The organism is Curtobacterium sp. NPDC089689, from assembly GCF_044749145.1.
Taxonomy (GTDB): Bacteria; Actinomycetota; Actinomycetes; order Actinomycetales; family Microbacteriaceae; genus Curtobacterium.
In genome coordinates this window covers 281,585-336,616 of the sequence record NZ_JBIVHJ010000002.1, presented here as the reverse complement: position 1 = coordinate 336,616, position 55,032 = coordinate 281,585, and the positions used below count along the sequence as shown (strand labels likewise).

General features: G+C 71.5%; 52 protein-coding genes (1 of these 52 running past the window's edge). 28 read left to right on the top strand and 24 right to left on the bottom strand.

What is annotated here, in order from left to right:
- Positions 1-419 precede the first annotated feature (419 nt).
- From ald to ACIPYW_RS09770, 4 genes are all read right to left on the bottom strand, one after another.
- A complete protein-coding gene (ald, locus tag ACIPYW_RS09785) occupies positions 420-1,520 on the bottom strand; it encodes an alanine dehydrogenase (protein ID WP_400412929.1) in 1,101 nt (366 codons plus the stop codon).
- Between the two features lie 120 nt (positions 1,521-1,640).
- Complete coding sequence (locus ACIPYW_RS09780; RefSeq protein ID WP_400412927.1) at positions 1,641-3,041, bottom strand: FAD-binding oxidoreductase; 1,401 nt, start codon at positions 3,039-3,041, stop codon at positions 1,641-1,643.
- Positions 3,042-3,069: 28 nt separating this feature from the next.
- Entirely contained in the window at positions 3,070-4,053 is a 984-nt protein-coding gene (locus tag ACIPYW_RS09775) for a helix-turn-helix domain-containing protein (protein WP_400412925.1), read from the bottom strand.
- Between the two features lie 73 nt (positions 4,054-4,126).
- On the bottom strand, positions 4,127-5,089 hold the full coding sequence (locus tag ACIPYW_RS09770) for a sugar-binding transcriptional regulator (protein ID WP_290131092.1): 963 nt from the start codon (positions 5,087-5,089) through the stop codon (positions 4,127-4,129).
- Between the two features lie 189 nt (positions 5,090-5,278).
- Here ACIPYW_RS09770 and ACIPYW_RS09765 point away from each other — a divergent pair, with 189 nt between their 5' ends.
- Complete coding sequence (locus ACIPYW_RS09765; RefSeq protein WP_400412924.1) at positions 5,279-7,021, top strand: FAD-dependent oxidoreductase; 1,743 nt, start codon at positions 5,279-5,281, stop codon at positions 7,019-7,021.
- Between the two features lie 117 nt (positions 7,022-7,138).
- Here the strand turns inward: ACIPYW_RS09765 and ACIPYW_RS09760 are convergent, their stop codons facing one another.
- Positions 7,139-7,795, bottom strand: a complete 657-nt coding sequence (locus ACIPYW_RS09760; RefSeq protein WP_400412922.1) for a histidine phosphatase family protein — start codon at positions 7,793-7,795, stop codon at positions 7,139-7,141.
- A 28-nt stretch (positions 7,796-7,823) separates the two neighbouring features.
- Positions 7,824-7,946 (bottom strand): type B 50S ribosomal protein L36, encoded by a 123-nt coding sequence (ykgO, locus tag ACIPYW_RS09755; protein ID WP_022905672.1) that lies wholly within the window; start codon positions 7,944-7,946, stop codon positions 7,824-7,826.
- 46 nt (positions 7,947-7,992) lie between these two features.
- Between ykgO and ACIPYW_RS09750 the strand changes: the two genes are divergently transcribed.
- On the top strand, positions 7,993-9,045 hold the full coding sequence (locus tag ACIPYW_RS09750; protein ID WP_400412921.1) for a GTP-binding protein: 1,053 nt from the start codon (positions 7,993-7,995) through the stop codon (positions 9,043-9,045).
- Between the two features lie 230 nt (positions 9,046-9,275).
- On the opposite strand, the gene ACIPYW_RS09745 is transcribed toward ACIPYW_RS09750, so the two are convergent.
- Complete coding sequence (locus tag ACIPYW_RS09745) at positions 9,276-10,790, bottom strand: MFS transporter (RefSeq protein WP_400412919.1); 1,515 nt, start codon at positions 10,788-10,790, stop codon at positions 9,276-9,278.
- Positions 10,791-11,001: 211 nt separating this feature from the next.
- On the opposite strand from ACIPYW_RS09745, the gene ACIPYW_RS09740 reads away from it, so the two are divergent.
- Complete coding sequence (locus ACIPYW_RS09740; protein WP_400412918.1) at positions 11,002-11,526, top strand: DinB family protein; 525 nt, start codon at positions 11,002-11,004, stop codon at positions 11,524-11,526.
- Between the two features lie 179 nt (positions 11,527-11,705).
- On the opposite strand, the gene ACIPYW_RS09735 is transcribed toward ACIPYW_RS09740, so the two are convergent.
- On the bottom strand, positions 11,706-12,671 hold the full coding sequence (locus tag ACIPYW_RS09735) for a sugar-binding transcriptional regulator (protein ID WP_400412917.1): 966 nt from the start codon (positions 12,669-12,671) through the stop codon (positions 11,706-11,708).
- Between the two features lie 124 nt (positions 12,672-12,795).
- On the opposite strand from ACIPYW_RS09735, the gene ACIPYW_RS09730 reads away from it, so the two are divergent.
- The 3 genes from ACIPYW_RS09730 to ACIPYW_RS09720 are packed head-to-tail and all read left to right on the top strand — an operon-like array spanning position 12,796 to position 15,681.
- A complete protein-coding gene (locus ACIPYW_RS09730; RefSeq protein WP_400412916.1) occupies positions 12,796-13,872 on the top strand; it encodes an outer membrane lipoprotein carrier protein LolA in 1,077 nt (358 codons plus the stop codon).
- On the top strand, positions 13,869-14,825 hold the full coding sequence (locus ACIPYW_RS09725) for an ABC transporter ATP-binding protein (RefSeq protein ID WP_400412914.1): 957 nt from the start codon (positions 13,869-13,871) through the stop codon (positions 14,823-14,825). The genes ACIPYW_RS09730 and ACIPYW_RS09725 overlap by 4 nt, the downstream gene beginning before the upstream one ends.
- Complete coding sequence (locus ACIPYW_RS09720) at positions 14,812-15,681, top strand: ABC transporter permease (protein WP_400412913.1); 870 nt, start codon at positions 14,812-14,814, stop codon at positions 15,679-15,681. Before ACIPYW_RS09725 ends, ACIPYW_RS09720 begins: the two co-directional genes overlap by 14 nt.
- Before the next feature lie 59 nt (positions 15,682-15,740).
- Here the strand turns inward: ACIPYW_RS09720 and ACIPYW_RS09715 are convergent, their stop codons facing one another.
- From ACIPYW_RS09715 to ACIPYW_RS09700, 4 genes are all read right to left on the bottom strand, one after another.
- On the bottom strand, positions 15,741-16,799 hold the full coding sequence (locus ACIPYW_RS09715; protein WP_400412912.1) for an NADP-dependent oxidoreductase: 1,059 nt from the start codon (positions 16,797-16,799) through the stop codon (positions 15,741-15,743).
- A 95-nt stretch (positions 16,800-16,894) separates the two neighbouring features.
- Positions 16,895-17,800, bottom strand: coding sequence for a metallophosphoesterase (locus ACIPYW_RS09710; protein ID WP_400412910.1), 906 nt, complete (start codon positions 17,798-17,800; stop codon positions 16,895-16,897).
- 59 nt (positions 17,801-17,859) lie between these two features.
- Complete coding sequence (locus tag ACIPYW_RS09705) at positions 17,860-18,213, bottom strand: L-rhamnose mutarotase (RefSeq protein ID WP_290131080.1); 354 nt, start codon at positions 18,211-18,213, stop codon at positions 17,860-17,862.
- 59 nt (positions 18,214-18,272) lie between these two features.
- On the bottom strand, positions 18,273-19,634 hold the full coding sequence (locus ACIPYW_RS09700) for an MFS transporter (RefSeq protein ID WP_400412908.1): 1,362 nt from the start codon (positions 19,632-19,634) through the stop codon (positions 18,273-18,275).
- A gap of 188 nt (positions 19,635-19,822) precedes the next feature.
- Here ACIPYW_RS09700 and ACIPYW_RS09695 point away from each other — a divergent pair, with 188 nt between their 5' ends.
- The 11 genes from ACIPYW_RS09695 (at position 19,823) to ACIPYW_RS09645 (ending at position 34,706) form a co-directional block, all read left to right on the top strand.
- On the top strand, positions 19,823-20,833 hold the full coding sequence (locus tag ACIPYW_RS09695) for a LacI family DNA-binding transcriptional regulator (RefSeq protein ID WP_400412907.1): 1,011 nt from the start codon (positions 19,823-19,825) through the stop codon (positions 20,831-20,833).
- 102 nt (positions 20,834-20,935) lie between these two features.
- The gene (locus tag ACIPYW_RS09690) at positions 20,936-22,027 is read left to right on the top strand and encodes a LacI family DNA-binding transcriptional regulator (protein ID WP_400412906.1); all 1,092 of its coding nucleotides are present in this window, start codon (positions 20,936-20,938) and stop codon (positions 22,025-22,027) included.
- A gap of 347 nt (positions 22,028-22,374) precedes the next feature.
- Positions 22,375-23,700: an ABC transporter substrate-binding protein gene (locus ACIPYW_RS09685; protein ID WP_290131076.1), complete on the top strand. Its 1,326-nt coding sequence runs from the start codon at positions 22,375-22,377 to the stop codon at positions 23,698-23,700.
- A gap of 80 nt (positions 23,701-23,780) precedes the next feature.
- Positions 23,781-24,635, top strand: coding sequence for a carbohydrate ABC transporter permease (locus ACIPYW_RS09680; RefSeq protein WP_290134204.1), 855 nt, complete (start codon positions 23,781-23,783; stop codon positions 24,633-24,635).
- A 59-nt stretch (positions 24,636-24,694) separates the two neighbouring features.
- Complete coding sequence (locus ACIPYW_RS09675) at positions 24,695-25,549, top strand: carbohydrate ABC transporter permease (protein ID WP_400413585.1); 855 nt, start codon at positions 24,695-24,697, stop codon at positions 25,547-25,549.
- A 117-nt stretch (positions 25,550-25,666) separates the two neighbouring features.
- Entirely contained in the window at positions 25,667-27,991 is a 2,325-nt protein-coding gene (locus ACIPYW_RS09670; protein WP_400412904.1) for a family 78 glycoside hydrolase catalytic domain, read from the top strand.
- Positions 27,992-28,179: 188 nt separating this feature from the next.
- Positions 28,180-29,352, top strand: a complete 1,173-nt coding sequence (rhaI, locus tag ACIPYW_RS09665) for an L-rhamnose isomerase (RefSeq protein ID WP_400412902.1) — start codon at positions 28,180-28,182, stop codon at positions 29,350-29,352.
- A gap of 4 nt (positions 29,353-29,356) precedes the next feature.
- The gene (locus ACIPYW_RS09660) at positions 29,357-31,441 is read left to right on the top strand and encodes a bifunctional aldolase/short-chain dehydrogenase (protein ID WP_400412900.1); all 2,085 of its coding nucleotides are present in this window, start codon (positions 29,357-29,359) and stop codon (positions 31,439-31,441) included.
- Positions 31,442-31,449: 8 nt separating this feature from the next.
- Positions 31,450-32,913: a rhamnulokinase family protein gene (locus ACIPYW_RS09655; RefSeq protein ID WP_400412899.1), complete on the top strand. Its 1,464-nt coding sequence runs from the start codon at positions 31,450-31,452 to the stop codon at positions 32,911-32,913.
- Complete coding sequence (locus ACIPYW_RS09650; protein WP_400412898.1) at positions 32,910-34,232, top strand: alpha-hydroxy-acid oxidizing protein; 1,323 nt, start codon at positions 32,910-32,912, stop codon at positions 34,230-34,232. The genes ACIPYW_RS09655 and ACIPYW_RS09650 overlap by 4 nt, the downstream gene beginning before the upstream one ends.
- Positions 34,233-34,277: 45 nt before the next feature.
- Positions 34,278-34,706 (top strand): hypothetical protein, encoded by a 429-nt coding sequence (locus tag ACIPYW_RS09645; protein WP_400412896.1) that lies wholly within the window; start codon positions 34,278-34,280, stop codon positions 34,704-34,706.
- Between the two features lie 11 nt (positions 34,707-34,717).
- On the opposite strand, the gene ACIPYW_RS09640 is transcribed toward ACIPYW_RS09645, so the two are convergent.
- The 6 genes from ACIPYW_RS09640 to ACIPYW_RS09615 form a co-directional block, all read right to left on the bottom strand.
- A complete protein-coding gene (locus tag ACIPYW_RS09640) occupies positions 34,718-35,260 on the bottom strand; it encodes a hypothetical protein (RefSeq protein ID WP_400412895.1) in 543 nt (180 codons plus the stop codon).
- Between the two features lie 80 nt (positions 35,261-35,340).
- Complete coding sequence (locus ACIPYW_RS09635) at positions 35,341-35,622, bottom strand: type II toxin-antitoxin system RelE/ParE family toxin (protein ID WP_400412894.1); 282 nt, start codon at positions 35,620-35,622, stop codon at positions 35,341-35,343.
- The gene (locus ACIPYW_RS09630; RefSeq protein WP_400412892.1) at positions 35,615-35,770 is read right to left on the bottom strand and encodes a hypothetical protein; all 156 of its coding nucleotides are present in this window, start codon (positions 35,768-35,770) and stop codon (positions 35,615-35,617) included. Before ACIPYW_RS09630 ends, ACIPYW_RS09635 begins: the two co-directional genes overlap by 8 nt.
- 27 nt (positions 35,771-35,797) lie before the next feature.
- A complete protein-coding gene (locus tag ACIPYW_RS09625) occupies positions 35,798-36,343 on the bottom strand; it encodes a cysteine hydrolase family protein (RefSeq protein ID WP_400412891.1) in 546 nt (181 codons plus the stop codon).
- 63 nt (positions 36,344-36,406) lie between these two features.
- The gene (locus ACIPYW_RS09620) at positions 36,407-37,522 is read right to left on the bottom strand and encodes a glycoside hydrolase family 5 protein (RefSeq protein ID WP_400412889.1); all 1,116 of its coding nucleotides are present in this window, start codon (positions 37,520-37,522) and stop codon (positions 36,407-36,409) included.
- 156 nt (positions 37,523-37,678) lie between these two features.
- Complete coding sequence (locus ACIPYW_RS09615; protein ID WP_400412888.1) at positions 37,679-38,194, bottom strand: MarR family winged helix-turn-helix transcriptional regulator; 516 nt, start codon at positions 38,192-38,194, stop codon at positions 37,679-37,681.
- Between the two features lie 103 nt (positions 38,195-38,297).
- On the opposite strand from ACIPYW_RS09615, the gene ACIPYW_RS09610 reads away from it, so the two are divergent.
- Positions 38,298-39,257 carry an NADP-dependent oxidoreductase gene (locus ACIPYW_RS09610; protein ID WP_400412886.1) on the top strand — a complete coding sequence of 320 codons (960 nt, stop codon included), beginning with the start codon at positions 38,298-38,300 and terminating at the stop codon, positions 39,255-39,257.
- 9 nt (positions 39,258-39,266) lie between these two features.
- Entirely contained in the window at positions 39,267-39,956 is a 690-nt protein-coding gene (locus ACIPYW_RS09605; RefSeq protein WP_400412884.1) for an NUDIX hydrolase, read from the top strand.
- On the opposite strand, the gene ACIPYW_RS09600 is transcribed toward ACIPYW_RS09605, so the two are convergent.
- Positions 39,931-41,112 carry an ROK family protein gene (locus tag ACIPYW_RS09600; protein WP_400412883.1) on the bottom strand — a complete coding sequence of 394 codons (1,182 nt, stop codon included), beginning with the start codon at positions 41,110-41,112 and terminating at the stop codon, positions 39,931-39,933. The genes ACIPYW_RS09605 and ACIPYW_RS09600 overlap by 26 nt on opposite strands.
- 135 nt (positions 41,113-41,247) lie before the next feature.
- On the opposite strand from ACIPYW_RS09600, the gene ACIPYW_RS09595 reads away from it, so the two are divergent.
- Genes ACIPYW_RS09595 through ACIPYW_RS09580 form a run of 4 tightly spaced genes read left to right on the top strand, consistent with a single transcriptional unit; the run spans position 41,248 to position 46,129 of the window.
- A complete protein-coding gene (locus ACIPYW_RS09595; protein WP_400412882.1) occupies positions 41,248-42,546 on the top strand; it encodes an ABC transporter substrate-binding protein in 1,299 nt (432 codons plus the stop codon).
- Positions 42,547-42,558: 12 nt separating this feature from the next.
- Positions 42,559-43,518, top strand: a complete 960-nt coding sequence (locus ACIPYW_RS09590) for a carbohydrate ABC transporter permease (protein ID WP_400412881.1) — start codon at positions 42,559-42,561, stop codon at positions 43,516-43,518.
- A complete protein-coding gene (locus ACIPYW_RS09585) occupies positions 43,518-44,423 on the top strand; it encodes a carbohydrate ABC transporter permease (RefSeq protein ID WP_290131048.1) in 906 nt (301 codons plus the stop codon). Before ACIPYW_RS09590 ends, ACIPYW_RS09585 begins: the two co-directional genes overlap by 1 nt.
- The gene (locus ACIPYW_RS09580; RefSeq protein ID WP_400412880.1) at positions 44,420-46,129 is read left to right on the top strand and encodes a glycoside hydrolase family 13 protein; all 1,710 of its coding nucleotides are present in this window, start codon (positions 44,420-44,422) and stop codon (positions 46,127-46,129) included. The genes ACIPYW_RS09585 and ACIPYW_RS09580 overlap by 4 nt, the downstream gene beginning before the upstream one ends.
- A gap of 87 nt (positions 46,130-46,216) precedes the next feature.
- On the opposite strand, the gene ACIPYW_RS09575 is transcribed toward ACIPYW_RS09580, so the two are convergent.
- Both ACIPYW_RS09575 and ACIPYW_RS09570 read right to left on the bottom strand, forming a co-directional pair.
- Positions 46,217-46,540, bottom strand: a complete 324-nt coding sequence (locus ACIPYW_RS09575; protein ID WP_400412879.1) for a winged helix-turn-helix domain-containing protein — start codon at positions 46,538-46,540, stop codon at positions 46,217-46,219.
- Positions 46,537-46,959 (bottom strand): chemotaxis protein CheY, encoded by a 423-nt coding sequence (locus tag ACIPYW_RS09570; RefSeq protein WP_400412878.1) that lies wholly within the window; start codon positions 46,957-46,959, stop codon positions 46,537-46,539. Before ACIPYW_RS09570 ends, ACIPYW_RS09575 begins: the two co-directional genes overlap by 4 nt.
- Positions 46,960-47,047: 88 nt before the next feature.
- Between ACIPYW_RS09570 and ACIPYW_RS09565 the strand changes: the two genes are divergently transcribed.
- Both ACIPYW_RS09565 and ACIPYW_RS09560 read left to right on the top strand, forming a co-directional pair.
- Positions 47,048-47,995, top strand: coding sequence for an ABC transporter ATP-binding protein (locus ACIPYW_RS09565; RefSeq protein WP_400412877.1), 948 nt, complete (start codon positions 47,048-47,050; stop codon positions 47,993-47,995).
- Complete coding sequence (locus ACIPYW_RS09560; protein ID WP_400412875.1) at positions 47,992-49,218, top strand: ABC transporter permease; 1,227 nt, start codon at positions 47,992-47,994, stop codon at positions 49,216-49,218. The genes ACIPYW_RS09565 and ACIPYW_RS09560 overlap by 4 nt, the downstream gene beginning before the upstream one ends.
- On the opposite strand, the gene ACIPYW_RS09555 is transcribed toward ACIPYW_RS09560, so the two are convergent.
- Positions 49,172-49,900, bottom strand: a complete 729-nt coding sequence (locus ACIPYW_RS09555; RefSeq protein WP_400412874.1) for a hypothetical protein — start codon at positions 49,898-49,900, stop codon at positions 49,172-49,174. The genes ACIPYW_RS09560 and ACIPYW_RS09555 overlap by 47 nt on opposite strands.
- A gap of 1,194 nt (positions 49,901-51,094) precedes the next feature.
- Positions 51,095-51,763: a nicotinamide riboside transporter PnuC gene (gene pnuC / locus ACIPYW_RS09550; RefSeq protein WP_400412872.1), complete on the bottom strand. Its 669-nt coding sequence runs from the start codon at positions 51,761-51,763 to the stop codon at positions 51,095-51,097.
- A gap of 123 nt (positions 51,764-51,886) precedes the next feature.
- On the opposite strand from pnuC, the gene ACIPYW_RS09545 reads away from it, so the two are divergent.
- Together ACIPYW_RS09545 and ACIPYW_RS09540 are read left to right on the top strand one after the other, a co-directional pair.
- Positions 51,887-52,414, top strand: a complete 528-nt coding sequence (locus tag ACIPYW_RS09545) for a hypothetical protein (protein WP_400412871.1) — start codon at positions 51,887-51,889, stop codon at positions 52,412-52,414.
- A 101-nt stretch (positions 52,415-52,515) separates the two neighbouring features.
- Entirely contained in the window at positions 52,516-53,121 is a 606-nt protein-coding gene (locus ACIPYW_RS09540; protein WP_400412870.1) for a GNAT family N-acetyltransferase, read from the top strand.
- Between the two features lie 3 nt (positions 53,122-53,124).
- On the opposite strand, the gene ACIPYW_RS09535 is transcribed toward ACIPYW_RS09540, so the two are convergent.
- Positions 53,125-53,994 (bottom strand): SDR family oxidoreductase, encoded by an 870-nt coding sequence (locus ACIPYW_RS09535; protein ID WP_400412868.1) that lies wholly within the window; start codon positions 53,992-53,994, stop codon positions 53,125-53,127.
- Between the two features lie 165 nt (positions 53,995-54,159).
- On the opposite strand from ACIPYW_RS09535, the gene ACIPYW_RS09530 reads away from it, so the two are divergent.
- Positions 54,160-55,032, top strand: the 5' portion of a protein-coding gene (locus tag ACIPYW_RS09530; protein ID WP_400412867.1) for a cryptochrome/photolyase family protein. It continues 618 nt past the right edge of the window; 873 of the gene's 1,491 nt are visible here — the first part of the coding sequence; its start codon is at positions 54,160-54,162; its stop codon lies beyond the right edge, outside the window.

Sequence of the window (55,032 nt, the reverse complement as noted above, 5' to 3'; positions counted from 1 at the left end):
GCGTGGCGGGGGGGGGGGGCTGGTCTGTGGCGTGTGGGGGTAGGCGCGCCGCCCCCCCCGGGGGGGGGGGGGGGGGCGGGGGGCCGGGGGGGGGGGGCGGGGGGGGGGCCCCCCCCGCCCGGCCACGAGACTCGGCGGCCCGACCACGAGTCTCGGCCCAGCGGCGCCGAGACTCGGCGTGGCGGACAGTCCTCGCGCTCTGACTCGCGAGGACTGTCCGCCTGCACGAGACTCGGCTCACCGGAACGGAACCGACGGGGCGGGGGCGCACTGTGCCCCCCCCGACCGGTCCGCGGTACCACGAGACTCGGCCGGGCTTCCCCGAGACTCGGCGTGAGCGTCACCTCGCGCGCTCGAGCGCGCGAGAAGTGACGCTCACCACGAGACTCGCCGCACGCACGGCCGCACGGCCAGCGGCGTCAGCGCGCGGCGGCCGCCAGTCCGTGCGCGGCGGCGACGGCCTCGTTCGTGACCTGCCCCGCGTGCACGTTCAACCCGGACGCGAGCGCGGGGTCGTCCGCGAGTGCCTGCTCCCACCCGCGGTCGGCGATCGCGACGGCGTACGGCAGCGTCGCGTTCGTCAGCGAGATCGTCGACGTGCGCGGCACCGCACCGGGCATGTTCGCGACGCAGTAGTACACCGCGTCGTGCACGCGGAACGTCGGGTCGTCGTGCGTCGTCGGGCGGGAGCCCTCGAAGCACCCGCCCTGGTCGATGGCGATGTCGACGAGCACCGACCCGGGCTGCATGTCGGCGACCATCGCGTCCGTCACGAGCTTCGGCGCCGAGGCCCCGGGGATGAGCACCGACCCGATCACGAGGTCGGCGGACGCCAGGGCCGACGCGATCGCGTGCGACGAGGACCGCAGGGTCGTGATGCGTCCGTCGAACCGGGCGTCGAGCGCACGGAGGCGGGGCAGGCTGATGTCGAAGACGGTGACCTCGGCGCCGAGGCCGAGCGCCATCGTCGCCGCGTGCTCCCCCGCGACACCGCCGCCGATCACGACGACGCGGCCCTTGGGCGCGCCCGGGACCCCGCCGAGCAGCAGCCCGCGCCCGCCGTTCGTCCGCATGAGGTGGTACGCGCCGACCTGCGCGGAGAGGCGCCCGGCGATCTCCGACATCGGCGACAGCAGCGGCAGCGAGCGATCGGGCAGCTGGACGGTCTCGTACGCGATCGCGGTCGCACCCGACTCCATGAGCGCCGTGGTGAGCGCTCGGTCGGCGGCGAGGTGCAGGTAGGTGAAGAGCACCTGCCCGGGTCGGATGGACGCGTACTCGGACGCGACCGGCTCCTTCACCTTGAGGATCATCTCGGCGCGGGCCCACACCTCGTCGGCGGTCGCGACGATCGTGGCACCCGCCGCGGCGTACTCGTCGTCCGGGAACGCGGACCCGACGCCCGCCCCGGCCTGCACGAGGACCTCGTGGCCGTGCAGCATCAGCTCGGCGACACCTGCGGGGGTGGCGGCGACGCGGTACTCGTTGTTCTTGACTTCGGTGGGGACGCCGATCAGCATCACGGACTCCTTCGTGGGCGGTGCTCGTTCGACACCCACGATGCGCCGCGGTTCGTTACGGGGACGTTTCTGCCGAACATCTGCGCACGAACGAGCGCGGACGTGTCACGGGATTCGGCGTCAGAACACCTTGCCCGGGTTGAGGATGCCCTTCGGGTCGAACACCCGGCGGATCCCGCGCTGGAGCTCGAGGACGTCCGTGCCGACCTCGTCCCCGAGGTGGTGCCGCTTCAGGACCCCCACCCCGTGCTCCCCGGTGAGCGTGCCGCCGAGTTCGATCGCCGCCCGGAAGAGCGCGTCGGCGGCGTCCCACACCTTCTGCGGCACGACCTCGCCGTCGAACACGAAGTTCGGGTGCAGGTTGCCGTCCCCGGCGTGGGCGCAGGTCGGGATCGGCAGGTCGAACTCGCGGCCGATCGCCTCGACCCGGTCGAACATCTCGGCGAGGCGGCTGCGCGGCACGGCGACGTCCTCGATGAGCACCCGCCCGCGCGCGGCCATCGCCGCGTGGAACGAGCGGCGGATCGTGAGCAGTCGGTCGCGTTCGGCGGCCGACCCCGCCAGGCCGACGGTCCCGCCCTCGGCCTGGAGGCGCGGCACGGCGCCCAGCGCGTCCCGCGTCGCGTCCGGGCCGTCGTACTCCACGAGGAGGAACACCCCGCCTTCCTGGCCGCTCCCCACGGTCTCCGCCACCACGCTCGGCCCGAGGTGGTCGGCGATGTAGCCGAGCGACGAGGCGTCGAGGAGTTCGACGGTCGAGGGCCGGGCGGCACCGTCCGCGGACGCCGCGACGATCGCGGCCGACGCCGCTGCCGCCCGGTGCACCGTCGGGAAGACCGCGCCGAGCGTGGCGGGTTCGCCGGCCGGGACCGGCACGAGCCGGACGGTGGCGGCGACGATGACCCCGAGGGTGCCCTCCGAGCCGACCAGGAGCGACGTGAGGTCGAGGCCGGTCACACCCTTGACCGTGCGGTGGCCCGTGGAGACGAGCCGGCCGTCGGCGAGGACCACGTCGAGTCCGAGCACGGCTTCGCGCGTGACGCCGTACTTCACGCAGCGCAGGCCCCCGGCGTTCGTCGCGATGTTGCCGCCGACGCTCGCGATCGCCGCACTCGCGGGATCGGGCGCGAAGCGGAGTCCGTGGTGCGCGACGGCCTCGTTCAGGGCGCCGTTCAGCACGCCCGGCTCGACGACCGCGAGCTCGTCCTCCGGCGAGACCTCGAGGATGCGGTCCATCCGCGCGACGCTGAGCACGACCGAGCCGTCGGTCCCGTTCGCGCCGCCGGCCAGACCGGTGCCGGCACCGCGCGGGACGACTGGGACTCCGAGCGCCGAGCACGTCCGGAGCGTGGCCTGCACGTGCTCGACGGAGCGGGCCTCGACCACGGCGAGCGGTGCCCCGTCCGCGACCCAGCCGGACCCGTCGGTGCGGGATGCGTCGACCACGGCGTCGTCGGTGCGAACGAGCCCACCGTCCGGGTCGGCGAGGGCGGTGCGGAGGGCGGCGACGACGGAGTCCATGCCCCGCACGCTACCTCGGACGGTCGGGTCAGCCGGCTCGGAGCGACGCACTGGGCAACTCGCCGAACCGCGACCGGTAGGACGCCGAGAACCGACCGAGGTGGCCGAAGCCCCAGTTGCGGGCGATCTCGGCGACGGTGGTGCCGTCGGGGGCCCCGCGGAGCAGGTCGGTCCGTGCGCCGTCGAGTCGGGCGGCGCGCAGCACGTCGCCCGGGGTCTGCCCGAGGTTGCGCTTGAGCGACTGCTGCAGACCACGGGGGCTGAGCCCCGAGGCCGCGGCGATCTCGGGCGTCCCGATGGGCTCGCGCGCGTGGTCGTGCACGAACTCGAGCGCCCGCCGGAGCCGGTCGTGCTCGGGCCCCGTGCCGGTGACGGCGGCCCGGAAGCGGCTGCGCTCGGGGAACGCGGCGACCGCGGCCCGGACGAACGCCTCGGCGATGTCGCGCTGCTCGACCGGCCCGACGTCGTTGCCCACGTCGAGCCACCGCGACGAGTGCGCCCGGACGGTGTCCTGCCAGATGCGTCGCCCTTCGGCCGTGGGACGCCGCAGCGGCTCGAACGCGAAGTCGTCGTCGCCGACCACCGACCGGACGAAGTCGCGGTCGAGGTGGACGAGGTTGAGCGCGATGTCACGGTGGTGCAGCACGTAGGGCGAGCCGAACGGCAGGATGGTCGGCACGCCGACCTCGAGGTCGACCGACTCGCCACCGAACGTGATCGTGCTCGACCCCGAACGCATCCAGGCGACGAGGAACGCGTCGTCGGTCATGCTCTCGGTCTGCAGGTCCACCCCGAAGCGCGACGAACGGAGGGACATGCGGTCGTCGCCGACCCCCGCGAAGTCCCACGGGGTCTGCTGGTGCGTCCGCCGGACCCGGGGCGCGCGGAAGTCGTAGCCGTCGCCGAAGAAGGCCATCGCTTCGTCGACGTCGTTGCCGACGAGACGCCGGAACGATCGGGACTCGACCGAGGACGCCGTCGTCGACGGGGTGGTCTCGCTGGTGGGCACCATGACGTCGAACCTACGGGCCACCACCGACACCGCCCCGCGCGATGCGGACAAACGGCTGGTCACCGCGGCGGTGTCACGGCTGCAGGATGGCCTGCCCGATGCTCTCGTCGATGATGAGGTCCGTCACGAGGCCCGCTGCCAGGGCGCCACGGAGCGAGGCAGCCTTCGACCGACCGGCCACGACGCACACCCGCCGCGGCGCGTGCTTGATCGTGTCGAGGTCCGGCCCGCCCGCCCGCGCGTTGACGCCGATGTCCTTCCACGAGCCGTCCGCCCGGTAGAACACGGTCGAGACGTCGCCGACGACCTTGGCGCGCACGAGCTCCTGCTGGTCCGCCGGGTCGAGGTAGCCGCCCGAGTACACGTGCGACGGCACCGGGGCCTGCGGTGCACCGACGCCGAAGACGACGAGGTCCATGCGCTCGTGCAGGTCGAGCACGCGGCGGATCGACCGCTCCTTGAACAGCATCTCCTTCGTCGCGGGGTCGTCGAAGAACGCCGGTACCGGGAACTGCTGCACGAAGGCGCCGTACGCCTCCCCGAACCTGCGGAGGATCTCGGACGCGTAGACGATGCCCGTCGTGCGGGTGTTCGCGGCGCCGTTCACCTGGACGATCGTGGACCCGTGCGTCGTCTTCGGCACGAGGTACCGGCTGACCGCGCTCACCGTCGAACCCCACGAGATGCCGATGACCATGTTCGAGTCGATGTACTGCGTGAGGATCCGGGCGGCGGACAGCGCTACCCGCTCCAGACGGTCGACGTCGCTCGTGTGGTCGGGCACCGGGACGACGTGCGCGTGCACCCCGAAGCGGGACCGGATCGACCGGCTGAGCGCGGCCGCCTGGTCGAGGGGCGACCGGATCTGGATGTCCACCAGACCGGTGTCCCGCGCGTACTTCAGCAGCCGCGACACCGACGACCGGGACGTCCCGAGCTCGTCCGCGATGGCGTCCATCGTGAGGTCCTGCAGGTAGTACAGGTGCGCGGCGCGCAGCGCCTGTTGGGTGCGCACGGGCTGGGCGGCGTCGCTCATGGTGCTCCGATCTGTTGCACCGCAACCATGCACGGACGTGCACGGCCTCTGCAACCCCTGTCGCGCCTCCCGGCCGGGTCGGGAGCGACCACGACAGGTGTGCTGCACGTTCGTGCACGCAAGTTGCCCAGCCTCCCACCCAGGAGCACGATCGATCCCGAACCAACCGATCGACCAAGGAAGCGACACATGTCGAAGAAGACGCAGCCCCGGAACACGGTGAGCGCCCTCAAGGAGCGCCCCAACGCCCAGGTCCTCATCGTCGGTGGTGGCATCAACGGCATCGCCACCTTCCGCGACCTCGCCCTGCAGGGTGTCGACGTCGCGCTCGTCGAGCGCGGCGACTACGCGAGCGGCGCCTCGGCCGCCTCGAGCCACATGATCCACGGCGGCATCCGCTACCTCGAGAACGGCGAGTTCCGCCTCGTCCGCGAGAGCGTGCAGGAGCGCAACGGCCTCATCCGCATCGCCCCGCACTACGTCAAGCCGCTGCAGACGACGATGCCGATCTTCTCGACGTTCTCCGGCATCATGAACGCCCCGCTGCGGATGCTCACGCACAAGCAGCGCTCGACGAAGGAACGCGGCGCAGCGCTCATCAAGATCGGCATGACGATCTACGACTCGTTCTCGCGCGACGGCGGTTCGGTGCCGAAGCACCGCTTCCTCACGAAGAAGGCGGCCCTCGCGGACATGCCGGCGCTCAACAAGGACCTCAAGTACACGGGCACCTACTACGACGCCTCCGTGCACGAGCCGGAGCGCCTCGCGCTCGACGTCCTCAAGGACGGCCTCGCCGCGGGCACCGGTACGGGTTCGGCAGCGACGGCCCGCGCGGTCAACTACGTCGAGGCCGCCGGCACCCGTGACGGCGGCGTCCTGCTCCGCGACCGCGAGACCGGTTCGGAGTTCACCTTCACCGCTGACGTCGTGATCAACGCGTCCGGCCCGTGGACCGACCTCACCAACGAGGCGTTCGGCGGCGAGACGAAGTTCATGGGCGGCACGAAGGGCTCCCACATCGTCGTGCACAACGACGAGCTGCTCGAGGCCACCAAGGGCCGCGAGCTGTTCTTCGAGAACGATGACGGACGCATCGTCCTCATCTACCCGCTCAAGGGCCGGGTGCTCATCGGCACGACCGACATCGACGCCGACCCGTCGCAGCCGGTGACGACCACCGAGGAGGAGATCGACTACTTCTTCGGGCTCGTGAAGCACGTCTTCCCGCAGATCGAGGTCACCCGCGACCACATCGTCTACAGCTACTCCGGCATCCGGCCGCTCCCCCGTCACGAGGACACCGCCCCCGGGTTCGTCTCCCGCGACTACCGGATCGTGGACACCGAGATCGCCGGCCTGCCGGACTCGACCGTGCTGTCGCTCGTCGGCGGCAAGTGGACCACGTTCCGTGCCCTCGCCGCACACCTCTCCACCGAGGCCACGACGAAGCTCGGCGTCTCCCGGAAGGTCGACACCACCGGCATGGCGATCGGTGGCGGCAAGGACTTCCCGGCGACGGACGCCCAGCGTGCACTGTGGATCAAGTCGCACCGCGACGGCCTGGACGCCGGCCTCGTCGAGGGCCTGCTCGAGCGCTACGGCACCCGCGCCGCCGAGGTCGTGGACGTCCTCACCGACGGTCCGGTCGAGGCGCTCGAGTCCGACCCGAAGCTCACCCGCGCCGAGGTCGCGTACTTCGCCGAGCACGAGCAGGCCGTCCACCTGGTCGACGTGGTGCTGCGGCGCACGAACCTCGCGTTCGTCGGCGGGGTCACCATCGACCTGCTCGACGAGCTCGCCGACGTCCTCGCCGGGACCCTCGGTTGGACCGCGGAGGAGCGCGCCGACGAGGTCCAGCGCACGCTCGACGTGCTCCGTGAGTCGCACGGCGTGATCGTGCCGCTGCACACGGCGGCGCAGCCCGCGTAGTCCACGCGATCACAGAACGGACTGGAGGCCCGGTACCAGCTGGTACCGGGCCTCCAGTCCGTGGTCGCGTCGCGCGACGCGCCGGTCCGTCGCGTGGTCGCGTCGCGCGACGCGCCGTCAGAAGCGCTCGCCCGTCGGGTCCTGCGCACTCCGGTCGATGAGGTCCTCGCCACCGACGGGCTCGCCCTCCCAGTCGACCAGGCGCCAGCCGTCGTCGAACGAGCCCTCGAGCTCGACGATCCCGGTGTTCTCCAGGTGCCGCTTCGTGCCGAACTCGTCCGGCGTGTTCTGCGCGACCGCGCTCGCCCACGTCCGGATGGCGGCGCCGTGGCTGACCGCCGCCGCGACCTCGACCCCGGTCGACTCGATCCGGCGGACCGCGTCCTCGTAGCGCGCGAAGAACTCGGTGCCGCTCTCCGCGCCGGGCATGCGGCTCTCGCGGTCCCCCTGCGACCATCCGTGCACGGTCGCGATGTATGTCTGCACGGACACCTTGTCGCTCTTGCCCTGGGTGTCCCCAGCCTCGATCTCGCGGAGGCCGTCCAGCACCTCCGGCTCGAGGCCGAGCGCGGCGGCGAGCGGTGCCGCGGTCAGTTGCGTCCGGACCATCGTCGAGACGAAGAGCCGCTCGATGCCGCGGTCGGCGAGTGCCGCCGGGAGCGCCTCGGCCTGCTGCTCCCCGAGCTCGGTGAGTCCGGGGCCGGGCACCTCGGCGTCGAGGATGCCGTGCACGTTCGCGGGGGTCTGGCCGTGGCGGATGAGCAGCAGTCGCATGGTGCCACCCTACGGACGGGTGCCGGTGTCAGCCCTGCCGGGTGTTCCACCGCGGGTTCTGCTTGTTGATGACGTAGACGCGGCCCCGGCGGCGCACCACCTGCGAGCCGGGGATCTTCTTCAGCGCCTTGAGCGAGTTGCGGACCTTCACTGCTGGACCTCCTAGTTGATAACAGTTCTCATGTAGAGTACCGCACATGCGTCCCGCCGCCATCACCCTCGTCTCCGCCCTGCACGACTCCGACGCCGACGAACTCGCCGCGCGCCTGGTCGACGACGGCAGGACCCGTGCCCACCGGATGCGCGTGCACGGCACTGCACTCCCCGTCGCTCGGGCGGTGGCCGAACGCGCCGATCAACTGGACCGGACGTGCGGGCCGGACGCCGACCACGGGCTCGTCGTCTCCCTCGCCGCCGGCACCGACGTCCGCGCCGTCGGCATGATGCTCGCGAACGCGGCGCGGTCCGAGACGGGGGACGACCGCGTCCTCCGACACGTCGTCGCCGTCCTCCGTGCCGACGAGGTCGCGAACCTGCTCTGGAGCGACGTGGACGACGCGTTCGTCGCGGCGGAGCGGGTGGCGTCGATCGTCGAGTACGCCACGGTGATCGCGCTGGACCGGCTCGGACCGCTCTCCGGGCGTCGGCGACGTGCGCTCGTCGCCCTGCTGCACCGGATGGCGCCGCACACGCTCATCGTCGCGGCACGAGCGGTCCGCGGCCCGCTCGACCTCCCGGTCTCGAACGGCGGGGCTGCCCGTCTGCTCGCAGGCGGTGCCGGATGGATGCGAGCGCTCTCGTCGGGTGCCGACCTCGACGTCCCGCCGCGCGGTGTCGGGGACGACCTCGTGACGATGCGGTACCGCGAGCCGTTCCCGTTCCACCCCGACCGGCTGGCGACCGTGATCGCGGAGGACCTCACGCCCGGGGTGAACGGACGGGTGCTCCGGTCGAAGGGCTTCTTCCGACTCGCTTCCCGGCCGGACCACGTCGGGGCGTGGTCGAGCTTCGGCGCCATGCTCGCGCTCGACCCCACCGCGAACCGCTCGTGGGACGCGGACGCACCGGTCGGGCAGGCGCTCTGGTTCGTCGGGGAACGGCTCGACGTGCGCGGGGTCGAGCGGGCACTGGACTCGGCGCTCCTCACCCCAGACGAAGTGCTCGCCGGACCGGAGGTCTGGCGCACGTGGGCGGACCCGTTCCCGGTGTGGCCCGCGCTCGACCCGTCGCACGAGCAGCGGGGCGACTGAGGCAGGGGCGGCCGGGTCGGCCGGAGCAGACGGGGCGGCCGGGGCGGCCGGGGCGGCGCTCCGCCAGGGCACGGGCGGTGACCCGTCGTCGAACGACGCGGTGGTCGTCGTCCGACAGCGGCCGCGCCGCAGTCCCGCGTCGGCACCAGCCAGCGCGCGCAACGGGCGACGGCGCCGCGGTCCTTCGACAACGGCGCCGTCGTTCGACAGCGTCCCCCGCGAGGCTCCCGTCAGCGCCCGGCGGGCTCCGGCGCTGCCTCGGCGGCACGCACGGCGTCGGCGGCCGCGAACGGCAGGTCCCCGAGGTCGAGGTTCGGGTTCGTGTCCTGCGTCAGCACGAGCTCGCGCGCCTCGGCCTCCGTCTCGACCGCGGGCATCGAGCCAGGGAGCGGCCGCTGCGACGACTCCTTCATGCAGAACACCCCGACGGCCCCGAGCGCGCTCATCGCCATGAGGAAGTACGCCGGCGCGAGCTGGTCGCCCGTCCAGGTCAGCAGCGCCTGGACGATCAGCGGGGTCGTCCCACCGAAGACCGCGATCGCGATGTTGTACGCGAACCCCATCGCTCCGTACCGCGTCGAGGTCGGGAACAGCGCGGGGAGGGACGCCGCCTGGTTCGAGACCCAGAGGGCGGTCATGAGGGCGAGGAGGGCGAGACCGAGCAGCGTCGACCACTGCGCTCCGTGGGCGATGAGCAGGAACGCCGGGACGACGAGGACCACGGTGGTCGCGGCCCCGATCCACATGACGACCCGGCGGCCGAGGCGGTCCGAGAGCCGACCGGTCAGCGGCAGCATCACGGCGAGCAGCACGAGCACGGGGATGGTGAGGAGCGTGCCGTCGAGCGCGGAGTACCCGAGCGAGTCGGTGAGGTACGTCGGCATGTACGAGGTCAGCGCGTACCCGACCGTGTTCGACGCGGCGACGAGCATCACCGCGATGAGGATCGGACGCCAGTGGTCGCGGACCATGGCGAACACGCTCGTCGGGCGGTCACCGGTGGCGTCGGCACGTGCTTCTGCGGAGGCCTCCTGCGCGGCCTGGGTCGCTTGGAAGACGGGCGACTCCTCGATGCGCAGGCGGAAGTAGATCGCCACGACGCCGATCACCCCGGCGAGCAGGAACGGCACGCGCCAGCCCCAGGCCGTCATCGTGGCGTCGCCCAGTGTGAGCTGGAGCACGGTCACCACCGTGGCACCGAGCGCGAAGCCCATGTAGCTGCCGAAGTCGAGGATGCTCGCGAAGAACCCACGGCGGCGGTCCGGGGCGTACTCGGTGACGAACGTCGTCGCGCCGGCGTACTCACCGCCGGTCGAGAAGCCCTGCAGGAGCTTGAGCACCACGAGCACGACGGGCGCGAGGGCACCGATGGTCGCGTAGGCGGGGAGTGCGCCGATGAGGAACGTCGAGGTCGCCATCAGGATGAGCGTCGTCGCGAGGACGCGCTGCCGACCGAGCCGGTCGCCCAGCCGCCCGAACACGATCCCGCCGAGCGGCCTGGCGATGTACGTCGCCGCGAACACGCCGAGGCTGAAGAGGATCTGCACCGCGGGCTCCGCGGTCGGCAGGAAGACCTTCCCCATCGTGACGGCGAGGTACCCGTAGACCCCGACGTCGTACCACTCCATCGTGTTGCCGACCACCATGCCGCCGACGGCTCGGCGCATCATGCTCTTGTCGACCACGGTGACGTCGCTCACACGGAGTCGACGTCGCTGCTCGGTACTGCTGGGGTCGGATCCCATCGGTTCCTCTCTTGGGGGACGGCATGGCCGTCGAGCGGCCGGACGGGCCGCCGGGGGTCGGTCGGACAGCCAGCGACGTTACCGAGCGACCGACATGTCACTGTGTGGGCATTCACAGGGAACGGCGTGTCACCCGGACGGGGGTCACCGCCCCATCGGCGCGGACACGGGGAAGCGCGGAACCTGAATCACGAACGGGTAACGTTCGGACATGGCGATCGAACCCGAGACGAAGAGCTGGACGTGGGTCATCGGTGCGACGTGCCCCGAGTGCGGCTTCGACGGACGCGCGGTGTCCGTCCGCGACGTCCCCGGCGTCATCGAGGAGAACACCGCGGCGTGGCCGGCGGTCCTGGAGCGCGACGACGTCCGCGTCCGCCCGGACGACCACACCTGGTCACCGCTCGAGTACGCCGCGCACGTGCGTGACGTGCACCGGAGGATGGCCGAGCGGCTCGCGCTCATGCTCGAGCAGGACGGACCGACGTTCCCGAACTGGGACCAGGACGCCACCGCGGTCGAGGACGACTACGCCGCGCAGGACCCGGCGACGGTCGGCGGGGAGTTGGTCGACGCCGGCCGACGTGCGGCCGCCGCGTTCGCGGCGGTCCGCGACGCGGACCTCGACCGGACCGGACTGCGGTCGGACGGCAGCGCGTTCACGGTCGCGACCCTCGCGACCTACTACGCGCACGACCCGGTGCACCACCTCTGGGACGTGCGGCGCACGCGGTAGGCGACCCGCGCCTCCCGGCCTGGAGGCACGGCACGCCTCCGCCACGGCCGTCCCGTCCCGTTTCGTCCCGTCCCGTCTCGCCTGGTCCACGGGACGCGCGCGTCCCGACGAACCGCGCGATGATCGACCAGCGCGACGTCGAACCGCGCGCGTTTCGTCACCCGGCGAGGGGGTGCGCATCAGGTGAGCGCGTCGAGGACGGCGCGCGCGGTGGCGGCGTCGGTGACGAGCTCGTTCACCAGGCCACCGCGCACCGCGCCGAGGATGCTCGTCGCCTTGCCGGGACCGACCGCGACGCCCACGGCGTGCGGGACGGCCGCGAGGACCTCGCGGGAGGTCCGCACCATCCGGTCGCTGCCCGGGAACTCCACCGCCGAGCCGTCCGCGGCGAAGAAGTTGAGGCAGACGTCGCCGGCAGCTCGGTCGAAGGCCTCGTCCTCGACCGGCAGGCCGCGCGCGAGCTCGTGCCGGGTGACGACGGGAGCGCCGATCCCGAGCAACGCCCCCTTCGCCCGCCGCCAGAGCCCGACGACGTGCTGGAAGGCCGGGTCGTCGTCGAGCGAAGCCCGCAGCGTCTCGCTCGGGAGGGCCGGCGCGAACAGGAACGCCGGGATCGCGCCGGACCGCTCGGCGGCGGCGCGGGTGATCTCGTTCGTCTGGAACCAGCGGTTCGGGTCGGCCTGTCCTCCGACGGTCGGGACGAGCTGCACGCCCGGCATCGGCGGCAGGCCGGTGTGCGCGAGGTCGTGGACGGTGCTGCCCGAGGAGACCAGGACGGCGTCACCGGGCGCGAGGGCCATCGCCTCGATCGCCGCGGCGACGGGCGCTGCGAGGTCGGCCCCGAGCGTCGCCTGGTGGGTGACGGCGGCGAGTCGGACGGCGCGGAGACCGAGCGCGTCGCGGAGCTCGGCGGCGAGCGCGACGGTCTCGTCGCGGAACGGGTCGACGACCTCGATGCGGACGAGGCCGGCGCGGCGGGCCTCGGAGACGAGTCGACTCACGGTCGGTCGGGACACCCCGAGGCGGTCGGCGATCTCGGCCTGGGTGGCGTCCTCGAGGTAGTACATCCGCGCTGCCTGGTACACGGTGTCGAGCGGGAACCGGGAGCGGGCACCCTCCGGCTGGACGGAGGGCTCGGTGGACACGCGACCGATCGTAGCCGGAGCACGTGATCCCCAGCCGACTGTCGGTTGCCGGACGTACGGTGCTGCCGACTCCACCGCACCACGTGCCTCCGCACCGGGTGCCATGCACCACCGAGGGGATCCGATGAAGAAGTCAGCCTGGCTGCCCGCCGTCATCGCACCGGTCGTCGTCGCCGGCGCCGTCGCGGCACCGATGATCGCGAACGCCGCGTCGACCCCGATCGCCGGGTCCGACCCGAGCGCGGCGGACGTCATCGCCAGCGTCGCGCAGTCGTCCGACGCGCAGTACTCGGGCAAGGTCGAGCAGACGAGCGACCTCGGGCTGCCCGAGCTCCCGTCCGGATCGGGCGGCTCGTCCCTGCAGGGCGACGCGTCGGACGCGCTGAGCATGCTGACCACGTCGCACACCGCGCGCCTGTACGTCGACGGCGCGGACAAGCAGCGTGTGCAGGTGACGACCCAGCTCGCCGAGCAGGACCTCGTGCGCAACGGCTCCGACGTCTGGACGTGGGACTCGAAGCAGCGGGAGGCGACGCACGTCACGCTCCCCGCGAAGGCGGCGGCCCCCGAGGACGGCTCCGTCACGCCGGCGGACCTCGCTCGGAAGGCCATCGACGCGATCACGCCGAGCACGACGGTGTCGAAGCCGACGAGCACCTCGGTCGCCGGCCACGACGCCTGGTCGGTCACCCTCACGCCGCGGACGGGCGACACCCTCGTCGGGTCCGTGCGCCTGGCGGTCGACCAGCAGACCGGTCTCCCGCTGCGGGTGACCGTGTCGGCGAAGGGGCAGGACTCCCCCGCGTTCCAGGTCGGCTTCACGAGCCTCGACTACGGCGCGCCGGCCGCCCGCCTGTTCGACTTCACCCCGCCGAGCGGCGCCGACGTGCACACGAAGGACCTCTCGGACGCGTCCCGTGAGCACGCGGACCACCGCGGACACGACCGCGCGGACGACCGCTCCGGGGCGGGTGTCACGACCACGGGCTCCGGCTGGGACACGATCGCCGAGCTGCCCGCCGGCTCGGCCGACACGTCGGCGCTGGACGCCGACGCGAGCGGGCTGCTCGACCAGCTGACCCGGCCGGTCGACGGCGGACGCGCGGTGCAGACCTCCCTCGTGTCCGTCTACCTGACGAGCGACGGCCGGGTGCTCGCGGGCGCGGTCCCGGTCTCCGCCCTCGTGGCCGCGGCCAAGTGACGGACGCTGCTGCTCCCGACGGGTACGCGATCCGCACCGAGGGCCTGCGGAAGGTCTTCCGGAAGCAGCACGCCGTCGACGGCATCGACCTCGAGGTCCCCCGTGGTGCGGTGTTCGGGTTCCTCGGCCCGAACGGTTCGGGCAAGACGACGACGATCCGGATGCTGCTCGGGCTCACCGGGACGACCGGCGGGACGATCGAGGTCCTCGGTCGCCGGATGCCCGACGCACTGCACGAGGTCCTCCCCCGCGTCGGCGCGCTCGTCGAGGGGCCCGCGTCGTACCCGTACCTGTCCGGCCGGGCGAACCTGTCCCGGTTCGACGCAGCCGACCCGACGACCGACCCCCGCACGAGGAAGGCCCGGGTGGCAGCGGCGCTCGACCGGGTGGGGCTGTCCCACGCGGCCGACAAGAAGGCGCACGCCTACTCGCTCGGCATGAAGCAGCGGCTCGGGCTCGCGAACGCGCTCCTGACGCCACGAGACCTGCTCGTGCTCGACGAACCGACGAACGGCCTCGACCCGCAGGGCACGCGCGAGGTCCGGAACCTCATCCGGTCCCTGGCCGACGACGGCACCACGGTGTTCGTGTCGAGCCACCTCCTGGCGGAGATCGAGCAGGTGTGCACCCACGCCGGGGTGATGCGCGCCGGGAAGCTCGTCGCGCAGGGGTCGCTCGACGAGCTGCGGTCCGCCGGGGTCCGGACCCTGACCGTCCGCACGCCGGACCTCGGTCAGGCGGCCAGCGTCCTCGTGCGCCTCGGGCTCACGCCGCGACACGAGGGCGGTGCGGACGTCCTCGTCGCAGACCTCCCGGCCGCCGTGCTCGCCGAGGACGTCACCGCCGAGCTCGTCCGGGCCGACGTCCGGGTGCGCGGCATCACCGTGGGCGGCGGGACCCTCGAGGACCTGTTCGTCGCGCTCACCGGGGAGGGCTTCGATGTCGCAGCCTGACGCCCCGTCCCGCGCGGACGCCGGCGGCACCGCGATCGCCCGTCGGCGACCCTTCGCGCTGCTCGGCTCCGAACTCGGACTGCTGTTCCGCCGACGCCGCACCTGGGCGATGCTCGGCGCACTCGCGCTCGTCCCGATCCTCATCGCCATCGCGGTCCGCGCCACCACGGGCCCGGACCGCGGCGGGCCGGCGTTCCTCGGCGACATCACGAACAACGGCCTCTTCGTGGCGTTCACCGCGCTGACGGTGTCGATCCCCCTGTTCCTGCCGCTGACCATCGGGGTGGTCTCGGGTGACACGGTCGCGGGCGAGGCGAACCACGGGACCATCCGCTACCTGCTCGTCGCCCCGACCGGTCGCCTGCGCTTCGTGCTCGTGAAGTACGTCGGTACGGTCGCGTTCGCCCTCGCCGCGACGCTCCTGATCGTCCTCGTCGGTGCCGCGATCGGGGCGCTGCTGTTCCCGATCGGCCCGGTGACGCTGCTCTCCGGCACGCAGGTCGGTGGGTGGTCGTACGCGGGCCGGGCCCTGCTGCTCGCGCTGTACGTCGCGATGTCGATGCTCGGGCTCGCGGCGATCGGGCTGTTCGCGTCGACGCTGACGAGCGTGCCGGTCGGGGCGATGGCCGCGACCGTCGTGCTCGCGGGGGCGTCGCAGGTGCTCGACCAGCTGCCGCAGCTCGACTGGCTGCACCCGTTCCTGTTCTCGCACCAGTGGCTCGGGTTCGGTGACCTGCTCCGCGACCCGATCTCGTTCGACTCGTTCGGCGCGAACGCCGTCCTGCAGCTCGGCTACGTGGTCGTGTTCGGGGCGCTGGCGTACAGCCGGTTCGCCACGAAGGACGTCCTGAGCTAGCCCGCGTTCGAGCGCGCCGCGTCCGAGCGCGCCCGCGTCCGAGCACGCCCGCGATCGAGCTAGCTCGGGTTCGCCGTCCCCCCGGCCATGCTCTCCGTCTTCGCGCCGCGCTCGTCGGCGTAGCGGTCCCGGAGGTCACGGGCCTTCTCCGAGCGGTACCAGTCGAGCCGTGCCCCGGTCTCCACCGTCTGCATGCCGATGACGACCTTGCCGCGGGAGTGCATCTCGGCGAGGTCCTCGTACGCGTCCACGATGTACTCGAACGGGTAGAAGCCCGAGATGAGCACCTGCACGCGGCGGTCCTGCACGGCCTTCGCGAGCAACTGGAGCGACTCGGTGGCTTCCTGGTCGTCGGCGGGGGCGCGGAGGAACCGCACCTCGATGTCGCGCCGCTCCTCGGACGAGACGAAGCGCTCGTCCGGGATGCCGAGCCGGGCGGCCAGGGACTCGGCGTCCGACTCTCCGTGGTTGTCGATGAACGCCGTGATCGTGCGGCCGTCGGCTGCCTCGCGGATGCGGGCCTCTTCGCCCTCGCCGTAGGCCACGGGCAGCGTGCCGATCTGGCGGAGGTAGTCGTGGTTGCGGGGGCTCCCGAGGGCGATCACGGTGGCGCCGGCGTCGTGCGCGAGCTGGCACTCGATGTGTCCGACCCCGCCCGCTGCCGCGGTGATGACGACGGTGTCGTCCTTGCCGAGCCGCAGCTTCCGGACGACGTCGATGGCGGTGCACCCGGCGAGGTAGAGCCCGCCGGCGACCTCCCATCCGACGTGCTCCGGCTTCTTGATGACGGCGGCGCGCGGCACCCGCACCCAGTTCGCGTGCGTCCCGCCCTGGGGGTGGTGCCCCATGACCTCGTCACCGACACGGAGGTCCTTCACGCCCTCGCCGCGGGCGCGCACGATGCCGGCGAAGTCGACGCCCTGGTGCGCGGGGAAGGTGAGCTCGACGTGGTCCTGCAGCTTCCCTTCGCGGAGGAAGCGCTCGATGTGGTTCAGGCCCGCGGCCACCACCTCGACGACGATCTCACCGGGTCCGGGTTCCGGTCGCTCCTGCTGGACGACCTGGACCACGTCGAACCCGCCGTAGCGGTCGTACTGCACTGCGTTGCCGTGTCGCATGGCGCGCTCCTTCGAAGACGATCTGTCTCTCGTCTACTCGTGCGGGCCGACCGGTGTCCGCACGTCCGGGGGACTTCGCGGACACCGGGCGCGTCTCAGCCCGCCGCCGCGATGATCGCCCGCACGGTGTCGGCGTCGTGGTGGAACGCGAGCGGGTCGGCGTCGGGCCGCGGCACCCGCACGGGCGTGGACCACACCGAGCCGTCCACCGCGAGGTCGACCACGAGGTAGCCCGCGTCGATGTGCGCCGACTCCTCGTCGTACGCGCCGACGACGTCGGTGTCGTTCGCGACCCCCGGCGCGACGAGCACCGGGACCCCGGCCCACGTGCCGGCGGCGTGGTGGTGGTAGTGGCCGCCGAGGACCAGTCGGACGTCCGTCCCGCGGACCACCTCGGCGAGGGCGTCGGCGTTCCGGAGCTGCAGTGCGGCGTGGAGCGCGGTCGGTGCGGGCAGTGGCGAGTGGTGCAGGACGATCACCGTGCCGCCGTCCGACGGCTCGGACAGTGTGGTGCGGAGGCGGTCGAGCGCCTCGTCCGCGACCGTCCCGTAGCCGGCGCCGGGGACGCTCGTGTCGACCGTGACGATCCGGCGTCCGGCGACGATCGACTGCCCGGCCACCGGCACCGTCGGCGGCAGGTACTCGAGGGTGTGCACGAGCGGCCGGCCGCCCTCGCCGAGCACGAGCCCGTTCGCGAGCACCTGCCGGAAGCCCTCGCGCTGGTCGTGGTTGCCCGGGACCGTGACGAGTGCCGCTCCGTGCCGCTCCGCCCACGCGCCGACCCGCTCCCGGAGGACCGTGTACGACCCGGGCGATCCGTCCTCGGACACGTCGCCGGACACCACCACGAGCCCCACGTCCGGGATGCCCTCGGCAGAGGCGAGCACCGCGTCGAGTGCGGCGGCCGTGTCGGTCGACCCCTGGTGCAGGGCGCCGTCGCCGGTGAGGTGGGTGTCGGACAGGTGGAGGATGCGGAGCGATCCGGGAGCGAGCGGCTGCATGGCGGTCACGCTAGTCGGCGCGGCGATCACCCCGCTGTGCCGCACGTCAGCGTCCGGTGTCAGCGTTCCGTTCCGACAGCGGCGGCCGCGAGCTGGTCCTCGAGGTTGAAGACCTCGGGCAGGACCCGGGCGGTCTGGTCGGCCCGCCCGGTCGCGCCGTCGAAGAGGTCCTGCATGTGCGCCTCCCACGTCGCCGCGACCTCGGACGCGGCGAGGGCCGCATCCGCGTCGGCGACCGAGTCCGTCTCGTAGTACCCGATGAGCAGGCCGTCGTCGTCGAGGAACAGCGAGTAGTTCCGCCGCCCCGCGGCGGCGATCGTCCGCAGCATCGCCGGCCAGACCGCCGCGTGGCGTTCCCGGTAGGCGTCGAGGTGCTCCGCGGCCACCTGGAGACGGAAGCAGACGCGGGTCACGTGATCCGGGCCTCCAGGCGGTCCGGACGGGAGGCGCGCACCAGGCTGGTCGACGTCGCTCACCGAGGCGTCCGCTCGCCGGGCGCGGCGCGCAGCGTCCGCTGACGCTCCGCGTGCTCGTCGACGGTCCGGGTCGTCCCCGTCACGCTCGTCACGGTGCCGTACCGCTCGGCCTCGATGGACTCGAGCGACCGGCCCTGGGTCCGCGGCGCCCAGATCGTGCCGACGAGGAACGACAGCGCGAGGAGGCCGAGGATGAGCCCGCCGAGGCCGCGGAGCCCGATGTCGGACAGCAGCAGCGGGAACCAGATGCTCAACAGGCCGACCATGACCCGCGCGGCGAGGAAGAGCACGCCCTGGGCGCTGGCGCGGTACCGCGTGGCGAAGAGCTCGCTCGTCCAGAGGCCGTAGAACGCCTGCGCGCCGATGCCGGACGACACGCCCCACGCGATCGCGAAGAAGAGCAGCGTGCCGAGGTTCGCCGGAGCGTAGATGAGGACCGCCCACGCGACGATGGCGAGCACGGCCCCGACGGCGAAGAGCACACGGCGGCTCACCCGGTCGGCGAAGCGCATGAAGCCGAAGTACGTCGCCGCGACCGTGCACGCCCACACCAGGACCTGGAGCCCGTACTGCTCGGGCACGCTCGTGACGCCGGTGGCCGAGTAGACGCGCGGCTGGAAGATGCCGGCCTGACCCGCGACGGTGTTCCACAGCGCGTAGACGCCGAACAGGAACAGCATCGCGGTGAGGTTCACACGCTTGCTGAACAGCTGCGTGATGCCGTGGAAGAAGTTCGCGCTGCCCGTTGCCGCGCGCTCGTCCTTCCAGATCGTGGACTCGGGCAGGCCGCGGCGGAGCCACCACACGACCGCGGCGACGACGAACAGGTGCGCGAAGATGAGCCGGCTCCCGAGCAGGCCGAGCGGCGCGGCGGCGATCGCCAGGGCGAACCCGACCATCGGGCCGATCGACCACGCGAGCTGCGCGGTGCCGACGTGCGCGGCCCGCTCGTCGGCGGGCGCCTGCTCCGCGATGTAGGTCCAGCTCGCGGGGACGCCGGCGCCCACCGCGATGCCGGTGAGGATGAAGCCGACGAGGAGCATCCCGTAGCTGCCGGCGAACACCGCGAGGAGGATGCCGAGCATGTAGAGCAGCAGGTCGTAGGTGTAGATGAACTTGCGGCCGTAGCGATCGCACAAGGGGCCGCCGATGATCGCGCCGGCCGCGGCACCGAAGGCGTTGGCGGACAGGCTCGCGAGCAGGCCGACCTGCAGGTCCCCGATGTGGAACTGCGCCTGCCAGAGGCTGAGGCTCGTGGCGATCGCGATGATCGACCCCGACTCGATGTAGTTCGACATGGCGACCGAGATCGTCGCCTTCCAGCCCGTGGTGTTCCGGGCTCCGATGCGGACCGCCATTGGTCCTCCGTTCGCGTGTTCGACGATGAATCGTTTCAACGGTGGTGCTGCGAGGACGATACGCGGTACGGCGGCGTTCGGCAAGCACCACGACGACGGGCATCACTGAGGCTGCGCCGCGGCCGCGATCCTCGAGGACACAGCGACTCGCGCGCCCGGAACCACCGGGCGGATGCCAGGATGGCCCCATGGCGGTCAGCGTGCGGGACGTGGCAGCGCTCGCCGGCGTGTCCCTCGGCACCGTCTCGAACGTCCTCAACCGGCCGGACAAGGTCGCCCCCGCGACGGTCGAACGCGTGCAGTCCGCGATCGCCTCCCTCGGCTTCGTGCGCAACGACTCGGCCCGCCAGCTCCGGGCCGGTCGCAGCTCCACGGTCGGCCTCATCGTGCTCGACGGGGGCAACCCGTTCTTCACCGACGTCGCACGCGGCGCCGAGGACGCCGCCATGGCGCAGGGGCTCGCGGTCCTCATCGGGAACTCGGACGAGTCCGCCGAGCGCGAGCACACCTACGTCGACCTGTTCGAGGAACGCCGGGTCGCCGGCCTGCTCGTCTCCCCCGCCGGCGACGACCTCACGCGGCTCGAGCGACTCCGGGACCAGGGCACGGCGGTGGTCCTCGTCGACCGCCGCGCCGACGACGAGCACTTCGCGTCCGTGTCGGTCGACGACGTCGCCGGCGGCCGCATCGCCGTCGAGCACCTCGCCGCGATCGGCCGCCGACGGATCGCGTTCGTCGGTGGCCCGACGAGCATCCGGCAGGTGGCCGACCGGCTCGCAGGGGCGACCGCCGCGGCCGAGGCCGCCGACGTCTCGCTCGAGGTCGTCCCGACTCGCTCGCTCTCGGTCCTCGAAGGGCGCCGTGCCGGCGAGGAGCTCCAGGCCCGTCCGCCGAGCGAGCGGCCGGACGCCGTGTTCGCCGCGAACGACCTGCTCGCCGTCGGGCTCGAGCAGGCGTTCATCATGCGCGGATGGGTCGCCGTCCCGGAGGAGATCGCCATCGTCGGCTACGACGACATCGCGTTCGCCGAGGCCGCGGTCGTCCCGCTGACCTCGGTCCGGCAGCCCGCACAGGACCTCGGCCGGCGGGCGATCGAGCTGCTGGTCGCCCAGGTCGAGCACGGGCAGGGCATCGACCTCGAGCACGTGGAGTTCACCCCGGAACTCGTGGTCCGGCAGTCCACGGTCGCCGAGGGCTGAGTCGATCCGCGGTGCCGCCCGCCACCGGACGGGAGGCGCGGTGCGGGGCCGCCACGGGCCTCCCGGCCGCGTGTGGTGCCGCCCGACACCTACGATCAGACCATGGTGCACATCCCGAGGCGCGACGCGCCCCCGAGCGTGCACCACGTCGCGGCCCGCGCCGGGGTCTCGCTCGCGACGGTGTCGAACGTCCTCAACCACCCGGAGCGCGTCGCGGAGGCGACCGCCGCGAGGGTCCGTGACGCCATCGCCGCCCTCGGCTACACGCCGAACCGGAACGCGCGCGCACTCGTGTCGGGACGGACCCGGTCGATCGGACTGGTGGTGACCTCGCTCCGGAACTCGCTGTTCACCGACATGGTGAGCGGCGCACAGACCGCGGCGCGGGCCGAGGGCAACACGCTCCTCGTCACGAACAGCGACAACGACCTCAAGGCGCAGGCCGAGCACCTCGCCTTCATGGAGAGCACGCGGGTGTCGGGCATCCTGCTCGCCTCGATGACGACCTCCCGCGAGCAGGTCGAGACCGTCCGGAAGCACGGGCTCCCGGTCGTCTACGTCAACTACGAGCCCACCGACGTCGACGCGTGCGCGGTGATCGTCGACAACGAGCAGGCCGGCTACGTCGCGACGACGCACCTCATCGAGCAGGGGTGCCGACGCATCGGGTTCGTCAGTGCTCGTCCGGACCTGCAGCCCGTCGCTCGACGACGAGCGGGGCTCCTCCGCGCGATCGCCGAGCACCCCGGCGTGCAACTCGTCGACGTCGACGCCGGGGACATCGACCCTCCCGGGGGCACCGACGCCGGAGTCCGGATCGCAGCGATGGCGCCCGCAGACCGTCCGGACGGGGTGCTCGGCGTGACCGACCTGCTCGCGATGGCGGTGGTCACCGAGCTCCGAGCCGCGAGGATCCGCGTGCCCGAGGACATCCCGGTGTCCGGCTGCGACCACAACTCCATCGCGTGGGGCGGCGCCGTGCCCCTGACCTCGGTCACGCAGCACGGCGAGGAGATGGGGGCCGAGGCGATCGCGCTCCTGCTCGCCGAACTCGCGGAGGGCCCGTCGCACGTGCACCGCACGGTGGTCCTCGGGAGCGAACTCGTGGCACGGGAGAGCACGCTCGGACGGGCGCGCGCTGCCGGGGTGCAGGCGGCGACGCGGCCGAGCGATCCGCGGCGTACCGAGGCCTGACGGGGACGCGGCGACCGCTCGAGGCGTGGATCTCCTTCGCGCCGAGTCTCTCGGACACGGCCCCGAATCTCGTGGGCGCAGCCCCGAGTCTCGTGCAGGCCGACGCATCTCGTGCCCCGGAGCCCGAGTTCGGTCGTCCACCCCGAGTCTCGCGCTGCCACCCGAGTATCGCGAGCGCCGCAACGACTTCCGTAACGAATTCGACGCAGCGATTGACACGCTTCAATCGCCGTGGTTGCATTCCGATTGAAACGCTTCAACCCGCAGTACCCGGACCCGCACCGACGCGGTCTCCGGAACCGCTCCACCCGGGTTCCCCAGCCCCGGGCCTTACGAGGAGGTAAGGAATGTCAGCACGCTCCACGCGCCGACTGGCCACCAGGTTGATCGCCATCGGCGGCGCTGCGGCACTGGTCGGCGGCCTCGCGGCCTGTTCGTCCGGCGGGTCGGCCGACACCGGCGGCAAGGTGCAGATCACGTACCAGGCGGACAACTCGCCTGCCACCGCAGCCACCGCCAAGCCGCTCATCGCCGCGTTCGAGAAGGCCAACCCGGACATCACGGTGAAGTTCGACACCCGCCCGCAGGGCACCGACGGCGACAACCTCGTGAAGACGCAGCTCTCCACGGGCGAGATGGCCGACGTGTTCAACTACAACTCCGGTTCGCTCATGCAGGCCCTCAACCCGGACAACACGCTCGTGGACCTGTCCGACCAGTCCTGGGCGAAGGACGTCGACCCGCAGTTCACGAAGGTCGTCAGCACCGACGAGGGCATGTACGGCGCACCGTTCGGCACGAGCTTCGGCGGCGGCGTGATGTACAACAAGAAGGTCTACGAGAAGCTCGGCCTGAGCGTCCCGACCACCTGGGACGAGTTCATCAGCAACAGCGAGAAGATCAAGGACGCCGGCGACGTCGCGCCGATCATCCAGACCTACGGGGACACCTGGACGAGCCAGCTCTTCGTCCTCGGCGACTTCGCGAACATCAGCGCGCAGCAGTCGAACTGGGCTTCCCGGTACACGGCCAACAAGGAGTCGTACGCGAAGCAGCCCGCACTCGCCGGGTTCCAGCACCTCGCCGACGCGCAGGAGAAGGGCCTCTACAACGAGGACTACGCCTCGGCGACGCAGGCGAACGGGCTGAAGATGCTCGCGGAGGGCACCGGGGCGCAGTACCCGATGCTGACGAACGCCATCGCGACGATCCAGCAGGACAACCCGGACGCGGTGGACGACATCGGTGCCTTCGCCCTGCCGGCCCAAGACGCCGCGGACACCCGCCTGACCATCTGGGAGCCGAACGGCCTGTACATCCCGAAGACGAGCACGGGTGACAAGCTCGCCGCCGCGAAGAAGTTCATCGCGTTCGCGAACTCGTCCGAGGGCTGCGGGGTGCAGAACGACACCGGGACCCCGGGCGGCCCCTACGTGATCTCCACCTGCACGCTGCCGGACAGTGTCCCGCCGATGATCGGTGACCTGCAGAAGTACCTCGACGACGGCAAGGCATCGCCAGCACTCGAGTTCCTCTCCCCGATCAAGGGCCCGAACCTCGAGAAGATCTGCGTGCAGGTCGGCTCCGGCATCTCCTCCGCCGCCGTGGGTGCGAAGCAGTACGACCAGGACGTCGTGCAGCAGGCCCAGCAGCTCGGCATCAAGGGCTGGTGAGGTCGGTGACCGCGACGCTCACGACGGCGGTGGCCCCGCCGCAGACGACGAAGGCCGGACCGGGCCCCGCACGGAAGCGGATGCGCTCGTTCTACCCGGCGTGGTTCTTCATCCCGGCGATCGCCCTGTACGTGGTGTTCTTCGCGGTCCCGACCTTCGCGGGGTTCTACTTCTCGCTCACCCGCTGGACGCTGTTCGACCAGACCTTCATCGGCTTCGACAACTTCGTCCGGTTCTTCCAGGACCCGCAGCTCGTCTCCGGGTTCGTGCACACGTTCGAGTACGGGTTCGTGACGAGCGCGGCGAAGGTGGTCCTCGGACTCGCCCTCGCCCTGCTCCTCACGAGCCCGGTGCTCGGGCGGGGCTACCTGCGGGCGGTGGTGTTCTTCCCGGTGCTCGTTTCGACCATCGGCATCGGCATCACCTTCAAGGCGCTGATGGACCCCTTCCACGGGATCATCAACGGCGCCCTCGGCTCGCTCGGCCTGCCGACCCCCGGCTGGCTGACCGACCCGGCGCTCGCCCTCTGGAGCGTCGCCGCGGTGGACATCTGGAAGGGCGTCGGCATCGCGACCCTGATCTTCATCGCCGGGATCGTCGCGATCCCGCAGGAGTACTTCGAGGCCGCCCGCGTCGACGGGGCGAGCTCCTGGACGATCTTCCGCAACATCACGCTGCCGCTCTCGCGCCCGGCGATGGGGACGGTCATCATCCTGTCGCTCATCGGCGGGCTGCGGTCGTTCGACCTGATCTGGGCGATGACCGGCGGTGGTCCCGGGTTCACGAGCGACGTCATCGCGAGCGTGATCTACAAGCAGTACCAGGCGGGCTTCTACGGGCTCTCGACCGCCGGCAACGTCGTGCTCTTCGTCGTCGTCACCGCGATCATGGTGCCCATCTCGTGGCTCATCAACCGCAAGGAGGCGGAACTGTGACCGCACCAGCACTCGACCGCGCAGCCACCGCGGGCCGCACCGGACGAGGACGGGCCAGCGTGGCGGGGCCCCGACGCGGTCCGAGGCGCGACACCGTCCGACGGTGGACCGTCGGCAGCATCGCGATCGTCGTCAGCTTCGTCGTCTTCCTCGTGCCGTTCGCCTTCATCCTGCTCCAGGCGATGAAGTCCCCGGCGGAGGCGAACCAGCTCGGCTTCACGCTCCCGACACAGTTCCAGCTCTGGCAGAACCTGGCGACCGTGCTCGGGACCGGCGACGGCGGCATCCTCCGGGCGTTCCTCAACAGCGCCGTCCTGACCGTGGGCAGCGTGCTCATCATGGTCGTGTTCTCTGCCATGGTCGGGTACACGCTCCAACGTCGGCCGAGCCGGTGGAACGGCGTGATCAACTTCTTCGTGCTCGCCGGCCTCATCGTGCCGCCCGCGATCGTGCCGACGATCTGGGTGCTCCAGGGCCTCAACCTCTTCAAGACGATGGGCGGCATGATCCTCGTCGAGGCCACCTTCGGACTGTCGTTCTGCATCCTGCTGTTCCGGGCGTTCGTCGCCACGATCCCGAAGGAGCTCGACGAGGCCGCGGTCCTCGACGGCGCCGGACCGATCCGCCTGTTCTTCGGGGTGGTCCTGCCCCTGCTCAAGCCCGTGATCATCACGGTGGTGCTGGTGCAGTCGGTCACGGTGTTCAACGACTTCACGAACCCGCTGTACTTCCTGCCCGGCTCGGAGAACGCCACGGTGCAGCAGACGCTCTACTCGTTCCAGAGCCAGTCCGTCAGCCAGCTCAACCTGCTCTTCACCGACGTCCTGCTCATCACGATCCCTCCGCTGATCCTCTACGTCTTCTTCAACCGTCAGATCGTCGCCGGCATGACCAGCGGCGCCGTTAAGGGCTGACGCCCACCCGGCCTGGAGGCACGACCTGCCTCCGCCACGCCGCCCACCGCGGCGGGCACCAGCTCCCACGACCCCGCACCGGTCGACGACGACCGGTCGCGTGAAAGGACTCATCTCATGACCACCTGGACCGCACCGTTCATCGCGAGCGACGCCGACCTCGGGAGCGCACCGATCCTGCGCCGGGAGTTCACCCTCGACGACGGCCACGGCGCCGTCATCGGCGCGACCCTCGACGTCAGCGCCCTCGGCGTCGTCGAGGCGTGGCTCGGTGGCCAGCGGGTCTCCGACCACGTCCTCGAGCCGGGGTGGACGAGCTACGAGTGGCGCCTCCGGGTCGTGTCCCACGACGTCACCGGGCACCTCGCCGAGGCCGGGTCCGGCGATGCGGCGGTGCTGGCGCTCGTGCTCGGGAAGGGGTGGGCCGCCGGCCGTCTCGCCTGGGGCGGGGGTGGGGGCTGGTACGCCGACGAGGTCGCCGGGTTCGCCGAGCTCCGCATCACGTTCACGGACGGCCACGAGCAGCGGATCACGACCGACACCGACTGGCAGGCCCTGTCGAGCGCGATCACCGCCGACCAGCTCTACGACGGCCAGGACATCGACGCCCGCCTGCGCGACGGGTCCTTCCTCACGCCGGGCGACGTGACGGTCCCGAGCGTCGAGGGACACGAGGGCCGGACGAGCACCGTCCACACGGTGGACCTCGGCGACCGCGAGCTCGTCGCCGACACCGTGCCGCCCGTCCGGCCCCTCGCCGAGATCGCGCCCGTCGCGGTCTGGACGAGCCCGTCGGGAGCCACCCTGGTCGACTTCGGCGTGAACCTCGTCGGATGGGTGCGCGTGGTCGCGAGCGGCGAGGCGGGGACGGTCCTGACCCTCCGGCACGCCGAGGTCCTCGAGCACGACGAGCTCGGCACCCGCCCGCTCCGCACCGCCCTGGCGACCGACCACTTCACCCTCAGCGGCAGCGGCCCGGACGCCCCGGACCGCTTCGAGCCCCAGTTCACGTTCCACGGGTTCCGGTACGCGCAGGTCGACGGCTGGCCGGGCTCGCTCGACGACCTCCGCGCGGCGCTGACGGCCGTGCAGGTCGGCTCCGACCTCCCCCGCACCGGCACCTTCGCGTCGAGCCACGACCTGCTGAACACGTTCCACGAGAACGTCGTCCGCGGCATGCAGGGCAACTTCCTGAGTGTCCCGACCGACTGCCCGCAGCGCGACGAGCGGCTCGGCTGGACGGGCGACATCGCAGCGTTCGCGCCGACGGCCTCGTACCTGTTCGACACGAGCGCGTTCCTCGGCGACTGGCTGCGGGACGTGTGGCTCGAGCAGCAGCACGCGGACGGGGTGATCCCGTTCGTGGTGCCGGACGTGCTGAAGTACTCCCCCGCCGAGGACTTCGGGAAGCCGAACGCCACCGCACTCTGGTCGGACGCCGGGGTCTGGGTGCCGTGGACGCTGTACCAGGCCTACGGTGACACCGCGGTGCTCGCGGAGCAGTTCGACTCGATCGCCGCGCACCTCCGCCGAGTCCGCAGCCTGCTCTCCCCCGAGGGACTCTGGGACACGGTGTTCCAGTTCGGCGACTGGCTCGACCCGGACGCCCCGCCGGAGGACGCCGCGGCGGCGAAGGCCGACCCCGGCGTCGTGGCGACCGCGTGCGCGTTCCGGTCGGCGACCATCGGGGCCGAGGTGGCGACGCTCCTCGGCCACGAGGCGGAGGCGGCCGAGTTCCGGGAACTCGCCACGAGCCTCCAGGCCGCGTTCCGGGAGCACTACGTGGCGGACGGGAGGATCCGCAGCGACTGCACCACCGTCTACGCGCTCGCGATCGTCTTCGGGCTGCTGACCGAGGCGGACGAGGCCGCGGCGGGCGACCGGCTCGCCGAGCTCGCGGCCGCCGCCGGGTACCGGATCTCGACCGGGTTCGCGGGCACGCCGTTCATCACCGACGCGCTCACGCGGACCGGACACGTCGAGGACGCCTACCGGTTGCTGCTGCAGACCGAGTGCCCGTCGTGGCTCTACCCGGTCACGATGGGCGCGACCACGGTGTGGGAGCGGTGGGACTCGATGCTGCCGGACGGCACCATCAACCCGGGGCAGATGACCTCGTTCAACCACTACGCGCTCGGTGCGGTCGCGGACTGGATGCACCGGGTGGTCGGGGGTCTGTCGGCGCTGGCGCCGGGCTACGCCGAGGTCCTGGTCGCTCCGCAGCCGGGCGGCGGCCTGACGTGGGCGTCGACCTCGCTCGAGAGCGTCCACGGACGGATCGCGGTGCGCTGGGAGCTCGTCGACGGCGAGCTCGCGGTGCAGGTGACCGTGCCCGAGGGAGTCTCGGCGGTGGTGCGCCTGCCGGGGCTGGAGGAGCAGCGCGTGGGCGGCGGGGAGCACGAGTTCCGGGCGCCCGCGGCGGCGGCGGTGCCCGCGGGCTGACCGCCGAGCCAGCCCGTCGCCCGACTGGAGTCCGACCGAACCACGCGAAGACGCGGTTCGAGCGGACGTTGGTCGTGCGGCGGGAAACGGGACCACGCGGCTCCGCCCGACCAGCGCCGCCCGGTTGCACACCGCAGCCGCAGCGCGTACCGTATGAAACGATTCAATCAGTCACGAGGAAGTGCACGATGACATCCACCCCGACCTTCGCCGGCATCGCCGACCAGCTCGCCCGGCAGCAGATCGAGCTCCCGAGTTGGGCGTTCGGCAACTCCGGCACCCGCTTCAAGGTGTTCTCGACGCCGGGCACCCCGCGCGACCCGTACGAGAAGATCGCCGACGCCGCGCAGGTGCACCGGTACACCGGGCTCGCGCCGACGGTCGCACTGCACATCCCGTGGGACCTCGTGGACGACTTCGCCGACCTGAAGCGGCACGCCGAGGAGCACGGGGTCCGCCTCGGCACGATCAACTCGAACACGTTCCAGGACGACGACTACAAGTTCGGCGCCCTGACCCACACCGACGCGAGCGTCCGGCAGAAGGCGATCGACCACCACTTCCGGTGCATCGACGTGATGGACGCCACCGGCAGCCGAGACCTGAAGATCTGGCTGGCCGAGGGGTCGAACTACCCGGGCCAGGCCGACATGCGCGAACGCCAGGACCGCCTGCACGAGTCCCTGTCGACGATCTACGACCGGCTCGACGACGACCAGCGGCTCGTGCTCGAGTACAAGTTCTTCGAGCCGGCGTTCTACCACACGGACGTCCCGGACTGGGGCACGAGCTACGTGCAGACCGCGGCGCTCGGCGACAAGGCGATGGTGTGCCTCGACACCGGGCACCACGCGCCAGGGACGAACATCGAGTTCATCGTGATGCAGCTGCTCCGGCTCGGGAAGCTCGGCAGCTTCGACTTCAACTCGCGCTTCTACGCCGACGACGACCTCATCGTCGGCGCGGCTGACCCGTTCCAGCTGTTCCGCATCCTCGTCGAGGTCGTCCGCGGCGGCGGGTACGACAACCCGGACGTCGCGTTCATGCTCGACCAGTGCCACAACGTCGAGGACAAGATCCCCGGGCAGATCCGCTCGGTGCTCAACGTGCAGGAGATGACCGCCCGCGCGCTGCTCCTCGACCGCGTCGCGCTCACCGCCGCGCAGGAGGCCCACGACGTCCTCGGCGCGAACGAGGTCTTCATGGACGCGTTCCAGACGGACGTCCGCGCCGACCTCGCCGCCTGGCGCGAGTCGCGCGGCCTCCCCACGGACCCCATGCGCGCCTACCTCGACTCCGGCTACCAGCAGCGGATCGCCGAGGACCGCGTCGGCGGCGTCCAGGCCGGCTGGGGCGCGTAGACCGATGACGATCGACGACCTGGAGGCACGGGTGGACCCCGCAACGCAGACGACCGGCGACCAGGTGGTCGCCTCCCTGATCGCGCGCTCGAACGCGCTCGGCTCGGACCCGCGGATCACGAACTACGCCGGTGGCAACACGTCCGCGAAGGGCACCGCGACCGACCCGGTGACGGGTGAACCGGTCGAGCTGCTGTGGGTGAAGGGCTCCGGAGGCGACCTCGGCACCCTCACGCCGTCAGGGCTGGCCGTCCTCCGGGTCGACCGGGTCCGGGCGTTGCAGAACGTCTACCCGGGCGTCGAGCGTGAGGACGAGATGGTCGCCGCGTTCGACCACACCCTGTTCGGCAAGGGCGGCGCCGCACCGTCGATCGACACCGCGATGCACGCCCTCGTCGACGCCGCACACGTCGACCACCTCCACCCGGACGCCGGCATCGCGATCGCGACCGCCGCCGACGGCCCGGAGCTGACCGAGCGGATCTTCGGCGACAAGGTGGTGTGGGTGCCGTGGCGCCGTCCGGGCTTCCAGCTCGGGCTCGACATCGCCGCGATCAAGGACCAGCACCCCGAGGCGATCGGCACGGTCCTCGGCGGCCACGGCATCACCGCCTGGGGTTCGTCGTCGGAGGAGACCGAAGCGAACTCGCGGTGGATCATCGACACCGCCGAGCAGTACATCCGCGAGCACGGGCAGGACCAGCCGTTCGGCGCCCTCCGACCCGGGTACGAGGCGCTGCCCGAGCCCGAGCGGCGTGCGCGGGCGGCTGCCCTCGCACCGACGATCCGCGGCATCGCGGGGCACGACGAGCCGGTCGTCGGCAGCTTCACCGACACCGACGTCGTCCTCGACTTCCTCGCGAGCGAGAAGGCACCCGAGCTGGCAGCCCTCGGCACGAGCTGCCCGGACCACTTCCTCCGCACGAAGGTGAAGCCGCTCCTCCTCGACCTGCCCGCGACGGCGAGCATCGAGGAGCAGACCGCCCGCCTGCACGAGCTGCACGAGCAGTACCGCCAGGACTACCAGGCGTACTACGACCGCCACGCCACCCCGGAGAGTCCGGCCATCCGCGGCGCCGACCCGCTCATCGTGCTCGTGCCGGGCGTCGGCATGTTCTCGTACGGTAAGGACGCGCAGACCGCACGGGTCGCCGGCGAGTTCACCGTCAACGCGATCAACGTCATGCGCGGCGCCGAGGCCCTGAGCACCTACGCCCCCATCGACGAGGCCGAGAAGTTCCGCATCGAGTACTGGGCGCTCGAGGAAGCCAAGCTCCAGCGGATGCCCGCGCCGAAGCCGCTCGCGACGCGGATCGCGCTCGTGACCGGAGCCGCGTCCGGCATCGGGAAGGCGATCGCGAAGCGCCTCGCGGCCGAGGGTGCCGCCGTCGTCATCGCCGACCTCGACCTCGGCAAGGCACAGGAAGCCGCTGCCGAGATCGGCGGCCCGGACCAGGCCGTCGGCGTCGTCGCGAACGTCACGAGCGCTGACGCCATCGACCAGGCGATCCAGGAGACGCTGCTGCACTTCGGCGGCCTCGACCTCGTCGTCAACAACGCGGGACTGTCCCTGTCGAAGAGTCTGCTCGAGACCACCGAGCAGGACTGGGACCTGCAGCACGACGTCATGGCCAAGGGGTCGTTCCTCGTGTCCAAGGCCGCGGCGAAGGTCCTCATCGAGCAGGGCCTCGGCGGTGACATCGTCTACATCTCGAGCAAGAACTCCGTCTTCGCCGGCCCGAACAACATCGCCTACTCCGCCACCAAGGCCGACCAGGCACACCAGGTCCGGCTGCTCGCGGCCGAGCTCGGCGAGCACGGCATCCGCGTCAACGGCATCAACCCCGACGGCGTCGTCCGCGGATCGGGCATCTTCGCCTCGGGGTGGGGAGCGAACCGGGCCAGGACGTACGGCATCGACGAGCAGGACCTCGGGAAGTTCTACGCCCAGCGCACCATCCTCAAGCGCGAGGTCGTCCCCGAGAACGTCGCGAACGCCGTGTACGCCATCTGCACGTCCGACTTCTCGCACACCACCGGGCTGCACGTCCCCGTCGACGCCGGCGTGGCCGCGGCGTTCCTGCGGTAGGGCACGCCGTGACGAACAGCGGCAGCGTCGCCGCGGTCGACCTCGGCGCGACGAGCGGGCGGGTCATCATCGGCCACGTGGACCGGGACGGCGTTCGGACGGACCACGTCGCCCGGTTCCCGAACGGCCCGGTCGCCCTGCACGAGCACGGCCGCGACGCTCTGCACTGGGACGTCGTCGAGCTGTACCGGGAGGTCGTGGCCGGACTCCGCCGGGCCCGCGCCGAGCACGCTGACCTGGCGAGCATCGGCATCGACTCGTGGGCTGTGGACTACGGACTCCTCCGCGAGGGACGCCTGCTCGGCCTGCCCGCCCACTACCGGGATGCCCGCCACGAGCACGGCGTCGACACCGTCCACGCCCGCGTGACCGCCGACGAGCTGTACCGCCGCAACGGTCTCCAGCACCTGCCCTTCAACACCGTCTTCCAGCTCGCCGCCGACCCCGACGCCGTCCTGGCGGACCGGGCGCTCCTCGTCCCCGACCTCCTCGGCTACTGGCTGACCGGTGTCGAGGCCGCCGAGCGCACGAACGCCTCGACCACGGGGTTGCTCGACGCGACCACCCGGGGATGGGACCCGACCCTGGTCGCCGCCACGGGCCTCCCGGCCGACCTGCTGCCTGCACTCCGCGACCCGGGCGACCCACTCGGCACCCTCCTGCCGTCCCTCGGTGGCGGCGTACCCGTCACACTCGTCGGGTCGCACGACACGGCGTCGGCGGTCGTCGCGGTCCCCGCGACGGAGGCGGACGTCGCGTACATCTCCTCCGGCACGTGGTCGCTCGTCGGGGTCGAGCTCGAGACCCCCGTCCTGACGGACGCGGCACGCGCGGCGAACTGCACGAACGAGGGCGGCGTGGACGGCCGCGTGCGCTTCCTCAAGAACGTCTCCGGCCTGTGGCTGCTCTCCGAGAGCGTCCGCACGTGGGAGCAGGACGGCTCCGCCGTCGACCTGGAGGCACTGCTCACCTCCGCCGCGGAGGTCACCGCACCGGTCCCCGTCTTCGACGTCGCGGACGAGTCGTTCACCGCGCCGGGCGACATGCCAGCGCGCATCGCGGCCTGGTGCTCGGTGCACGGACTCTCGGCTCCGGCCACCCGGGCCGAGTTCGTGCGGTCGATCCTCGAATCCCTGGCGGCTGCGTACGCGTCGACCCTGCGGACCATCGTCGAGGTCACCGGCAAGGACGTCCACACCGTGCACGTCGTCGGCGGCGGGTCGCAGAACCGTCTCCTCTGCCAGCTCACCGCCGACCGGACCGGGTTGCCCGTCCTCGCCGGCCCCGTCGAGGCGACCGCGCTCGGCAACGTGCTCGTGCAGGCGCGCAGTCTCGGCCTCGCGGGGCTCGGGGGTGCATCGTTGGAGGCACTCCGCGACGTCGTCGCCCGCACCGTCGAACCGACCCGCTACTCCCCCGCACCGGGCTCGGACGCCCGACCCCACCGCACCATCGTCAGGAGCCACGCATGACCACCACCGACGACCAGCACCGCGTCGACCCCGCCACGGGCGCACCCGCGGCGTCCACCGGTCCGGCGTCCTCGGCACGGACCCGCGTCGCACGTCGGGTCCCGAAGGTGCGGGACCTGGCGCCGCTGCTGCAGTTCAGGAAGCCGGCGTTGCCGGGTCGGCGGCAGCGCCTCGAGTCCGCGCTGACGATCTGGGACCTGCGCAGCATCGCCGCTCGACGCACCCCGAAGGCCGCGTTCGACTACACCGAGGGCGCCGCCGAAGCCGAGATCTCCCTGGCCCGTGCCCGGCAGGCGTTCGAGGACATCGAGTTCACCCCCGCGATCCTGCGCGACGTGTCCCACGTCTCGACCGCGCGCTCCGTGCTCGGCGCCGACGTCGCACTCCCGTTCGGGATCGCACCCACCGGGTTCACGCGCATGATGCAGACCGAGGGCGAACGCGCCGGCGCCCGCGCCGCCGGACGCGCCGGCATCCCGTTCTCCCTCTCGACGATGGGCACCACCGCGATCGAGGACGTCAAGGCCGCCAACCCCCATGGGCGGAACTGGTTCCAGCTCTACATGTGGAAAGACCGCGACAAGTCGATGGCGTTGGTCGACCGCGCCGCCAGAGCCGGGTTCGACACGCTGCTGGTCACCGTCGACGTCCCCGTCGCCGGCGCCCGGCTCCGCGACAAGCGCAACGGGTTCTCCATCCCGCCGCAACTCGGCGTCAAGACCGTCGTCAACGCGATCCCCCGACCCTGGTGGTGGTTCGACTTCCTCACCACCGAGCCGCTCGCCTTCGCGTCGCTCGATCGGTGGTCCGGGACCGTCGGTGAGCTGCTGGACCACATGTTCGACCCGACCGTCACCTACGAGGACCTCGCGTGGATCCGGTCGCAGTGGCCGGGCAAGGTCGTCGTCAAGGGCGTCCAGTCCCTGGCCGACGCGAAGCGCCTGGCCGACATGGGTGTCGACGGCATCACCCTCTCCAACCACGGCGGCCGCCAACTCGACCGCGCACCCGTCCCCTTCCACCTGCTGCCCCAGGTCGTCAAGGAAGTCGGCAACGACACCGAAGTGCACCTCGACACCGGCATCATGTCCGGCGCCGACATCATCGCCGCCATCGCCCTCGGCGCACGCTTCACCATGGTCGGCCGCGCCTACCTCTACGGGTTGATGGCCGGCGGCGAAGCCGGCGTCGACCGCATGATCCAGATCCTCACCGACCAGATCGAACGCACCATGCGCCTGCTCGGCGTCACCACCCTCGACGAACTCGAACCCGCCCACGTCACCCAACTGCAGCGGTTGATGCCGATCCCGCGCTGACCGGATCGTGACGCTCGGGTCCGGTGCGGCGTGATGGGATGGGGCATGCGACGGGGACGGGTACGGCTGGTCACGGCGGGGATGCTGCTCATGGCACTCGGCGGCTCGATCACGGGGTGCTCGGCCAGCAGCGCAGCCGGATCGTGTGCCGCGAAGGAGGTCCGGCTCGGCGATTCGGACCTCCGACCGGGCGGCGAGGTCGCGCTCAGTGTCGACTGGATGTGGCGGACGTGCGAGGACACCGGCGGGGTGCCGCAGGCCTCGGACGACGTCGTCGTCACGATCACGCCGTCGTCCACCGGCACGGCCGTCGTGCTCGGACGGCCCAGGCCGGAGGGTCCGCGCTTCCGTGTGGCCGGTCAGTTCGACCTGCCCGACGACCTGCCGGCGGGAGACGCGGTCCTCGGTGTGCACAGCAACGACGGGGACCGCGCGGGCGCCGACGTGCCCGTGATGATCAGCCCGGCGGACTGACCCGCACTGCCTCAGGCGCGTCCGGCTCGGTCGCGTCGGCGGAACACGAGCGTGCCGGCTCCCTGGACGACGAAGAACAGCGCGCTCACGGCCAGCACGGCTGCGACCACCAACCCACCAGCGGTCTCCGCACCGACCGCGGCGACGACGGCGAGGGCGAGGAAGATCGCACCCATCACGATCACGACGACCGGGTTCTGCGCGATGAAGAACCGTCGCCCGTGGTTCGCCGCGGCCGTGGCGTCGGACCGCGCCTTCGCCACCTCGTCCGGGTCGCGGCCGGCACGCCGGTCGGCGGCTCGTCGGCGTGCACGGAGGACGAGGAAGACCGCGAGCCCGACCACGATCGCCACGGGGTAGGCGATCGGCCGCTCGATGTGCACCAGACCCGAGACGAACAGCACCACGACGGCACTGACGACGCCGGCGACCATCGCGGTCGTCCAGACGTCGGTGCGACCGTCGGCGCCGGTCGCGTAGCCGGGGCGTCGCGCGTACGGGTCGTGCTCTGGTTCGTGCCGCTCGGGCGCTGCCCGGTCTCCGTCGTTCCCCACGGCGTCAATGTACCGGCCGACGGGCAACGGCGGCGTTCAGGCGGCGCGCCAGCGGTGCACGTCGTGCCGGTGTCCGATCGTCAGGACGAGCGGTACACGTCGCGCGGGTGCCCGATCGTCAGGACGAGCGCGACCAGGCGGTGGTCGACGATCTCGTGGACGATCCGGTGGTCCCCCACGCGAACACGGAGCTCGCCTGGTCGCCCGACGAGTGCGGTCATGCCGGGCGGACGCGGATTCGACTGCAGGAGGACGAGCGCCGCGAGGATCCGGCGCTGCGTCGGACGATCGAGCTTCCCGAGGGTCTTCGCGGCACGCTTGGTCAGTTCGACCGCGTACCGCTGTGGAGCGGGGTCAGGCAAGCGTGATCCCGAGCTCCCGCGCGACGTCCGCGAGGGGCAGCGTCGCCGGGTCGTCCTCGAGGTCCGCACGGACGGTGTCCACCGCGGCGCGATCGGTCGCGTCCTCCAGCGCCGCCAGAGCCCGGTGTGCGAGATCGGCGTCGAGCACGACGACCTGTTCACGACCGCAGGGTCGTCAGTGCTCGAGGAGGTCGGCGCTGCGGACCACCGTCGCGAAGCTGCCGTCGAGGGCGGCCAGGAACGCGGCGTGCACGGTCGCGCCGGGGACGGTCACGTCGCCGAGCGCGAGGTCCGGCGCCGCGCAGGCATCGGCCACCACGGTGCACGCGAACCCGAGGTCGGACGCCGCTCGGACGGTCGAGTCTATGCACATGCTCGTCATCATCCCGAGGACGACCAGGTCCGTGACGCCTCGGTCACGGAGCAGGTGCTCGAGCCCGGTGCCGAGGAAGCTGTTCGGCTCGTGCTTCTCGACCACCGCCTCCCCCGCCCGTGGTTCGACGTCGGGGTGGAAGGCCACCCCGGGCGTCCCTCTGACGAAGAAGCCGGCGTCGGTCTCGGTGGCGGTGTGGAAGACGTGCACGACGTCCTCGCCGGCCCCGCGGAAGTGCCGCAGCACGGCGCCGGCCGCTTCGGCAGCCGCCTCCGGAGCGACGAGCGGGAAGGCTCCGCCGGGGAAGTAGTCGAGCTGGACGTCGACGAGGAGCAGCGCGCGGGTCATGCCCCGATCATGCTCGTCGGGCACCCGGTCCGTACCGGGTGCCCGACGTGTCAGCGAACCGGGTCAGCCGACCGTGAACGGCGCGCGACGGCCTTGACCCCACGCCCAGTGCAGGAGCGCGACGCCGGAGTCGTTCGTCACCGCGAGGGACAGGTGCTTTCCGGAGCCCTGGATCGTGGTGAGGCTGTAGGTGTCGTCGGTGCGCAGGCCCGGCCAGTAGACCGCGCCGAGGTGCCGCTCGCGGGCGATCGTCGTCACCGTCTGGAGGAACGCCACCGAGTTGTCGGCGTCGGCGTCCCCGGTCGTGGCGGACCCGCGGTAGTCGATGCCGGTCGTCATCGGAACGCCGAACTCGTCCAGGACGGTCCGGGCCGAGCACGCCTGGTCGCCGAGCCGGGAGGTGAAGTCGGCGGCCCACCCGGCTGCGTCGTGCGTGCCCCAGAAGCCGTAGTAGTGCTGCGAGACGTAGGTCCCCGCGAGTGCCGGGGCGGCGCAGACCGCGTCGACGTGGTCGTTGTAGCCGACGCCGCTGACGAACACGCGGTCGCGCGGGATGCCGCGAGCGGTGTAGCGGTCGACCCAGTCGGTCGCGACCTGGATCCACTGGTCGACGGTGTACCCGAACGGCTCGTTCATCGGCTCGAAGTACACGCCACGGTCACGGGCGTACGTCCGGGTCAGGGTGTCCCACATCCCGGTCCACGCCGCCGGGTCGTCGACCTTGCCGTCCTTGCTCACGCCGTCGCCCTCCCAGTAGCCGAGCACGACACGGAAGCCCTCGTGCCGCGCGGCGTCGATCGCACCCTTGTACGAGTTCCACCAGGCGGTGCCGACCGAGTACGGGTTGACCGGCATCCGGACGGTGTTCGCGCCCAGGTCCTTCCGGAACCCCTGGATGATCCGCTCGGACGTGCGGTACACGGTGCGGTAGTCGTCGCTCGTCGAGAGCCCGGAGAGGACGACCGGGCCGTTCGCGTAGTTGTCCCTCGGGTCGGCCCAGTTGACACCGTGGAACTGCGTCGGGTCGAGCGCCGGCACGGGTCCCCGGTGCGCTGTCGCCGCGGGGGCCGGGGCCGCGTCCGCGACCGCCGGGCTCGCGAGCGCGAGTGCGGTGGCGCCGGCGAGAGCGGCGATGGTCGCGGCGAGGAGGCGTCCCCGCCGGGTGGTCGGTGCGTGCATGTCTGCGTGCTCCCTGTCTGCTCCGTTGCAGCGGCACGGCGTCGTCGCGGTGCCGGAGTGGACGGCTGCCGTGGCGGGTCCCTTCCGCCATGGCAACGTCAACATCCAGCAGGGTTCCACTCCGAGGACGGGCTGTCAACGCCCCTGCGAGACCGTTCAGCCGGTGGCGGGACCGCGGCGGCGACGGGGCTTCGCGGAGCGCGGCGGCACGGTGCGCAGGTGGTCGCGCACGACGCCGAGCACCCGGCCGAGGTCCTCCACGTCGCGCGGGCCGATCGCGTCGAAGACGAGTTCCCGGAGGAGCGCGACGTGCCCGGGGAAGACCGCGCCCAGCTTCACCCGCCCGGCCTCGGTGAGGGTGACCGTGACGCCGCGGTCGTCGTCCGGTGCCTGCTCGCGGTGGACGAGACCGTCCCGTTCGAGCAGTCCGACCTGGTACGTCAGGCCGCTCCGGCTGATCACCACGCCGTCGGCCAGCTCGGTCATCCGCCGACTCCCACCCGGAGCGTCGCCGAGGGTGGCGAGCAACTGGAACTGCACGTAACTGAGGTCGCCCGCATCGCGGAGCTGTTGCTCGACCGCGTGCCGCACCAGGTTCCCGACCTCGATCAGGGCGAAGTACGCCCGGAGCTCACTGGCGTCGAGGTTCGTGCGCGGCTCGGATCCGGTCATGACCCCATCCTACCTGTTGCTTCGAATTCGAAGCAGTGGTAGCGTCCTCGGTAGATGCTTCGAATTCGAAGCACATGAGGTTCCACCAACGAAGGGCAAGACCATGCGAGCAGTGCGTTTCCACGAGGTCGGCGGACCCGAGGTCCTGCGGGTCGAGAACGTCGAGCGGCCGGTGCCGAGTGCCGGGGAGGTCCTGGTGCGGGTCGCCGCGTCGGCCTACAACGCCGCGGACAACGGGATGCGGGGCGGCTTCCTCCCGATCCCGGTCGTCCTGCCGCACGTCCCCGGGTACGACGTGTCCGGCACGGTCGAGGAGGTCGGACCGGGTGACACGGACCTGCGGGTCGGTGACGCCGTGGTCGGGTTCCTCCCGATGGAGCGGGACGGCGGCGCGGCCGAGTTCGTCCTCGCACCGGCGGAGTCGCTCGTCGCCGCCCCGACGAGCATCCCGCTCGCGGACGCGGCAGCACTGCCCTCCGTGGCACTCACGGCGTGGCAGGCACTCTTCGACGACGGTCACCTGTCCGCCGGCCAGCGCCTGCTGATCGTCGGCGCCGGCGGGGTCGTCGGGAAGTACGCCGTCCGACTGGCCGAGCGCGCGGGCGTCGAGGTCATCGCCACGGCGAGCCCGCGGAGCGCAGAAGCCGTGCGGGCCGCGGAGGCGGACGTCGTCGTCGACCACACGGAACAGGACCTGCTCACCGCGGTGGACGGCCAGGTCGACGTGCTGCTCAACCTCGCGCCGCTCGACCCGGAGCGGTTCGCCGCCCTCGTCGCCCTCGTCCGCGACGGCGGCACGGTCGTGAGCACGACGGCGTTCATAGCCACCCCGGGCGACGACGATCGTGACGTCCGGGCGGCCACGGTGTTCGTGCAGCCGGACCGAGAGCGCCTGACCGAACTCGTCCACCTGGTCGACGCCGGCGAGCTGCACGTCGAGGTGACGCGACGCATCCCGCTCGCGGACCTGCCGGCACTGCACGCCGAGGGTGCCGCCGGTCGGATCGCCGGCAAGGTCGTCGTCCTGGCCGGCCCGGACGCCACGGCCGCACCGTCCGCCTAGGGTGGGGACGTGAGCGACGAGCAGGCACGGGCAGCGCTGGCGACGGTCGGTCGGGACACCACCGCACCACTCGTGCCGACGCTCCCGGCCCTGCCGTCACCACGACGGGCCGCCGTCCTCATGCTCTTCGGCGTCCTGGACGACCGTCCGAGCGACCGCACCGCGTCGGTACCGAGGGTGTCGGACGACCTCGACGTCCTGCTCCTCCGGCGCGCGGACACGCTCCGGGCACACCCGAGCCAGGTCGCCTTCCCCGGGGGGCGCATCGACGCGGGCGACGCCGACGCCGCGGACGCCGCCCTCCGTGAAGCGCACGAGGAGACCGGGCTCGACCCCGCGGGCGTCGACGTGCTCGGGGTGCTCCCCGCCGTACCGCTCGCGTTCTCGAACCACCTCGTCGAACCGGTCCTCGCGTGGTGGCGGTCTCCCTCGCCCGTGCGGGTCGTCGACGAGCGGGAGTCCGCGACCGTCTTCCGGGCACCGGTCGCCGACCTCCTCGACCCGGGCCACCGCGGCGTGACCGTGATCCGACGGGACGGTCAGGAGTGGCGTGGACCGGCGTTCACCCTCGACGCGGAGCACGGGACGGAGACCGTGTGGGGCTTCACGGCGATGTTGCTCGACGCACTGTTCGACCGACTGGGGTGGGCGGAACCGTGGGACGACGGGACGGTCATCCCACTGCCAGGGGAGCGCTGAGCGAGGCGGCGACGGGGAGCGACAGCGCGAGCGGGTCCGACCGGACCTCGTCGAGCGCCAGGGCGACGGCGCCGAGCACGACGACGTCGGCCCCGAGCCTCGAGGCGACGAGCTCCGGGACCGGGTCGTAGTCCCAGTCGGCGAGGTGCACCCGAGCCCGGTCGAGCACGGGACCGACCGCGTCCGCGATCGCGCCGGCGACGACCACCCGGTCGATGTCGAGCAGGCTCGCGAGGAGCACGCTCACCCGGGCCAGCCGGTCCCCGAGGCGGTCGACGACCTCGACCGCGACGGGGTCGCCGAGCGCCGCGGCCTCGAACAGGCGCTCCGAACCGTTCCGCCCGGCGAGGAGCGACCCCGGCGGGATCCGGTCGGCAGCCTCGGCCACGAGCAGGCGCGCGGTCGCACCGATGCCCTCCGGGGAGCCGACGCCGTCGACGAGGTCGAGCACACGCATCTCACCCGCTCCGCCACGTGCTCCCCGCAGCAGCGCTCCGTCGACGACGATCCCGGCGCCGAACCGCTCACCCGAGAGCAGCGCGGCGAAGGAGGCGTCGCCGGAGGACGGACGTTCCGCGAGGGCGGCGAGGTTCGCGTCGTTCTCGACCACGAGGCGTCCGTGCCCGAGGAGCGCACCGAACCCCGGGTTCATCCGGTCCCAGTACCCGTCGTCGCGCGGCGAGGCACCGCGCACGTCGACCGGTGCCGGGATCCCCACGACGACCACGAGCACCCGGTCCGCGCCCACCCGGGCGTCGGCGAGCGCCGCCGACACCGCGTCCCGCACCGCGCCGAGTCGCACCGCGACGTCGAGACCGGTGTCCCCGAGCGACGTGGTCGCGCGGCCACGGACGGCACCGCGGAGGTCGGCGACCGCGACGGACACCCGGTGCTGACCGGCGTCGACGCCGACGAGCACCCCTGCGTCGTCGTCGAGCGCGTACCGGCGCGCCGGACGGCCCTTGCGGTACTCCCCCGCCGCACGGGCGTCGTCGAGCGCCCGCAGCCAGCCGAGCTGGACGAGTTCGTCGCACGCGGCGAGCACCGTCGAACGGGTCAGCCCCGTCCCCGCGATCGCCTCCGTCGCCGTGAACGCGCCGGAGGCGAAGGCGTACGCGAGGACGACCTCGGCACTCGATCCTCGCGACGGCGGCATGGTCGGAACACTACCGCGGAACGAGTTGCTTGCACGATTAGATTTTCTCGCTAGATTTAGTCCTGCGGGGCGACACCGAAGCCGCTCCGCGACACGGAACGGCAGGGACGCCGGGTCCGTGCGGACGGAGACGACGTGCAACCACACGCCACGAAGGGCACGGCCGCCGCGGTGAGCCGGAGGTCCTTCCTGCTCGGCGCCGGCGGCATCGGTGCGGGCCTCGCCCTCGCCGGGTGCGCACCGCTCGGAGGATCGAGCGCACGCCCCGAGACGATCACGTTCTACGTGTCGAAGCCCGAGGTCATCGGCTACTTCGACGACGTCATCGCGAAGTTCCACGACAGCCAGTCGAAGATCCGGGTCATCCGCGACTCGACGTCGAACATGTCCGCGAACTTCGTCCGGAACCGGCCGCCGGACCTCGGCTGCCTGAACTACAACTACGCGATGGTCTCGTTCGTCGAGCACGGCGCGCTCACCGACCTGGCGGACCTGCCCGAGAAGGACACCATCAACCCGGACCTGTGGCCGCTGATGCAGCAGACAGCGGACTACCCGGGCCGCACGAGCGTCCTGCCGTACTCGGTGACCGCCGCATCGGTGATCTACAACAAGCGGATCTTCGCCGACCAGGGCATCGAGGTCCCGACGACGTGGAGCGCGTTCCGCGACGTGTGCGAGCGCCTCACGAAGGCCGGCATCACCCCGATGTACGGCACGTACAAGGACAACTGGACGATCGCCCAGGGCATGTTCGACTACTCCGTGGGCGGCATGCTCGACCTCGGGAGCACCTTCGCGGCACTCGACCGCGAGGGCACGAAGGTCGGGAAGGGCTCGCGCGTCTCGTTCGAGAAGGACTTCGCCGCACCGGTCGACCGGATGGTGGACCTGCTGCAGTGGCACCAGCAGGGCGCCGCGAGCCGCGGGTACGGCGACGGCAACCTGGCGTTCGCGCAGGGCAAGGCCGCGATGTACCTGCAGGGCCCGTGGGCCCTCGGCGAGATCGCGAAGTCCAACGGGGACATCGAGCTCGGCACGTTCCCGTTCCCCGCGACCGACGACGCCGCGGACAACAAGGTGCGCGTGAACGTCGACCTCGGACTCTGGATCCCGGAGGCCTCCCGCAAGCAGGAGGCCGCACGCGAGTTCCTGTCGTTCCTGATGAGCCCGGCGGTGAACGACAAGTACAACGCCGACAACAACGGCTTCGGTGTCCGCAAGGACTCCCCGCCGGCGTCGAACCCGGCGCTCCGCGGCATGCAGGACTCCTACGACGCGGCCGACTTCTACCTCGGGGCCTCGCAGCTCATCCCCGCCGAGATCCCGGTGGCGAACTACCTGCAGTCCATCGCCTTCGGCGGTGCCCCCGCTCCGCAACTCCGCACCCTCGACGGCGACTGGGCGCGTCTCGCGCTCCGCACGGCCGCGTAAGGAGACACGACCTTGGCCACCACCACGACAGAATCCGTCACGACGGCGGGCTGCCGCCGACGGGGCGGAGCCGCACCGCGGCTCCAGGCCGGTCGCACCGGACCGCGCACGAAGCCGGGCCGGGTCGACCCGCTCTTCCTCGTCTTCCTGATCCCCACCCTCCTGCTCTTCACGCTGGCGATCACGCTCCCCGCGGTGATGGGCATCGTCCTGAGCTTCACCGACTCCGTCGGGTTCGGGGACTTCCGGTTCATCGGCCTGACGAACTACGTCGCCGTGTTCAGCGACCCGGCGATCCTGCAGGCGTACCTGTTCACGATCGGGTTCTCGCTCGTCACGGTGCTCGTCGTCAACGCGCTCGCGTTCCTCCTCGCGATCGCCCTGACCTCGAAGGTCCGCGGCAAGATCGCGCTCCGAGCCGTCTTCGTGCTGCCGATGGTGATCTCCGGGATCGTCATCGCCTACGTGTTCTCGTTCCTGTTCGCGAACAGCCTGCCGGCGCTCGCGACCGCCCTCGGGTTCGCGCCGCTCGAGCAGAGCATCCTCGCGAACCCGGACCTCGCGTGGGTCGCGGTCGTCATCGTGACCGCGTGGCAGGCCATCCCCTCGACGCTCCTCATCTACATCGCCGGCGTCCTGTCGATCCCGGGTGAGGTCTACGAGGCGTCGGCCCTCGACGGTGCGAGCGCCTGGCGACAGCTCGTGTCGATCACGGCGCCGCTCACGGCGGGCTACATCCTCATCAACCTCATCATCGGGTTCAAGAACTTCCTGAACTCGTACGACATCATCGTCGGCCTCACCGACGGCGGCCCCGGCACCTCGACGACCAGCGTCGCGATGTCCATCTTCAAGGGCTTCAACGGCGGCGACTACGCCTACCAGATGGCGAACGCGACGATCTTCTTCGTGATCGCCGTCGTGATCGCCGTGATCCAGCTGCGGGCGACCCGCGGGAAGGCAGCGCTCTGATGACCATGCAGGCACCCCTGCGGCCGGGGACCACCGCGACGGGCTCCATCCGCTCCGTCGACGCCGACCGGAACGCCGGACGTCGTGGCGAGCGCTTCAACTGGCCCGTGACGATCGTCCTCGTCCTCTGCGCCCTGTCCGTGCTCGTCCCGCTGTACGTCACGATCACGATGGCGTTCAAGACGACCTCGCAGGCGGTCGACGGCAACGCGTTCTCGCTGCCGGCACCGTTCAGCGTTGACGGCTTCGTGCAGGCCTGGGAGCTCACGGACTTCCCGCGCGCGTTCGGCGTCTCCGTGCTCGTCGCCGCGATCACCGTCGTCGGGACGATCCTGCTCGCCTCGTTCACGGCGTACGCGATCGCCCGCAACTGGGAGCGCCGACTGTTCCGCTGGTCGTTCTTCTACCTGCTCGCCGCGATGTTCCTGCCGTTCCCGGTGCTCGCGCTGTCGCAGGTGAAGCTCACCGGCCTGGCGGGACTGGACAACCCGTTCGGCGTCGCGATCCTGCACGTCATGTTCCAGCTGTCGTTCAGCGTGCTGCTCTTCACGGCGTTCCTGCGGTCGATCCCCGCGGAGCTCGAGGAGAGCGCCCGCATCGACGGCGCGAGCACCGGCCAGGTGTTCTGGCGGCTGGTGTTCCCGCTCCTCGCCCCGATGAGCGCGACCGTCGGGATCTTCGCGTTCCTCGCGTCGTGGAACGACTTCGTGATGCCGTCGCTCATCACGTCCGACCCGGCCCTGCAGACCCTGCCGGTGCTGCAGCAGATGTTCCAGACGCAGTTCAGCAACAACTACAACGTGTCGTTCGCCTCGTACCTGATGGCGATGGCACCGGCGATCATCGTCTACCTGTTCACGCAGCGCTGGGTGATGGCCGGGGTCACGCAGGGCGCGATCAAGTGACCGACACGACGACCACCACCCGCACGAACAACGAAAGGCCCGACGTGACCGACACGCTCGTCCAGCCCGCAGCCTCCACCGACGCCGAGACCTGGTGGCGCCAGGCGAGCGTCTACCAGATCTACCCCCGCTCCTTCGCGGACGCGAACGGCGACGGCATCGGCGACCTGCCCGGCGTGACGTCGCGCGTGCCGTACCTGGCGTCGCTCGGCATCGAGGCGGTCTGGCTCAGCCCGTTCTACCCGTCCGCCCTCGCCGACGGCGGCTACGACGTCGACGACTACCGCGACGTCGACCCGCGGCTCGGTACCCTCGACGACTTCGACGAGATGGTGTCGGCGCTGCACGCTGCCGGCATCCGCGTCATCGTCGACGTCGTGCCGAACCACACGAGCGACCGGCACGAGTGGTTCCGCGAGGCCCTCGCGTCGCCGAAGGGCAGCGCGGCCCGTGACCGGTACGTCTTCCGCGACGGCAGCGGGCCTTCCGACGAGGAAGCCCCCGCCGACTGGGTGTCGATCTTCGGCGGGCCGGCCTGGACCGCGGTCGGCGACGGCCAGTGGTACCTGCACAACTTCGCGAAGGAGCAGCCCGACCTGAACTGGGCGAACCGGGAGGTCCGCGACGACTTCCTGCACACCCTCCGCTTCTGGTCGGACCGCGGTGTCGACGGCTTCCGGATCGACGTGGCGCACGGTCTGGCGAAGGACCTGCCCGAAGGCGACCTGCCGAGCTGGGCCGAGGTGCTCGCGAGCCCGAAGGACGGCCAGCACATCCTCTGGGACCGCGACGACGTGCACGAGATCTACGCCGAGTGGCGGCAGGTCTTCGAGGAGTACACCCCGGCCCGCACCGCGGTCGCCGAGGCCTGGGTCGCCGCGGACCGCCGTGCTCGCTACGCGAGCGCCGAGGGGCTCGGACAGGCGTTCAACTTCGACCTGCTCGAGGCCGACTTCGACGCCGGCTCGTTCAGGGAGATCATCGAGTTCAACCTGGGGCTCGCCGAGCAGTCCGGGTCCTCGACGACGTGGGTGTTCTCCAACCACGACGTCGTCCGCCACGCCACCCGCTACGCACTCCCGGCCCGGAACGGCGCCGAGGAGAAGCAGGGCTCGGCCTGGCTGCTCGCCGGCGGGTCGCAGGAGGCCCTCGACCGCGACCTCGGCCTCCGTCGCGCCCGTGCGGCGACGCTGCTCGAACTCGCGCTGCCCGGCTCCGCGTACCTGTACCAGGGCGAGGAGCTCGGCCTGCACGAGGTCGGTGACATCCCCGACGCCGAGCGTCAGGACCCGTCGTTCTTCCGGAACCCGGGCGTCGACGTCGGCCGCGACGGCTGCCGTGTCCCGATCCCGTGGACGACCTCGGGCGAGAGCTTCGGCTTCGGCCCCGGCGGCTCGCACCTCCCGCAGCCGGCGTGGTTCGCCGCGGTGTCGGTCGAGGCGGAGGACGCCGACCCCGACTCGACGCTGAACCTCTACCGGAAGGCCCTCGGGCTCCGCGGGCAGCTGCAGTCCGAGGAGCACCTCGAGTGGCTCGAGACCGGCCGCGACGACGTCCTGGCGTTCCGCCGTCCGAACGGGTGGACGAGCGTCACGGTGTTCGGCGACGAGCCGTACGACCTCCCCTCCGGCGAGCTCCTGCTCGCCTCGGCGCCGGTGGCAGACGGCGCACTGTCGGGTGTGGGGACGGCCTGGTTGCGTTCCTGACGGAAGGCGCGTCGTCGACGCGACCAGGTGACGGACTGGAGGCACGGTGCGGGCAGGCACCGTGCCTCCAGTCCGTCAGGGGTCGCGTCAGCGATCCGCGTCCGGCGGTCCGGCGATCTCCCGCAACGCTGCGAGGTGGGCGCGCCACGCCGCCCGGCCCGCTCGCGTGAGCGTCAGTGACGTGCGCGGCGTCTTCCCCACGAAGCCCTTCGCGACGGACACGTACCCAGCGGCCTCGAGTGCGCTCACCTGCTTGCTCAGCGCCGAGTCGGTGACCTCGACGGCGTCCCGGACCTCGCGGAAGCCGAGCGTGCCGGCGTGGTCGAGCGCCGCGACGACCGAGAACCGGACCGGATTCTGCAGGAGGTCGTCGAGCCGGTGCCGCGGGTGCGTGCCGTCGGTGGTGGTCACGACCGCGACTCCCAGGCGGCACAGGCGAGTGCGACGACGAGGACCGCGCCAGACGTCACGGCAGACCAGAGCACCGAGCCGTGCACCCACGCGACGACGGCGATCGCGGCGCAGTACGTGACCGTCCACGCCGCGATGTAGGTCCTCCACCGGCGCCCACGTGCGAACGCCGAGCGGCCGCGGATGGCGATGGTGAACCACAGCACGAGCACCATGACCACGGTGATGGTGCCGAAGTACGCGGCGCCGAACGCCCGCCCGGTGCCGAGCCCCATCGCGAAGGTGCCGAGCGACGTCGTGCCCCCCAGCGCCACGATGAAGGTCACGTAGGGCCACCGGACGGCGTCGTGCGCGTGGCGGGCGAGTCGATCGGCCCGCATCAGGAGCGCACGGGCCTCGGTCGGCTGGATCTCGGTCATGGGTTCCCCTCTCCGGTCTCCATCTTCGCAAGTACTTTCCGGATTGGCAAGTACTTGTCGTCGAGCCAGCGCCGGTAGGGTCGGCGGCATGAGTGGGGCGAGCATCGAGGTGCGGGACTTCGTGATGCGGTTCGGGGACCGCACCGTGGTGGACGGATTGTCGTTCGACATCGCCCCCGGAGAGACCTTCGGCCTGCTCGGCAGCAACGGCTCCGGCAAGACCACCACCATCCGGGCGCTGCTCGGCATCACGACCCCGACCTCCGGCACGCTCACGATCGACGGGCACGCCTACAAGCCGGCGACCGGCGGGATCGGGTACCTCCCCGAGGAGCGCGGGCTCTACCGCAAGGAGTCCGTGATCGACGTCATGACGTACTTCGGGCAGCTCCGCGGACTGGGCCGGCACGAGGCCACGGCGTGGAGCCACGAGTACCTCGAGCGGGTCGGACTCGCGGACCGCGCGAAGCTCCGGGTCGACAAGCTCTCCGGCGGGCAGCAGCAGAAGGTGCAGCTCGGCATCACGATCATGGACCGGCCGCGCCTGCTCATCCTCGACGAGCCGACCAAGGGCCTCGACCCGGTCAACCGCCGGCTGCTGCTGGACCTGGTCGACGAGCGGAAGGCCGACGGTGCGACGGTGGTCCTCGTCACGCACCACATGGACGAGGTCGAGCGGCTCTGCGACCGGATCCTCCTGCTCAAGGACGGTGCCGCCGCCGCGTACGGGACGATCCCGGACGTGCAGGACGCCTTCGGCGGTGCGGTCGCGAAGGTCGGCCTCGACGGATCGGTGCCACCATCGCCGCTGTACCGGCTCGCCCGGCACGAGGGGCACATCGCGTACCTCGTCCCGACTCGCGCGGCCGCGGCGGACGGCTCGGACATCCTGGCCTCGCTCGTCGGGTCGGGCGCCCACGTGACGGGGTTCGAGATGCGCCGCATCCCCCTCGACGAGATCTTCGTGCAGGTGTACGGGCACGACGCCGGCGCCGACCTGGTCGCCGACGAACCCACGGCAGGAGCAGCAGCATGAGCCGGCTCGGCACGGTCGTCCGCTTCGAGTTCGTCCGCGCGGTCAAGAAGCCCGCGTTCTGGATCGGCACGCTCGCGCTACCGATCGTCATCGTGCTCGTCACGTTGCTCGTCGGACTCGGCCAGTCCGCGGGCGCCGACTCCGTCGTGTCGAGCAGTTCGGCGACGAAGACCCCGTTCCGCTACGTCGACCAGTCGGGTCTCGTGTCCGAGCAGGTCGCCGAGAAGTGGGGCGGGACGCCGTCGACCGACGCCGCAGCCGACCGTGCAGCGGTCCGCGAGGGGCGGCTCGACGCGTTCATCGAGTTCCCCGAGTCACCGGCGACCTCGTCGATCCGCGTGGACGCCGCCGACCGGGGGCTGTTCGGCAACGGGCGGTACTCGTCGCTGGCGGAGCGCGTGGTCGAGCAGAGCGTCGCTGCCTCGGTCGACGACCCGCAGGCGGTGCAGCTCCTCCGGAACCCGCCGTCCGCCGACGTCACCACCTACGCCGACGGAGCCGTCGCCCCGGGGTGGCTGTCGGTCCTGCCACCGGCGCTCTACGCGGCCGCGTTCTTCGGGCTGGTGATCCTGCTCGCCGCCCGGATGGTGACCGTGGTCGTCGAGGAGAAGGAGAACCGGATCTCCGAGATGATCCTCACGACGGTGACGGCGGGTGACCTCATCCGCGGCAAGGTCGTCGCGATGCTGCTCGTCGGGCTGGTGCAGATCGGGGTGTTCCTGCTCCCCGGACTCGTGACGTTCGCCGTCGCCCTGCCACTGTTCGCATCGCGACTCGGCGGGATCGTCGTCGATCCGTGGCGGATGCTCGTCGGGGCACTCCTGCTCGTCGGCGGGGTCCTGCTCGCCTCCGGGCTCTTCGTCGCCGTCGGCGCCGCCGTGCCGTCGATCAAGGACGCCTCGTCGCTGCAGTCCGCCGCGATCTTCGCCCTGATCATCCCCGTCTACGCGGTGTTCTTCGTGGTGACGAACCCGACCTCGCCGGTCGCGGCGTTCTTCACGTACTTCCCGACGTTGACCCCGGTGACCGCCATGGTCCGCAACGCCGTCGGCTCGCTGAGCGTCACCGAGTCGATCGTCTGCATCGTCATCGTCTGGGTGGTCGCGGCGGTGTTGTTGTGGTTCGCGGAGTACCTGTTCCGGCACTCGGTCGCGCAGTACGGGTCGAAGGTGACGCTCAGGCAGATCGCGTCGTGGCGTCGGGGACGACCGGCAGCCCGGTGACCGTCGGCGGTGAGACCGGCGCAGCACCGGCGCCCGGCACCGCACCCGGAGCCGCCACCGCCGAGGGCGCGTCGAGGTCCCACGCCGGCACCGCGCGCTGCTGCCACCCCTGTCGCAGGGTCCGGACGGCACGGTCGTACTCGACGAGGACGTCGACGTGGGGCCGCACGAGCATCTGGATCTGCAGGCCCTCGTAGACGGCGAGCAACTGGGTGGCCGCGACGTCCGCGGGTACGACGGACCGCTCGGTCTCGGCGTCGAAGTCGCGCTGGAGGCCGGCGGTCAGCTCCCCCACGTACTCCTCGAAGCGCTTCCGGAACAGCTCGGCGAACCCGGACTCGGCGGCGGCGACGTTGATCACGCCCGCGAGCACCCGGACGAGCCCCGGGTCGGCGACGTCCTCGGCGAGGGTCATCCGCACGTGCTCGATCGTGCACGTCGGCTGGACGTTCCGCCGTGTGCCGCGGAGCTGCGTCCAGCGGTCGTAGGTGACGAGGAGCAGCGCGTCCCACGTGGGGAAGACGCGGGCGACCTCCTCCATGGGGACGCCCGCCACGTCGGCGACGACGGTGGCGTCGACCTGGTCGAAGGGGTGCAGCCGGTAGGCGCGGATGGCGCCCCGGACGATCCGCTCGGCGAGCGACTGTTCGTCCTCGAGTGCGGCCGCGTGCTGGTCGGTCATCCGCCCATCTCACCCGAAGAGTGAGCAGATGTCTGCAACCCGAGCGGGGGTGTCGCGATCGCCGCAACAGGAGCCGGCGTCCGTGGCGGACGCGAGCCGTGCCTCCAGGCGGTCAGCCCACCGTCACCGGCGCGGCCGGCGGCTTGGTCCGCTGGCGCATCCAGACCCGGAAACGTAGGACGACCGCATGAATGAGCTGCCCTGTACGTGCGTCAGTCGGTGGACAACGCCGAAGGTATAGACCGGCAGCTTGCCCGCACGCGGGCGCTAGCGGAAGGCCGGGGCTAGCAACGTCCAGGTCACGACCGGCAACCGTGGTACTTCCTTCAGCTACCTCGGTCCTGCATGATGACGTTTGGTCATCCTGACCATGCCCCGGGTCCCTTCCTTTCGGGAGAGTCTTCACCCCGGGGGCGTCCCTGTGCACGTGACAGCGCCCCGACCGTGAGGCCGGGGGCGCTGGTCCGTACTGTAAGGCGTTACCAGAGGACTCCGATGCTGTGGAGCCAGTCGAACGCTTCGTAGACCGACCGGATGAACCCGATGGCAGAAATCACGGACGTGAACCACGTAGCCGCAGTACGGATCGTAAGACCGGTACGCAACACGGCCGTGTAAACCGTAGAGAAGCGTGTAGTCTTGACGGACGGAGAGACCCAAGGGTCGAACGGGATTGCGTACACTGCTGTTCCTAACTCTGGAGCGACGGACCGAACTTTCCTAGGGCGCGGTCGTCGCGGGTTTGCAAAGACAGATCGGCCCCGTCCTCACCTCGGTGAGGCGGGGCCGTTCTGGTATCTCGATACTACATCTGGGACCGGACACCAGCGGCGGCCACAAGAGAAAGTGTTACAGCCGTGTAGTTCTTCACAACGCCGTCCACAGAGTGAACACTCGGGGTAGGCCCATGAATCCGCCAGTGTAGCCCCCGCCACCGACACTCCTCCACACCCTGTGGAAAGTTCTCTCCACACCTGTGGGGCGAGCGCCATCGGCGTGTCGCGGCCCCGGAAGCACCCGCCGCTGACCAGGCATTTCGCTAGTTGACTAGATGACCATCGCGTAAATGTGGTAGGGCGCGAGCTCCGGAGTGACGTCGAGACTTACACTGCGGGCCGCTGGAGGGGCGGATGGGTCATGGCCGACGGCCGGTCAGAGGGTGACGACCAACCCCCTCACTCCCGCGTGGATGCCCTAGGCACCGACCGTTTCGGGATGCGGCTTACGTACGGTGTTTTGACGTTTCCACACGAAGAACCCGGTCAGTGTGAACACCCCGTAGAAGACGTACATCAGCCCGGACGCGTAGTAGCCGGCGGAGAACAGCAGGGGCACGCCGACCAGGTCGACGGCCACCCAGACGAGCCAGAACTCGACCCACCCCTTGGCCATGCCGTAGGTGGCGAGCAGGGAACCGACGAAGATCCACGCGTCGCTCCACACCGGCTCGTACGAGCCGAGGGCGCGGAACAGCGGGGTCAGGATCGCGGTGCCGCCCACCATCCCCAGGACCAACAGTCCGCGGGTCCGCCAGGAGGCCCAGTGCGGGTCGATCACGGTGGTCGCCTCCGCGGGGCGGTGCGTCCAGCGGTACCAGCCGTAGACGCTCACGATGATGAACATGATCTGGCGTCCCGCCTGACCGAGCAGGTTCACCGGGTTCGGGGTGTCGAACAGCGCGCCCATGAACACGGTGAAGAGCAGGGCGTTGCCGAGGATGCCGACGGGCCACGCCCAGATCTTCCGGCGCATCCCACCGAGGGCGCTGAGCAGACCGAAGACGTTGCCGATCACCTCGCGCCAGAGCACCGTCTGGTCACCGATGACGATCTGCGCGTCGAACAGCCAGCGCACGATGCCCATGGGCCCTCCTCGTTTCCGGTCGGTGCAACGGTAGGGGGTGGGGTCGCATTCCAGCGGCCACGCTGCGCGGTGTGACGGGCACCGGGTGCCGGGTCCCGGTCGGCGGGGCTACGCTCGGGAGCCGTGACGGAGGGCGTGGCTCGGGCGAAGGCGCTCCTCGACGACGCTGCACGGGCGCTCGACGCAGCCGACGCCCGTGACGAGGCGCTCGGCGAGTACACCGAACCCAAGGCCCTCCTCGGCATCCGGCGCGACCCCACGATCCGCTCGCTCGGGCGGGTGTGGCGGGTCGGCGCGCTGCTCCTGGGTTCGTCACCGGAGACGGCCGGGCGGGTGTGGGCGACCGGTCGCATCACGCGCGTCACCGAGCCCGGGCGGTCGCAGTTCGTCTCGGTGTCGGCCGAGGTGCGCCGGGCGTACCGTGCGGCCGCGCAGAAGGGGCACTTCGCGCCGGGTGACACCGTGAACCACAGCGCGACGCCGATCCCGCTCGACGAGACGTTGGTCGGGTCCGGCGGCGTGCTGTTCGTCGACGGCGACGAGCCGTTCGTCCGGTGGTCCCCCACGGCGGGCGACGCGGTCCCGCTCGAAGGCTACCTCGCCGACCGGGTGTCGCTGCTCGTCGACCCGCCGAAGGGCGCGACGGACTGACGCGCACCTGCCGCGGCGACGTCGACTGTGGAAGACCACCCGACCACCGCGCTCCGGTGGCAGGATGCACCCACACGACCTGCGACGGAGGAGGTGCCGTCATGTCCGACGGACACGTGGTGAAGCCCCTGACCCCCGAGACGTTCGACGCCTGGCGCGCCCTCGCTGCGAAGCACAACGGCGTCTGGGGCGGCTGCTGGTGCTCGTACTTCCACGGCGACACCGACCAGACCGTGAAGCGGGAGCACGACGGGCCCACCTTCAAGGAACGACTCGTGTCCGAGGGCGTGGCGCACGCGGCACTGGTGTTCGACGGCGACGACGCGATCGCCTGGTGCGAGTACGGCTCCCCCGTCGAGCTGCCGAACATCTACCACCGCAAGGAGTACGACGCGGGCGAGAGCCGACCGGCGCCGTGGCGGATCACCTGCTTCTTCGTCGACCGCGACCACCGCAGGGCCGGCGTCGCTCGCGAGGCCCTCGACGGAGCCCTCGACCTGATCGCTGCTGCCGGCGGGGGCGAGGTCGTGTCGTTCCCGAACGAACCGGTACCCGGCAAGCGGACCTCGTCCTCGTTCCTCCACAACGGGACGCGGTCGATGTTCGAGCAGGCGGGCTTCACGTTCGAGCGGCAGCTCGGGAAGCGGAAGACCGTGATGCGGAAGATCGTCCCGGCCTCGGGCGGCGCCGTGGCCGGGAGGCCGTGACCGCTAGAGCGAGAAGCCCCCGTCGGACGTGAGGACCTGCCCCACCACCCAGCTCCCCGACGACGTCGCCAACCAGCCGATGAGCTCGGCGGGGTCCTGCGGCGTCCCGACGCGGCCGAACGGCGTGCTCGCGAGGTACTCCTGCAGCCCGTCGAGCGACCGGTCGGTGGTCTCCGGGTCCATGTAGCCCGTGTTCACCGGCCCCGGGTTGACCGTGTTGAGCACGATGCCGAGCTCGAGCAGCTCCTTCGCCACGGTGGCGGTCACCCCGGCGAGCGCGGCCTTGCTCGCGGCGTACGCGACCTCACCGATCATCGCCCCGTGGATCTGCCCGGAGGTCATCCAGAACACGTGCCCCTGCGCCTCGGCGTACGGACCCGACCCGGTGATCCGGTCCCCCGGCCGCCGCGGCTCGTCGGTCCGCGGCGCTCGGCGACGGGCGAACTCGGCGGTGAGCAGGAGCGTCGACCGGGTGTTGACCTCCCAGAACGCGCTGAGCCGCTCGGGGGTCATGTCGAGGATGCTGCCGTCGTCGCCGCTCTTAGCGTGGTTGCAGACGAGGACGTCGAGGTGACCGGTGAGCGCCGTCGCGGTGTCGATGAGCCCGGGGATCGTCGACGGGTCGGACAGGTCGCCGGGGACGTCCGTGAACCGGGCTCCCTCGGTCAGGTGGGCGCGGAGCCCGTCACGGACGGCGTCGAGGTCGTCACCACCCCACGGCAGGTCGAGGTCGTGCGGCCGGTGGTGGTGGACGACGATGCTGGCGCCGAGGTCGGCGAGCTTCGACGCGACGGCGAACCCGATGCCGCGACGTCGTGAGACGCCGGTGACGAGGGCGGTCTTCCCGGCGAGGGGCAGTGCGGAGGAGGGCATGGTGAACCTTTCGACGGCGCCGAGCGGCGCACGGGTGGGAGTCGAAGAACGGTTCAGCGGCACTGCATGACCGTCACCCTACACAGACCGGGCCACCCGCGGAACCGCCGTGGAGTCGGGGGACGCAACGAGCCACCGGTCGCACGCTCGCGTACCGTCCGCGGCATGACCGACCAGCGCCGCCGCCTGATCCTGCCGGGCCAGTACGGCCCGGACTTCGACGACGGCGGTCCGCTCCTCGTGGTCGAGGCGCGGGAGTTCTTCACCGCGAGGCCGACGCACCGTGCGAAGGCCCACCTCTGGCTCAGCGCCCTCCGGCACCTCGTGCACGATCTCCACGAGCGCGGCGAGGGCGACCGGGTCGAGCACGTGCAGGTCGACGCGCTGAAGGACGCGCTCGTCGGCCGGGACGACCTCGAGGTCGTGGACCCGCCGTCCCGCACGCTCCGGGCGCAGGTGCGGCACTGGGGCAAGGGCACCGAGGTGCTGCCGAGCCGCGGGTTCGTCACCGACGAGGACGAGTTCGCCGAGTGGGCCGCGCAGGGCACCGGCCGCTTCCGCATGGAGGCGTTCTACGAGCGGGTGCGCAAGCGCGAGGGCTGGTTGATGCGCTCGGACGAGCCCGTCGGTGGGAAGTTCAGCCTCGACGACCAGAACCGCGAGTCCCCGCCGAAGGGTGCGACGACGCTCGGGCTCCCGGACCCGTGGTGGCCCGAGGAGGACGACGTCGACGCCGAGGTCCGGCGGGACCTCGACCGATGGGAGCGGGACGGTACCGCACGGTTCGTCGGCGCCGACGACCGACGCCGGTTCGCGGTCACCCCGGCGGAGGCGCAGCACGCCCTCGACGACTTCGTCCGCACCCGGCTGAACGACTTCGGCCCGTTCGAGGACGCCACGCTCACGAACGACTGGACCATGGCGCACTCGCTGCTCAGCGTGCCGATGAACCTCGGCGTCCTCGACCCGCGTGACGCGATCGAGGCCGCCCTCGTGGCGCACCGCGACGACGACGCACCCCTCGCGAGCGTCGAGGGC

What these genes read in the sequence shown, in the direction of transcription:
- ald (WP_400412929.1), bottom strand. Translation starts at nt 1,520, where the DNA reads ATGCTGATCGGCGTCCCCACCGAAGTCAAGAACAACGAGTACCGCGTC.
- ACIPYW_RS09780 (WP_400412927.1), bottom strand. Translation starts at nt 3,041, where the DNA reads ATGGACTCCGTCGTCGCCGCCCTCCGCACCGCCCTCGCCGACCCGGAC.
- ACIPYW_RS09775 (WP_400412925.1), bottom strand. Translation starts at nt 4,053, where the DNA reads ATGGTGCCCACCAGCGAGACCACCCCGTCGACGACGGCGTCCTCGGTC.
- ACIPYW_RS09770 (WP_290131092.1), bottom strand. Translation starts at nt 5,089, where the DNA reads ATGAGCGACGCCGCCCAGCCCGTGCGCACCCAACAGGCGCTGCGCGCC.
- ACIPYW_RS09765 (WP_400412924.1), top strand. Translation starts at nt 5,279, where the DNA reads ATGTCGAAGAAGACGCAGCCCCGGAACACGGTGAGCGCCCTCAAGGAG.
- ACIPYW_RS09760 (WP_400412922.1), bottom strand. Translation starts at nt 7,795, where the DNA reads ATGCGACTGCTGCTCATCCGCCACGGCCAGACCCCCGCGAACGTGCAC.
- ACIPYW_RS09750 (WP_400412921.1), top strand. Translation starts at nt 7,993, where the DNA reads ATGCGTCCCGCCGCCATCACCCTCGTCTCCGCCCTGCACGACTCCGAC.
- ACIPYW_RS09745 (WP_400412919.1), bottom strand. Translation starts at nt 10,790, where the DNA reads ATGGGATCCGACCCCAGCAGTACCGAGCAGCGACGTCGACTCCGTGTG.
- ACIPYW_RS09740 (WP_400412918.1), top strand. Translation starts at nt 11,002, where the DNA reads ATGGCGATCGAACCCGAGACGAAGAGCTGGACGTGGGTCATCGGTGCG.
- ACIPYW_RS09730 (WP_400412916.1), top strand. Translation starts at nt 12,796, where the DNA reads ATGAAGAAGTCAGCCTGGCTGCCCGCCGTCATCGCACCGGTCGTCGTC.
- ACIPYW_RS09720 (WP_400412913.1), top strand. Translation starts at nt 14,812, where the DNA reads ATGTCGCAGCCTGACGCCCCGTCCCGCGCGGACGCCGGCGGCACCGCG.
- ACIPYW_RS09715 (WP_400412912.1), bottom strand. Translation starts at nt 16,799, where the DNA reads ATGCGACACGGCAACGCAGTGCAGTACGACCGCTACGGCGGGTTCGAC.
- ACIPYW_RS09710 (WP_400412910.1), bottom strand. Translation starts at nt 17,800, where the DNA reads ATGCAGCCGCTCGCTCCCGGATCGCTCCGCATCCTCCACCTGTCCGAC.
- ACIPYW_RS09700 (WP_400412908.1), bottom strand. Translation starts at nt 19,634, where the DNA reads ATGGCGGTCCGCATCGGAGCCCGGAACACCACGGGCTGGAAGGCGACG.
- ACIPYW_RS09695 (WP_400412907.1), top strand. Translation starts at nt 19,823, where the DNA reads ATGGCGGTCAGCGTGCGGGACGTGGCAGCGCTCGCCGGCGTGTCCCTC.
- ACIPYW_RS09690 (WP_400412906.1), top strand. Translation starts at nt 20,936, where the DNA reads ATGGTGCACATCCCGAGGCGCGACGCGCCCCCGAGCGTGCACCACGTC.
- ACIPYW_RS09685 (WP_290131076.1), top strand. Translation starts at nt 22,375, where the DNA reads ATGTCAGCACGCTCCACGCGCCGACTGGCCACCAGGTTGATCGCCATC.
- ACIPYW_RS09680 (WP_290134204.1), top strand. Translation starts at nt 23,781, where the DNA reads ATGCGCTCGTTCTACCCGGCGTGGTTCTTCATCCCGGCGATCGCCCTG.
- ACIPYW_RS09670 (WP_400412904.1), top strand. Translation starts at nt 25,667, where the DNA reads ATGACCACCTGGACCGCACCGTTCATCGCGAGCGACGCCGACCTCGGG.
- rhaI (WP_400412902.1), top strand. Translation starts at nt 28,180, where the DNA reads ATGACATCCACCCCGACCTTCGCCGGCATCGCCGACCAGCTCGCCCGG.
- ACIPYW_RS09660 (WP_400412900.1), top strand. Translation starts at nt 29,357, where the DNA reads ATGACGATCGACGACCTGGAGGCACGGGTGGACCCCGCAACGCAGACG.
- ACIPYW_RS09650 (WP_400412898.1), top strand. Translation starts at nt 32,910, where the DNA reads ATGACCACCACCGACGACCAGCACCGCGTCGACCCCGCCACGGGCGCA.
- ACIPYW_RS09645 (WP_400412896.1), top strand. Translation starts at nt 34,278, where the DNA reads ATGCGACGGGGACGGGTACGGCTGGTCACGGCGGGGATGCTGCTCATG.
- ACIPYW_RS09625 (WP_400412891.1), bottom strand. Translation starts at nt 36,343, where the DNA reads ATGACCCGCGCGCTGCTCCTCGTCGACGTCCAGCTCGACTACTTCCCC.
- ACIPYW_RS09620 (WP_400412889.1), bottom strand. Translation starts at nt 37,522, where the DNA reads ATGCACGCACCGACCACCCGGCGGGGACGCCTCCTCGCCGCGACCATC.
- ACIPYW_RS09615 (WP_400412888.1), bottom strand. Translation starts at nt 38,194, where the DNA reads ATGACCGGATCCGAGCCGCGCACGAACCTCGACGCCAGTGAGCTCCGG.
- ACIPYW_RS09610 (WP_400412886.1), top strand. Translation starts at nt 38,298, where the DNA reads ATGCGAGCAGTGCGTTTCCACGAGGTCGGCGGACCCGAGGTCCTGCGG.
- ACIPYW_RS09600 (WP_400412883.1), bottom strand. Translation starts at nt 41,112, where the DNA reads ATGCCGCCGTCGCGAGGATCGAGTGCCGAGGTCGTCCTCGCGTACGCC.
- ACIPYW_RS09585 (WP_290131048.1), top strand. Translation starts at nt 43,518, where the DNA reads ATGACCATGCAGGCACCCCTGCGGCCGGGGACCACCGCGACGGGCTCC.
- ACIPYW_RS09570 (WP_400412878.1), bottom strand. Translation starts at nt 46,959, where the DNA reads ATGACCGAGATCCAGCCGACCGAGGCCCGTGCGCTCCTGATGCGGGCC.
- ACIPYW_RS09565 (WP_400412877.1), top strand. Translation starts at nt 47,048, where the DNA reads ATGAGTGGGGCGAGCATCGAGGTGCGGGACTTCGTGATGCGGTTCGGG.
- ACIPYW_RS09560 (WP_400412875.1), top strand. Translation starts at nt 47,992, where the DNA reads ATGAGCCGGCTCGGCACGGTCGTCCGCTTCGAGTTCGTCCGCGCGGTC.
- ACIPYW_RS09555 (WP_400412874.1), bottom strand. Translation starts at nt 49,900, where the DNA reads ATGACCGACCAGCACGCGGCCGCACTCGAGGACGAACAGTCGCTCGCC.
- pnuC (WP_400412872.1), bottom strand. Translation starts at nt 51,763, where the DNA reads ATGGGCATCGTGCGCTGGCTGTTCGACGCGCAGATCGTCATCGGTGAC.
- ACIPYW_RS09540 (WP_400412870.1), top strand. Translation starts at nt 52,516, where the DNA reads ATGTCCGACGGACACGTGGTGAAGCCCCTGACCCCCGAGACGTTCGAC.
- ACIPYW_RS09535 (WP_400412868.1), bottom strand. Translation starts at nt 53,994, where the DNA reads ATGCCCTCCTCCGCACTGCCCCTCGCCGGGAAGACCGCCCTCGTCACC.